The 57671-nt window shown below is 45.2% G+C and carries 53 protein-coding genes, 9 tRNA genes and 1 other RNA gene; 15 read left to right on the plus strand and 48 right to left on the minus strand.

Features of this window, described 5'->3' with window-relative positions; translation table 11 throughout:
- Positions 1–143: 143 nt before the first annotated feature.
- The gene (locus tag ONE56_RS10765; RefSeq protein WP_423839854.1) at positions 144–803 is read right to left on the minus strand and encodes a LuxR C-terminal-related transcriptional regulator; all 660 of its coding nucleotides are present in this window, start codon (positions 801–803) and stop codon (positions 144–146) included.
- 567 nt (positions 804–1370) lie between these two features.
- Here ONE56_RS10765 and ONE56_RS10770 point away from each other — a divergent pair.
- Genes ONE56_RS10770 through ONE56_RS10785 form a run of 4 tightly spaced genes read left to right on the plus strand, consistent with a single transcriptional unit; the run spans position 1371 to position 3757 of the window.
- The gene (locus ONE56_RS10770) at positions 1371–2120 is read left to right on the plus strand and encodes a dentin sialophosphoprotein (RefSeq protein ID WP_423839855.1); all 750 of its coding nucleotides are present in this window, start codon (positions 1371–1373) and stop codon (positions 2118–2120) included.
- Between the two features lie 19 nt (positions 2121–2139).
- A complete protein-coding gene (locus ONE56_RS10775) occupies positions 2140–2463 on the plus strand; it encodes a carbon storage regulator (RefSeq protein WP_423839856.1) in 324 nt (107 codons plus the stop codon).
- A 6-nt stretch (positions 2464–2469) separates the two neighbouring features.
- Positions 2470–3147 carry a C39 family peptidase gene (locus ONE56_RS10780; protein WP_423839857.1) on the plus strand — a complete coding sequence of 226 codons (678 nt, stop codon included), beginning with the start codon at positions 2470–2472 and terminating at the stop codon, positions 3145–3147.
- Between the two features lie 22 nt (positions 3148–3169).
- A complete protein-coding gene (locus tag ONE56_RS10785) occupies positions 3170–3757 on the plus strand; it encodes a hypothetical protein (RefSeq protein WP_423839858.1) in 588 nt (195 codons plus the stop codon).
- A 73-nt stretch (positions 3758–3830) separates the two neighbouring features.
- On the opposite strand, the gene ONE56_RS10790 is transcribed toward ONE56_RS10785, so the two are convergent.
- From ONE56_RS10790 to pncC, 16 genes are all read right to left on the minus strand, one after another.
- Entirely contained in the window at positions 3831–4826 is a 996-nt protein-coding gene (locus tag ONE56_RS10790; RefSeq protein ID WP_423840508.1) for a transporter, read from the minus strand.
- A gap of 181 nt (positions 4827–5007) precedes the next feature.
- Positions 5008–5084: transfer RNA gene (locus ONE56_RS10795), tRNA-Arg, on the minus strand.
- Positions 5085–5193: 109 nt separating this feature from the next.
- Positions 5194–5270 (minus strand) — tRNA-Arg (locus ONE56_RS10800).
- Positions 5271–5379: 109 nt separating this feature from the next.
- Positions 5380–5456, minus strand: a tRNA-Arg gene (locus tag ONE56_RS10805).
- Between the two features lie 109 nt (positions 5457–5565).
- Positions 5566–5642, minus strand: a tRNA-Arg gene (locus tag ONE56_RS10810).
- Between the two features lie 109 nt (positions 5643–5751).
- Positions 5752–5828: transfer RNA gene (locus ONE56_RS10815), tRNA-Arg, on the minus strand.
- A gap of 109 nt (positions 5829–5937) precedes the next feature.
- Positions 5938–6014 (minus strand) — tRNA-Arg (locus ONE56_RS10820).
- A 69-nt stretch (positions 6015–6083) separates the two neighbouring features.
- A tRNA-Ser gene (locus ONE56_RS10825) sits at positions 6084–6176 on the minus strand.
- 16 nt (positions 6177–6192) lie between these two features.
- Positions 6193–6269, minus strand: a tRNA-Arg gene (locus ONE56_RS10830).
- A 30-nt stretch (positions 6270–6299) separates the two neighbouring features.
- A tRNA-Ser gene (locus ONE56_RS10835) sits at positions 6300–6392 on the minus strand.
- Positions 6393–6633: 241 nt separating this feature from the next.
- A complete protein-coding gene (gene csrA / locus ONE56_RS10840; protein ID WP_004415691.1) occupies positions 6634–6831 on the minus strand; it encodes a carbon storage regulator CsrA in 198 nt (65 codons plus the stop codon).
- Positions 6832–6922: 91 nt separating this feature from the next.
- Positions 6923–8110 carry an aspartate kinase gene (locus ONE56_RS10845; RefSeq protein ID WP_041156874.1) on the minus strand — a complete coding sequence of 396 codons (1188 nt, stop codon included), beginning with the start codon at positions 8108–8110 and terminating at the stop codon, positions 6923–6925.
- A gap of 193 nt (positions 8111–8303) precedes the next feature.
- Positions 8304–10886, minus strand: a complete 2583-nt coding sequence (alaS, locus tag ONE56_RS10850) for an alanine--tRNA ligase (protein WP_331439317.1) — start codon at positions 10884–10886, stop codon at positions 8304–8306.
- Between the two features lie 138 nt (positions 10887–11024).
- On the minus strand, positions 11025–11495 hold the full coding sequence (gene recX, locus ONE56_RS10855) for a recombination regulator RecX (RefSeq protein ID WP_041156875.1): 471 nt from the start codon (positions 11493–11495) through the stop codon (positions 11025–11027).
- A gap of 152 nt (positions 11496–11647) precedes the next feature.
- A complete protein-coding gene (gene recA, locus ONE56_RS10860; RefSeq protein ID WP_041156876.1) occupies positions 11648–12694 on the minus strand; it encodes a recombinase RecA in 1047 nt (348 codons plus the stop codon).
- 217 nt (positions 12695–12911) lie between these two features.
- A complete protein-coding gene (pncC, locus tag ONE56_RS10865) occupies positions 12912–13394 on the minus strand; it encodes a nicotinamide-nucleotide amidase (protein WP_041156877.1) in 483 nt (160 codons plus the stop codon).
- 84 nt (positions 13395–13478) lie between these two features.
- Between pncC and mutS the strand changes: the two genes are divergently transcribed.
- Positions 13479–16040 carry a DNA mismatch repair protein MutS gene (gene mutS, locus ONE56_RS10870; RefSeq protein WP_041156878.1) on the plus strand — a complete coding sequence of 854 codons (2562 nt, stop codon included), beginning with the start codon at positions 13479–13481 and terminating at the stop codon, positions 16038–16040.
- Positions 16041–16145: 105 nt separating this feature from the next.
- Here the strand turns inward: mutS and rpoS are convergent, their stop codons facing one another.
- The 13 genes from rpoS to rlmD form a co-directional block, all read right to left on the minus strand.
- Positions 16146–17132 (minus strand): RNA polymerase sigma factor RpoS, encoded by a 987-nt coding sequence (rpoS, locus tag ONE56_RS10875; protein WP_423839859.1) that lies wholly within the window; start codon positions 17130–17132, stop codon positions 16146–16148.
- Positions 17133–17211: 79 nt separating this feature from the next.
- The gene (locus ONE56_RS10880; protein ID WP_052481566.1) at positions 17212–18177 is read right to left on the minus strand and encodes a peptidoglycan DD-metalloendopeptidase family protein; all 966 of its coding nucleotides are present in this window, start codon (positions 18175–18177) and stop codon (positions 17212–17214) included.
- Between the two features lie 52 nt (positions 18178–18229).
- Positions 18230–18856 carry a protein-L-isoaspartate(D-aspartate) O-methyltransferase gene (locus tag ONE56_RS10885; RefSeq protein ID WP_041156879.1) on the minus strand — a complete coding sequence of 209 codons (627 nt, stop codon included), beginning with the start codon at positions 18854–18856 and terminating at the stop codon, positions 18230–18232.
- Positions 18856–19632: a 5'/3'-nucleotidase SurE gene (surE, locus tag ONE56_RS10890; RefSeq protein ID WP_423839860.1), complete on the minus strand. Its 777-nt coding sequence runs from the start codon at positions 19630–19632 to the stop codon at positions 18856–18858. The genes ONE56_RS10885 and surE overlap by 1 nt, the downstream gene beginning before the upstream one ends.
- A complete protein-coding gene (truD, locus tag ONE56_RS10895; protein WP_423839861.1) occupies positions 19632–20675 on the minus strand; it encodes a tRNA pseudouridine(13) synthase TruD in 1044 nt (347 codons plus the stop codon). Before truD ends, surE begins: the two co-directional genes overlap by 1 nt.
- A gap of 73 nt (positions 20676–20748) precedes the next feature.
- Positions 20749–21225, minus strand: a complete 477-nt coding sequence (gene ispF / locus ONE56_RS10900; RefSeq protein WP_423839862.1) for a 2-C-methyl-D-erythritol 2,4-cyclodiphosphate synthase — start codon at positions 21223–21225, stop codon at positions 20749–20751.
- A 17-nt stretch (positions 21226–21242) separates the two neighbouring features.
- Positions 21243–21947, minus strand: coding sequence for a 2-C-methyl-D-erythritol 4-phosphate cytidylyltransferase (gene ispD / locus ONE56_RS10905; protein ID WP_423840509.1), 705 nt, complete (start codon positions 21945–21947; stop codon positions 21243–21245).
- A 1-nt stretch (position 21948) separates the two neighbouring features.
- A complete protein-coding gene (gene ftsB / locus ONE56_RS10910) occupies positions 21949–22230 on the minus strand; it encodes a cell division protein FtsB (protein ID WP_041156882.1) in 282 nt (93 codons plus the stop codon).
- Positions 22231–22911: 681 nt separating this feature from the next.
- Positions 22912–24213 carry a phosphopyruvate hydratase gene (gene eno, locus ONE56_RS10915; protein ID WP_005383785.1) on the minus strand — a complete coding sequence of 434 codons (1302 nt, stop codon included), beginning with the start codon at positions 24211–24213 and terminating at the stop codon, positions 22912–22914.
- An 82-nt stretch (positions 24214–24295) separates the two neighbouring features.
- Positions 24296–25936, minus strand: coding sequence for a CTP synthase (locus ONE56_RS10920; protein ID WP_041153850.1), 1641 nt, complete (start codon positions 25934–25936; stop codon positions 24296–24298).
- Between the two features lie 253 nt (positions 25937–26189).
- Positions 26190–26993, minus strand: a complete 804-nt coding sequence (gene mazG / locus ONE56_RS10925; RefSeq protein ID WP_331439108.1) for a nucleoside triphosphate pyrophosphohydrolase — start codon at positions 26991–26993, stop codon at positions 26190–26192.
- Between the two features lie 367 nt (positions 26994–27360).
- Positions 27361–29580, minus strand: a complete 2220-nt coding sequence (gene relA, locus ONE56_RS10930) for a GTP diphosphokinase (RefSeq protein ID WP_423839863.1) — start codon at positions 29578–29580, stop codon at positions 27361–27363.
- Positions 29581–29706: 126 nt separating this feature from the next.
- On the minus strand, positions 29707–31032 hold the full coding sequence (gene rlmD, locus ONE56_RS10935; protein WP_423839864.1) for a 23S rRNA (uracil(1939)-C(5))-methyltransferase RlmD: 1326 nt from the start codon (positions 31030–31032) through the stop codon (positions 29707–29709).
- Between the two features lie 190 nt (positions 31033–31222).
- Between rlmD and barA the strand changes: the two genes are divergently transcribed.
- The gene (barA, locus tag ONE56_RS10940) at positions 31223–34024 is read left to right on the plus strand and encodes a two-component sensor histidine kinase BarA (RefSeq protein ID WP_331439110.1); all 2802 of its coding nucleotides are present in this window, start codon (positions 31223–31225) and stop codon (positions 34022–34024) included.
- A 145-nt stretch (positions 34025–34169) separates the two neighbouring features.
- Here barA and acpS read toward each other — a convergent pair whose 3' ends face one another.
- The 11 genes from acpS to rpoE form a co-directional block, all read right to left on the minus strand.
- Positions 34170–34550 (minus strand): holo-ACP synthase, encoded by a 381-nt coding sequence (acpS, locus tag ONE56_RS10945; protein ID WP_041153846.1) that lies wholly within the window; start codon positions 34548–34550, stop codon positions 34170–34172.
- 13 nt (positions 34551–34563) lie between these two features.
- Complete coding sequence (gene pdxJ, locus ONE56_RS10950) at positions 34564–35295, minus strand: pyridoxine 5'-phosphate synthase (RefSeq protein WP_041153845.1); 732 nt, start codon at positions 35293–35295, stop codon at positions 34564–34566.
- Entirely contained in the window at positions 35292–36023 is a 732-nt protein-coding gene (gene recO / locus ONE56_RS10955) for a DNA repair protein RecO (protein ID WP_331439111.1), read from the minus strand. The genes pdxJ and recO overlap by 4 nt, the downstream gene beginning before the upstream one ends.
- A gap of 118 nt (positions 36024–36141) precedes the next feature.
- Positions 36142–37104 (minus strand): GTPase Era, encoded by a 963-nt coding sequence (era, locus tag ONE56_RS10960; protein WP_041153844.1) that lies wholly within the window; start codon positions 37102–37104, stop codon positions 36142–36144.
- A complete protein-coding gene (rnc, locus tag ONE56_RS10965) occupies positions 37097–37774 on the minus strand; it encodes a ribonuclease III (RefSeq protein ID WP_041153843.1) in 678 nt (225 codons plus the stop codon). The genes era and rnc overlap by 8 nt, the downstream gene beginning before the upstream one ends.
- Positions 37775–37936: 162 nt before the next feature.
- Positions 37937–38836: a signal peptidase I gene (gene lepB / locus ONE56_RS10970; protein WP_331439112.1), complete on the minus strand. Its 900-nt coding sequence runs from the start codon at positions 38834–38836 to the stop codon at positions 37937–37939.
- A gap of 151 nt (positions 38837–38987) precedes the next feature.
- On the minus strand, positions 38988–40781 hold the full coding sequence (lepA, locus tag ONE56_RS10975) for a translation elongation factor 4 (RefSeq protein ID WP_041153841.1): 1794 nt from the start codon (positions 40779–40781) through the stop codon (positions 38988–38990).
- Positions 40782–40921: 140 nt separating this feature from the next.
- Complete coding sequence (locus ONE56_RS10980; RefSeq protein ID WP_423839865.1) at positions 40922–41392, minus strand: SoxR reducing system RseC family protein; 471 nt, start codon at positions 41390–41392, stop codon at positions 40922–40924.
- Positions 41389–42354: a sigma-E factor regulatory protein RseB gene (rseB, locus tag ONE56_RS10985; protein ID WP_041153839.1), complete on the minus strand. Its 966-nt coding sequence runs from the start codon at positions 42352–42354 to the stop codon at positions 41389–41391. The genes ONE56_RS10980 and rseB overlap by 4 nt, the downstream gene beginning before the upstream one ends.
- The gene (locus ONE56_RS10990) at positions 42351–42977 is read right to left on the minus strand and encodes a sigma-E factor negative regulatory protein (protein ID WP_041153838.1); all 627 of its coding nucleotides are present in this window, start codon (positions 42975–42977) and stop codon (positions 42351–42353) included. Before ONE56_RS10990 ends, rseB begins: the two co-directional genes overlap by 4 nt.
- A gap of 26 nt (positions 42978–43003) precedes the next feature.
- Positions 43004–43582, minus strand: coding sequence for an RNA polymerase sigma factor RpoE (rpoE, locus tag ONE56_RS10995; protein ID WP_014233001.1), 579 nt, complete (start codon positions 43580–43582; stop codon positions 43004–43006).
- Positions 43583–44154: 572 nt separating this feature from the next.
- On the opposite strand from rpoE, the gene nadB reads away from it, so the two are divergent.
- Positions 44155–45777 (plus strand): L-aspartate oxidase, encoded by a 1623-nt coding sequence (nadB, locus tag ONE56_RS11000; protein WP_041153853.1) that lies wholly within the window; start codon positions 44155–44157, stop codon positions 45775–45777.
- Positions 45778–45886: 109 nt separating this feature from the next.
- Here the strand turns inward: nadB and ONE56_RS11005 are convergent, their stop codons facing one another.
- Both ONE56_RS11005 and ONE56_RS11010 read right to left on the minus strand, forming a co-directional pair.
- Positions 45887–46318 carry a protein YgfX gene (locus ONE56_RS11005; protein WP_331439113.1) on the minus strand — a complete coding sequence of 144 codons (432 nt, stop codon included), beginning with the start codon at positions 46316–46318 and terminating at the stop codon, positions 45887–45889.
- Complete coding sequence (locus ONE56_RS11010) at positions 46266–46526, minus strand: succinate dehydrogenase assembly factor 2 (protein ID WP_041153837.1); 261 nt, start codon at positions 46524–46526, stop codon at positions 46266–46268. The genes ONE56_RS11005 and ONE56_RS11010 overlap by 53 nt, the downstream gene beginning before the upstream one ends.
- A gap of 206 nt (positions 46527–46732) precedes the next feature.
- Between ONE56_RS11010 and ygfZ the strand changes: the two genes are divergently transcribed.
- From ygfZ to ONE56_RS11025, 3 genes are all read left to right on the plus strand, one after another.
- The gene (ygfZ, locus tag ONE56_RS11015) at positions 46733–47728 is read left to right on the plus strand and encodes a tRNA-modifying protein YgfZ (protein ID WP_331439114.1); all 996 of its coding nucleotides are present in this window, start codon (positions 46733–46735) and stop codon (positions 47726–47728) included.
- 29 nt (positions 47729–47757) lie between these two features.
- Positions 47758–48231, plus strand: a complete 474-nt coding sequence (locus tag ONE56_RS11020) for an aminoacyl-tRNA deacylase (protein WP_041153852.1) — start codon at positions 47758–47760, stop codon at positions 48229–48231.
- A 615-nt stretch (positions 48232–48846) separates the two neighbouring features.
- Positions 48847–49053: a DUF1107 domain-containing protein gene (locus ONE56_RS11025; RefSeq protein ID WP_041153835.1), complete on the plus strand. Its 207-nt coding sequence runs from the start codon at positions 48847–48849 to the stop codon at positions 49051–49053.
- 121 nt (positions 49054–49174) lie between these two features.
- Here ONE56_RS11025 and ONE56_RS11030 read toward each other — a convergent pair whose 3' ends face one another.
- From ONE56_RS11030 to ONE56_RS11040, 3 genes are all read right to left on the minus strand, one after another.
- Positions 49175–50386: an FAD-dependent 2-octaprenylphenol hydroxylase gene (locus ONE56_RS11030; protein WP_331439115.1), complete on the minus strand. Its 1212-nt coding sequence runs from the start codon at positions 50384–50386 to the stop codon at positions 49175–49177.
- A 67-nt stretch (positions 50387–50453) separates the two neighbouring features.
- The gene (gene ubiH, locus ONE56_RS11035) at positions 50454–51632 is read right to left on the minus strand and encodes a 2-octaprenyl-6-methoxyphenyl hydroxylase (RefSeq protein ID WP_423839866.1); all 1179 of its coding nucleotides are present in this window, start codon (positions 51630–51632) and stop codon (positions 50454–50456) included.
- 22 nt (positions 51633–51654) lie between these two features.
- On the minus strand, positions 51655–52233 hold the full coding sequence (locus tag ONE56_RS11040) for a YecA family protein (protein ID WP_041153832.1): 579 nt from the start codon (positions 52231–52233) through the stop codon (positions 51655–51657).
- Positions 52234–52482: 249 nt separating this feature from the next.
- On the opposite strand from ONE56_RS11040, the gene ONE56_RS11045 reads away from it, so the two are divergent.
- The 5 genes from ONE56_RS11045 (at position 52483) to serA (ending at position 55801) form a co-directional block, all read left to right on the plus strand.
- Entirely contained in the window at positions 52483–52794 is a 312-nt protein-coding gene (locus tag ONE56_RS11045) for a cell division protein ZapA (RefSeq protein ID WP_041153831.1), read from the plus strand.
- A gap of 8 nt (positions 52795–52802) precedes the next feature.
- Positions 52803–52987: non-coding RNA, 6S RNA (ssrS, locus tag ONE56_RS11050), on the plus strand.
- A gap of 2 nt (positions 52988–52989) precedes the next feature.
- A complete protein-coding gene (locus ONE56_RS11055) occupies positions 52990–53589 on the plus strand; it encodes a 5-formyltetrahydrofolate cyclo-ligase (RefSeq protein WP_331439117.1) in 600 nt (199 codons plus the stop codon).
- A gap of 52 nt (positions 53590–53641) precedes the next feature.
- Complete coding sequence (gene rpiA, locus ONE56_RS11060; protein ID WP_041153829.1) at positions 53642–54298, plus strand: ribose-5-phosphate isomerase RpiA; 657 nt, start codon at positions 53642–53644, stop codon at positions 54296–54298.
- A gap of 270 nt (positions 54299–54568) precedes the next feature.
- The gene (serA, locus tag ONE56_RS11065; RefSeq protein ID WP_041153828.1) at positions 54569–55801 is read left to right on the plus strand and encodes a phosphoglycerate dehydrogenase; all 1233 of its coding nucleotides are present in this window, start codon (positions 54569–54571) and stop codon (positions 55799–55801) included.
- Positions 55802–55879: 78 nt separating this feature from the next.
- On the opposite strand, the gene ONE56_RS11070 is transcribed toward serA, so the two are convergent.
- Entirely contained in the window at positions 55880–56590 is a 711-nt protein-coding gene (locus ONE56_RS11070; protein WP_331439118.1) for an oxidative stress defense protein, read from the minus strand.
- 183 nt (positions 56591–56773) lie between these two features.
- Positions 56774–57670 (minus strand): LysR family transcriptional regulator ArgP, encoded by an 897-nt coding sequence (locus ONE56_RS11075; RefSeq protein ID WP_041153826.1) that lies wholly within the window; start codon positions 57668–57670, stop codon positions 56774–56776.
- Position 57671 lies beyond the last annotated feature (1 nt).

Consider the following 57671-nt stretch of genomic DNA (forward strand, 5'->3'; position numbering starts at 1 on the left):
GAGAAAAATGATTATTTATTCACTAGGCAGATCACAATTTAGGAAGAAACTGCTGGATCAGTAAACTTCGGACGTGCGGGACCACCAAAGCCTGCCAAACAACCTTATGGGCTTAGACTCGCTAACTGAGAACAATTAAAACATCACGACTTGCGCATACCCAGTTGAGCACTCAAGCCACTGTTAGTACGAACTAACTTCATGGCATCATGCCGAGAATGGACATCCAGTTTTTTGTACAGTTTATAGATGTGACTTTTGACCGTACTTTCAGACACAAAGAGCTTAGATGCAATTTGTTGATTAGTGATGCCGTGCGCAATCAGCGACAATATTTGTCTTTCACGACTGGTCAGGGAGTCTTGTTGGCAATCTAAAGCAACGTCAGCATGACGATAATTGTTGACCAGTTTTTCTAGGTACTTTCTCGGCAGCCAAAGCCCCCCACTCAACACATATTCAACACTTTCGCGAATATCTTTTATGGGTGCGTTTCGTAGTAAAACACCTTTAAGCAACTTCCAACTCAACAGTTCTACTTGCACCCCGGAGGTGGGCACATTATGAATAATTAAAGGCCAACCAAACAAATCGAAGTCAGGCAATTTAAATTGCGTTTTACATTGCTGCATAAGATCATAATCCATAAATACCAAATCCACACTGACCTCATTGCTATGGTAAATGAGTTCCCCTGGTAAGTAGGTTTTGACCTCTACATCCGTTATAGATGATAGCTGTTCCTCAATGAGTCTACTTTGGAGGTTATCTTCAGCAAGCAAGAACACGTTCCTGGTTCCCATAGTTTCCACCACTATGATTGAGCACTTCACCTCGACCGCTTTTCTGAGTGAATGGCAACGATTTCTGTTATTCAAAATTTCGATTAGCAACAGAGAGGAATATAGCACCTAGAGATGAGAACGTGACTATCAACTATGAGACAGAAAGACTAAAAAGTACGACGAACTTTCTCTCTCCCATAGACCAATTCCGACTTTTCTATTAAGCAACTCATTGCTTTTACGACTTAACCCATCAAATATTCGGCCAAACTCCAACTTTTAACCTAAAAACGGAATGACAAGTAAGACTACAAAAATCATACACAGTAAGCCTATATATTACATTAATTTCATACTTTCATAGCACCAAGAAGAAACGCTAATTTAACCTAATGATTACAAATGGCTTTATTTATGAGTCAACACCTAAAACGTCCAGTAGGCGCTCAAAATCCTACCAGGAAAGATGGCACGCCCCATAACACCTAAATAATTTTTCTATACTCTCATCGCTTGCCCAACTGCAAGCTGTAACAAAAAAGCCATACATCTTTTTAACATGAATGAGACAATGGAGTAATCATTATGACTCTGAATAAAACAGGACTTGCTATCGCCGTTTCAGCACTTCTCTTCAGTGGTGCAACACTCGCTTTTAACGGTGTCGATGATGGGAATGGAAATGCGCAATGGGATGAAAGTGCGAATACCACCACTAACACTCTTGGCGTGAATGACAGCTTCCAAGACAACAGTGATAACAGCACCAATGCGGCACTAGGAATCAATGATAGTTTCAAAGACAACAGTGACAACAGTACTAATGCGTCATTGGGTGTGGATGATAGTTTCAATGACAGTAGCGACAACAGCACTAATACCACCACTAACACCACCAGCACCAGTAACACCAGCTCTAGCAATGAACTGGGGATCGGTATTGCGGACAGCTTTAACGACAATAGCGACAACAGTAACCACAGCGATAACAGTGATAACAGTGACAACAGCGTTTCGCTAGGTCTTTCCGATAGCTTTAATGACAATAGCGATAACAGTACTTACAACAGTAATTCAAGTACGAACGACAGCTATAACCAAGTACACACTGACATGGAAATGGTCGTAGCCAGTTCCGAACTCATGGGTAGTGCAGCAGGCTTGGTGGTTTATTCAACCAATGCTGAAGAGACGAATGTCGATGTCGCCAATATCAACAGCCTAGACGGTATGGATGGGGTCGCTGGTATTACAACTGTCGGTCAGATCGCTGGTTCGAACTCTCTTGTTCAACAATCTATCGTAACCAATGCAAACCTATTTACGAGCGAATAATCAATCTTTGGAGGAAGCGATGCGTTTGGCACTCTGTACTTTGAGTATGATCGTTGCCTGCTCAGCATTCGCTGATGAGATTGTCTTATCTGACGAAGAAGTTAGCTTGGATATTATGAATGAATCAAGAGGAGGACAGAACGTGGAACTCGACTTGATTTATGCCGATTCAGATATCCATGGTATTTCGTCAGATAATATCGCGTCGAATACGGTGAGCGGAAACAATATCCTATCGCCAGGTGCCTTTGCCGAGAGTTCAGGACTATCGAGCGTTATTCAAAATACTGGGAATAACGTTCTCATTCAGAACTCAACTGTGGTTAACCTGACACTCAAGTAACTATATATGAAACTGTGGCATAACCTCATTTGGCTGGTGCTATGCATATCAGCATCAGCCAACTCATTAGAGTTTCTCCCTCATCGAGGGCACTACTCTGTGCCGGTAAAAAGTTATAAAGAGATAGTGTTTGGTGATGTTTATCGTCAACAGTATGACTTTAGCTGCGGATCGGCTGCGTTAGCGTCTTTATTAACCTATCACTACGATACTCACTCGTTAGAACAGAATATTTTCAAGGTGATGTATCAGCAGGGAGACAAAAAGAAAATTAAGGAAAAAGGGTTTTCATTACTTGATATGAAACACTATTTAGCCTCAGTCGGATTTAACTCCGATGGGTTTCAAATTGGATTAGAAAAAATCCGAGAAGTGGGCGTTCCCGGGATCACACTAGTGAATTTTGACGGGTATATGCACTTTGTTGTTATCAGAGGCATGAATAGTCACTCGGTCATTTTAGGTGATCCATCAAGAGGCACAATGGTCATGACATTAGATACTTTCAAAAAATACTATCAAGGTATCGTGCTGCTCATACGTAACGAGGCAAAAATAGGACGCGCAAGTTTTATTACCGATGACAAGTTTGCCATCTACCAACGTTCACCGCTGGAGAGTGGAGTACCAAGAGACTCCCTAGGTGTGTTTAGCATTACACTCCCCATTTCAGGTGAAAACTAACTTCAACTGAATAGGTGTAAGTATGTTTTTTAAAAATATGTTTTTTAAAAGTATATTACTCGTGTGCTGTATCGCATTGCCCGCTGTAAACGCTAGCGCCAATAACAATGTGATTGTTAACCGTCTGGAACCCATTTCTGATAATTTACTTGCGCAATACAGAGGCGGGTTTAGAGTCAATGATGAATACGTCATTAACATCGGTCTGAGCATCACCACGACCATTAATGGCGAAGATATTTTCAATTCAAATATTGCGAACTTAATCATCAAGAACGGTAACTTAACCAACATTCACTCAGACAACGATCCAAACAGCCCCAATAGTGCGCCACTAGATCAAGGCATTGTAAATATCGTCCAATTGGGTGAAGGTAATATTATTGGAGACAATATCAATCCCCCCTCTTCTCTTACTTCGCAACAACCCGACATCACAAGTTCTGAGTTTATCAATTCGAGTATCATTAATATCATTCAAAACACCACCGACAATAATGTTATCGGGCTTAGTACACTGGTAGACATTGATGCCCAGGTGAATGGCGTCATAAAACAAATTCAAGCAAACCAACAGCTCCAAGATGCCCTGCTGAATCACCTTCAGTAATTCAGCCCCAAGCGGTAACAACGCGATATCCCACATAGAGCTCAGCACAAACAGTGCAGTAGTAACCCAAATATTAGAAGTTAACCGGTACTCGCACTGTTAATTGGAAATCAGGCGCGTCTTCCGTCAGGCCAGCTTGAGCACTGACGTTGACAGATGAACGCGCACTAAATGCGTAATTAATGCCAAAATTCAGCGTGTCCAACTGCAGCAGTTTGGCATCATCCGCAGTACGACCATCGATTTTACTTTTGAGAATCGTCTTGTGATTTAAACCTAAAGAAAAAGATAAATCAGGATTAACCGCAAACCCCATTCCACCAGCAAGTGAAATGGTGTCGCCTAAATCAACATCGGCTTTGGTGTCCGCTACTGTGACATTGTCTTCAAGGTTATATATATAACTGATATTGGCGAACAGTACCGCCGGGTCGGTGGGATGAATCATTGAAATACTGGGTTCAACACTCCAAAAGCCAGAGCCTGTAGGTACATCACTAAAAGAGTTACTGCCATTGGCTAAAGATACGTCATACGGTGAACGCCCCGTGTCCGACTTGACTCGCAAGCCAGCAATCCAGTACGGAGCAGACTCGAAGTTTATTTGATGCCTAAGCGCTAATTCGACATCACCGATGCCTCCCCCATCAATGGTGGTATTCACAACCGGTCTACTGGCTCCATCCTGAATAGGGCGTGTTGCGATTTGATCGTTGCGGTAAACATAGGGTAAGCGCAGCTCTAACTCTGTCGCATTGGTGAGGCCATAGCGAGCAGTAAGCCCAACAGTGATCGTGGTTCTATCTGCATCACTGACTTCAATGCGCCCAACTATCAAGGTTGGTAAGATGGTATAGCCTACCACGGAGACTTTGTTGGAAGAATTTTGTGTGTAGCTTAAGGACGTATCAAATGACCACTCTCCTTGAGGTGTTAAAACGCCTGGGCGATCTAATACATCACTCACCGATTGTGCTCTTTGCGGAATATCATCCCCTTCAGCTCCATAAACAACCGGAGCTATACAGATAGCACTTAATGCGCTTGCGATCAGAGTATGCCGTAACATCATAACCTCATTTCCTGTGGCGATTATAAATGCTTAGGTCATATTCGGGTGTTAATCAATAGATACTAATAATAAATCACTTGCATAGGAGCAAGCGCACATAAAGGAATGAAAATAGTGAAGCGGAAAAGCGAGAAAGTATAAACAAAAAAACCTCGCAGATGCGAGGTTTTGGAATAAGTGGCGCGTCCTGGAGGATTCGAACCTCCGACCGCCTGGTTCGTAGCCAGGTACTCTATCCAGCTGAGCTAAGGACGCGCAGTTTTCGATATCAACTTGTCATCAATATCAGGGCTATACCCTGCTTCTATGCCTTTAGAGCCGTTTTACTTTCATACAACGAATCTGTTTGCATAGAAATAAAGAGTGGCGCGTCCTGGAGGATTCGAACCTCCGACCGCCTGGTTCGTAGCCAGGTACTCTATCCAGCTGAGCTAAGGACGCGCAATTTTCGATATCAACTTGTCGTCAATATCAGGGCAATGCCCTGCTTCTATACCTTTAGAGCCGTTCTACTTTCATACAACGAATCTGTTTGCATAGAAATAAAGAGTGGCGCGTCCTGGAGGATTCGAACCTCCGACCGCCTGGTTCGTAGCCAGGTACTCTATCCAGCTGAGCTAAGGACGCGCAATTTTCGATATCAACTCGTCGTCAATATCAGGGCAATGCCCTGCTTCTATGCCTTTAGAACCGCTCTACTTTCATACAACGAATCTATTTACATAGAAATAAAGAGTGGCGCGTCCTGGAGGATTCGAACCTCCGACCGCCTGGTTCGTAGCCAGGTACTCTATCCAGCTGAGCTAAGGACGCGCAATTTTCGATATCAACTTGTCGTCAATATCAGGGCAATGCCCTGCTTCTATGCCTTTAGAGCCGTTCTACTTTCATACAACGAATCTATTTACATAGAAATAAAGAGTGGCGCGTCCTGGAGGATTCGAACCTCCGACCGCCTGGTTCGTAGCCAGGTACTCTATCCAGCTGAGCTAAGGACGCGCAGTTTTCGATATCAACTTGTCATCAATATCAGGGCTATGCCCTGCTTCTATGCCTTTAGAACCGTTCTACTTTCATACAACGAATCTATTTGCATAGAAATAAAGAGTGGCGCGTCCTGGAGGATTCGAACCTCCGACCGCCTGGTTCGTAGCCAGGTACTCTATCCAGCTGAGCTAAGGACGCACTGTTTTGTGAACTCTATCACACTAAATTTCTTTACGAACAAAAAAATTTGACCGCTACGTCAATAAATGGCGGTGAGGGAGGGATTCGAACCCTCGATACGGCTACAAACCGTATACTCCCTTAGCAGGGGAGCGCCTTCAGCCTCTCGGCCACCTCACCGTTTTTGTTCTAAAGATGGCGCGTCCTGGAGGATTCGAACCTCCGACCGCCTGGTTCGTAGCCAGGTACTCTATCCAGCTGAGCTAAGGACGCGCAATACACTTTAGTTAGTGTCACAAGACATGGCGGTGAGGGAGGGATTCGAACCCTCGATACGGCTACAAACCGTATACTCCCTTAGCAGGGGAGCGCCTTCAGCCTCTCGGCCACCTCACCGTCTTGCGGAGGCACATATTACGTTTTACCAAAAATATGTCAAACACTTTCTTTGAAAAAAAACACGAAAACGGCTTAACCGTTGTTGATTTAATCAAAGTGATGATTAAACGAACTTTATCATCCTATTATGATGAAAAAAAGAGAGTCTTCTCTTAAAAAATGACATTTGTCAGGAACTAAAAAGGCCAACTTTTACGCTAGCCTTTTCATCCAAATCAAGTCCCGTATTAAGAGGACCTTAGTAGTTACCTGAAGCTACATTGCCGTTGCCTTTTTCAGCTTGAATACGCATGTAGATTTCTTCACGGTGAACAGATACTTCTTTCGGAGCGTTAACGCCGATGCGCACTTGGTTACCTTTAACACCCAGTACCGTTACAGTGACTTCATCACCAATCATAAGTGTTTCGCCTACGCGACGAGTCAAAATTAGCATTCTTTGCTCCTTGAATAATCTCTAAATTTCTTGCAGTAAAGCTATTATCCAACAAAAGTTATATTTTCGTAAACAACCTTGTTGATTAAAATCAGCCTAATACGGCATGTTTTTGTTGGCAGTCACCTGCTCCACCATGAGCAAAGCAAGCGTCATGAATAATGTTTGCCGCTAAATCCACACATTCAGGTGTTAAGACTAACATTGTAGACAATGTATTTGTTGTGCAGTGATGGATATAAATGTCGCTCTGTGACAATAAATCGCATGCATGACTGACCAACGTATTGGCTTTGAGTCCTACTACGGTTAACTGGCTTACCAGTTCACTATTACGGATTTTATCGCCAAACACCAGAGCGAACTTGGCGTATGCATCCTGTTTTATCAGGATACCTGCTCGTTCTGTATCCTCGATCACATTCCAAACTTCAATGCCTAACAACTGACACTGTTGGGTTGCGCTGGATAATTCCGTTTTTTCGACTTCGATGATGAGCAGATCACGCTGAATCGCGATCCCAGAAATGGCTTGATTCCCTGATTCACCTTTTACTAAGGTGCCATCATTTACATCAAATGTAGAAAGTACGCGTAATGGCACTTTATGTTGCCATGCATATTGCACAGAAGGTAAGTGCAGTACCTTTGCCCCTCGACTGGCCATTGCTTCCATCGAAGGGAAATCAATCACTGCCATTTTTTGCGCTGATTTCACGACCCTTGGATCACACGTATAAATACCATCAACGTCGGTAAAAATCTGGCATTCGTCAGCATACAATGCCCCTGCAAGCGTCACGGCACTCGTATCAGAGCCACCTCGGCCTAATGTGGTGATATCCCCATTTACATTCACACCTTGAAAGCCTGCAACAATGACAATTTGCTCTTGTTCAAGCAGAGTCATTATTTTCGAGCAATCAATATGTGTAATCGTTGCGTCATTGTGTTGGTTATCCGTCACAATGTTCGCTTGTGCTCCGGTAAGTGAACGTGCGCAATGCCCCATTGTATTTAGAGTCATCGCCAACAGTGCCATTGACACTTGTTCACCAGCAGAGAGCAAAACATCAAGTTCTCGAGCTGTAGGGACACTATCAATCTGCTTTGCTAGATCCATCAACCTGTTTGTTTCGCCTGACATAGCAGATACTACGACAACAACTTGATTACCATCATTTTTCGCCTTTATGATGTGTTCAGCGACCTGTTGAATTCTTTCAATTGAACCCATTGAAGTTCCGCCAAACTTTTGCACGATAAGGGGCTTTTTCACCAGTCTTCACCTTCCCAAGAACAAAGTCTCATTAGGACCACATACCTGCTATTGAGGTAACGTATATGGTCGCCACAATAAAAAACCAAGCAGCCAAGTGACCATTTTTCTGGCCACTTGGACTACTTGGTTATATTAATATTACGCCTAATCAGAGTTGGTCAGTTAGACGTAAGTGATTATTCAATACGGATTACAAGCGCTCTTCTAACCATGGCTGAACGGTCTTGATAGCTTCTGGCAATGCGGAGACATCGGTACCACCCGCTTGAGCCATATCAGGTCGACCACCGCCTTTACCACCAACTTGCTCTGCAACCATCTTAACGAGGTCACCAGCTTTCACTTTGCCAACCAAGTCTTTGGTTACACCCGCAATCAGGCCGACTTTATCGCCCGTGACGTTTGCTAGTAGCACAACGCCAGAACCCATTTGGTTTTTGATATCATCAACCATAGTACGTAGGTTCTTGCTGTCAGCCCCTTCAAGAGCGGCTACCAAGACTTTTGTCCCGTTCACTTCAACCGATTTACCCATGATGTTGGCGCTTTCTGCCGCAGCCATCTTGTCTTTCAGCTTCTGGATTTCTTTTTCAAGCGCTTTCGATTTCTGTGCAGACTCTGCCAGCTTCTCTTCGTATTTCGCCGTTTGAGTTTCGATGACATCAAGAGCAGCTTCACCCGTTACCGCTTCTATACGGCGAACGCCTGCTGCGATACCACTCTCTGACGTGATCTTGAACAGGCCAATATCGCCGGTGCTTGAAGCATGAATACCACCACATAGCTCTGTAGAGAAGTCTCCCATAGATAGGACACGAACTTCATCATCGTACTTCTCACCAAACAGTGCCATCGCACCTTTCTTCTTGGCTGATTCAATATCCATGATATTAGTTTCAATCTGATGATTACGACGAATATGCGCATTGACAAGACGCTCGACTTCTTTTAACTCCGCTGGCGTGACCGCTTCTAGGTGTGAGAAGTCAAAACGAAGGCCTTCTGGTCGCACTAACGAACCTTTCTGCAAAACGTGGTCGCCTAGCACTCGACGCAACGCTTCATGTAGCAAGTGGGTCGCAGAGTGGTTCAACGATGTTGATAAACGACGTTCAGCGTCGACAATCGCAGTGACGTCATCGCCTTTCGCGAGTACGCCTTCTGCCATCACACCATGATGGACAATGGCACTGCCTAGCTTCTGCGTATCTTCTACTTTGAAGACACCCGACTCAGTGCGGATTTCACCCGCATCGCCACATTGACCACCAGATTCTGCGTAGAATGGCGTTTCGCCCAACACGATGATCGCTTTATCACCCGCAGAAAGCGAATCTACTTCTTTGCCTTCAACAAACAAAGACACAATTGAACTAGAGCCTTCTGTGCCTGTGTATCCACAGAACTCAGTTTCAGCATCAACTTTAATCGTAGCGTTGTAGTCAGTACCAAATTGGCCGGCTTCGCGAGCACGTTGTCTCTGCTCTTCCATTGCTTTTTCAAAACCCGCTTCGTCGATAGTAAACTCACGTTCACGAGCGACATCGTTAGTTAAGTCAGCAGGGAAGCCGTAAGTATCGTAAAGCTTAAATACCGTTTCACCGTCGAGCTCTTTACCGTCTAAGTTGTCTAGAGCTTCGTTAAGAATCGTCATACCACGCTCAAGTGTGCGGCCAAAGTTCTCTTCTTCGATACGCAGTACTTTCTCAACTAGTGGTTGCTGGCGCTTCAACTCGTCACCTGCAGAGCCCATCACATCAGCCAGTACACCTACCAGCTTGTAGAAGAACGCACCTTGAGCACCAAGCTTGTTACCATGACGAACCGCACGACGAATAATCCGGCGAAGAACGTACCCACGCCCTTCGTTTGAAGGCATAACACCATCAACGATTAAGAATGAACAAGAACGGATGTGGTCAGCAATCACACGTAAAGACTGATTCGAAAGGTCTTCGTAACCTATCACTTCAGCAGAGGCTTTGATCAATGACTGAAATACGTCAATCTCGTAGTTAGAGTGAACGCCCTGCATGATGGCAGAGATACGCTCAATACCCATCCCTGTATCCACAGACGGTTTTGGTAGTGGCTCCATGGTACCGTCGGCATGACGGTTGAACTGCATAAATACGTTGTTCCAGATTTCGATGAAACGGTCACCGTCTTCTTCAGGCGTGCCAGGTCGACCACCCCAAATGTGTTCACCATGATCGTAGAAAATTTCTGTACATGGGCCACAAGGACCTGTGTCACCCATCTGCCAGAAGTTATCGGATTCGTATGGCTTACCACCTTTCTTATCGCCAATGCGAACAATACGATCAGCAGGAATACCAACTTTTTTGTTCCAGATCTCGAACGCTTCATCATCAGTTTCGTAGATGGTAACCAATAGACGTTCAGCAGGGAGCTTAAGAACTTCCGTTAAGAATTCCCAAGCGAAGGCAATGGCATCTTCTTTGAAGTAATCACCAAAGCTGAAGTTACCCAGCATTTCAAAAAAGGTGTGGTGACGAGCAGTAAAACCTACGTTTTCTAGGTCATTATGTTTACCACCAGCACGTACACAACGTTGAGCCGTAGTCGCTCGCGTATAGGCTCGTTTTTCCGAACCTAAGAAGCAATCTTTAAATTGGTTCATACCTGCATTAGTAAACAGCAGGGTTGGGTCGTTATGTGGTACCAACGATGAACTTTCTACGATTTGGTGTCCTTTGCTCTCAAAGAACTTGAGGAACGAGTTACGAACCTCGTCAGTGCTCATGTACATGCAGCTCTTCCTGAAAATAGTCGAGTTAGAATTTTGCCGTATTGTAGATCATGCAGTCTGCGGAGACTAGTTTTCTTGCGGAAAAGAGGGAGGATATAAAAAATTTAAACCAAATCTGAAATCAAAAATGGAGAACGTTCAGGATTCATGCTCATCAACGTTAAGGGCATAGTTGATTTGGTCAAAGCTGTAACCACGGTATTGTAGAAAGCGCACTTGTTTGGCGTACTCTTTCTGATCTTTGGCTTTTATGCCTTTGAATTTTTTTTCCGCAGCCAACCTGGCCAATTCAAACCAGTCTTGTGGCTCTTCCGCCATCGCCTCTTCGATTACTGACTCGGCGACCCGCTTTTGATTAAGCTCCTGACGAATTCTCCGCTCACCGTGCCCTTTATAAACGTGCTGACGAATTTGACTTTTAGCATATCGCAAATCGTCCAAATAATTGTGCTCCAAACAGAAACTTATCGCTGTTTCAATGTCGGATTCCTCGTACCCTTTCAAGGCCAGTTTCTGATACAACTCATACTGACCGTGGTCACGGCGACTCAATAACTGGATGGCAGCTTCTTTACTGGATAAGGTCGGTGTTTGGCGCTTTTGATACATGATGATCCTAAACCTATTTTTACTGCGCAATAACTGACCCATTTATTTGTCCAGATAGGTATGGTTTGCGCTTTTCTATTGGTTCAACGTTAACGAATACAACAAAGCCCCGCATTGCAGGGCTTTGATAATGATTCTAAACAGAAGAAATATTAAAATTCTTCTTCTTTTTGCTGAGGAACCTCACCAGCTTCTGGCGCTTCAGCCACAGCTGGGGCTAGTAGCATTTCACGAAGCTTAGTATCGATAGTCTTTGCAACTTCTGTATGTTCACGTAGGTAGTTACACGCATTAGCTTTGCCTTGACCAATCTTGTCGCCGTTGTAGCTGTACCAAGCCCCTGCCTTTTCAACCAATTTATGCTTGACGCCTAGATCAACAAGTTCACCTTCGCGATTAAAGCCACGACCGTACATGATCTGTGTATTCGCTTCTTTAAATGGTGCCGCGATCTTATTCTTCACAACTTTGATGCGAGTTTCATTACCTACAACCTCGTCACCTTCTTTGATAGCGCCAGTACGACGAATATCAAGACGGACAGATGCGTAGAACTTAAGTGCATTACCACCGGTCGTTGTTTCTGGGTTTCCGAACATCACGCCGATCTTCATACGGATTTGGTTAATGAAGATACACATACAGTTAGATTGTTTGAGGTTACCAGTAAGCTTACGCATCGCTTGAGACAGCATGCGCGCCTGCAGACCCATGTGACTATCGCCCATTTCACCTTCGATTTCGGCTTTTGGCGTCAGTGCTGCGACCGAGTCAACAACCATTACGTCAATCGCACCAGAGCGTGCTAACGCATCACAAATTTCTAGCGCTTGCTCACCAGTGTCAGGCTGAGAAACTAATAGTGCATCGATATCAACGCCAAGCTTCTTTGCGTAAACAGGGTCCAGAGCGTGCTCTGCATCAATAAAAGCACACGTTTTACCTTCGCGCTGCGCTGCAGCAATAAGCTCAAGCGTTAACGTAGTTTTACCTGAAGATTCTGGACCGTAGACTTCGACGATACGACCCATTGGTAAACCACCCGCACCCAATGCAATATCAAGAGAAAGAGAACCTGTTGAAATGGTTTCTACATCCATTGCGCGGTTGTCACCAAGGCGCATGATTGAGCCTTTACCGAATTGTTTTTCAATTTGACCTAGCGCAGCGGCGAGCGCCTTCTGTTTGTTCTCGTCCATTACTTTCTCCGATTTATTCATCTTTTGGGCGACGAATAGTCATTAAACTTTTTTCAATAGCAGGTAGTCTTCAATATTTAACCTGCTCAGCAATGCAACTCATTATACTGTTGATTCATACAGTGTCCACACCTGTATAAAAAAAATTTGGCCTGCTTCGTATCCGTTTTTGCTTTAAGCCTTGTTACATCAGGGCTAACGTGTATTTTAAATTTTTCTAAACTAAATGTTGCTGGATTCGAGTGAGTGCATGAAATACCGCTTGCTCTCTCACCTTAGCGCGATCACCAGTAAAATGCATAGTTTCAACCAAAAGCCAATCTTGCTTATCTGCAAATGCAAAGCACACGGTTCCAACAGGCTTTTCTTCACTGCCACCACCTGGACCGGCAATGCCACTCACAGAAACGCCAATCGTTGCGTTCGAATGCTTAAGCGCACCCTGAACCATTTCTATCACCACGGGCTCGCTGACGGCTCCGTGTGTTTCCAACGTTTGAGCTTGAACACCAAGCATTTCCATTTTCGCTTCGTTACTGTAAGTAACAAACGCCCTATCTAGCCAAGCTGAACTGCCCGATATATCGGTAATGGCAGAGGCAATTCCCCCTCCAGTACACGACTCCGCCGTTGTCATTACATGCTGATGTTGAGCGAGTAATTCACCGACATCAGCGCTGAGTTTGGTTGTTCTTTTCATAGCCAAAATGCCCTTTGTCTCTTTTTAGTTGATAGGGATTCACGTATCCTAATCCGCTACGAAAATAAACAAAAGAACTTACCTGTGAAAGCTGAACAAAAACACACTCCGATGATGCAGCAATACCTCAAGCTAAAAGCTGAGAATCCGGATATTTTGCTGTTTTACCGTATGGGCGACTTCTATGAGTTATTCTATGACGATGCCAAGCGTGCTTCTCAACTGCTTGATATCTCATTAACGAAACGGGGCGCGTCGGCAGGTGAGCCAATTCCAATGGCCGGTGTCCCTTTTCATGCCGTAGAAGGTTATTTGGCAAAGCTTGTTCAGCTTGGTGAGTCAGTCGCAATCTGTGAGCAGATCGGTGATCCAGCCACCAGCAAAGGTCCTGTAGAACGCAAAGTGGTGCGTATCGTCACTCCGGGCACGGTAACCGATGAAGCGTTGCTGTCTGAACGTGTCGATAACTTAATTGCCGCAATTTACCACCATAATGGTCAGTTCGGTTACGCAACATTAGACATTACGTCAGGCCGCTTTCAATTAACCGAGCCAGAAACCGAAGAAGCAATGGTCGCGGAACTGCAACGTACTGCACCGCGAGAATTGCTTTTCCCAGAAGACTTTGAACCCGTACACCTGATGTCGAGCCGTAACGGTAATCGCCGCCGCCCAGTATGGGAGTTTGAACTAGACACAGCGAAACAACAATTAAACCAACAGTTTGGCACTAAAGACCTCATTGGTTTTGGGGTAGAACACGCCAAACTTGGTTTGTGTGCAGCAGGTTGTTTGATCCAATACGTGAAAGATACCCAGCGTACAGCACTGCCTCACATTCGTTCGTTAACGTTTGATCGTCAGGATCACTCCGTCATTTTAGATGCGGCGACACGCCGTAATTTGGAGATAACGCAAAATCTCGCCGGTGGAACTGAGAACACGCTAGCAGAAGTACTGGATCACTGTGCAACGCCAATGGGTAGTCGTATGCTTAAACGTTGGTTACATCAGCCAATGCGCAGTATCGAAACGCTCAACCATCGTCTTGATGCGATTGGTGAAATCAAAGAGCAGACCCTATTTGTCGATCTTCAACCAACACTCAAGCAAATTGGTGACATTGAGCGAATTTTAGCCCGCCTTGCTCTGCGCTCTGCTCGCCCTCGCGATATGGCCAGGCTTCGTAATGCCATGCAACAACTGCCAGAGCTTGAGTCTGTCACCAGCGCTTTGACGCACCCATACCTTGTAAAACTGGCGCAATACGCTGCTCCAATTGATGAGGTGTGTGATCTGTTAGAGCGCGCGATTAAAGAAAACCCACCTGTCGTGATCCGTGATGGCGGCGTGATTGCCGAAGGTTACAACGAAGAACTCGATGAGTGGCGTAAACTCGCAGATGGCGCGACAGAGTACCTAGAGAAACTGGAATCGGATGAGCGTGATCGCCACGGCATTGACAGCCTAAAAGTAGGTTACAACAATGTGCATGGTTTTTACATTCAAGTAAGCCGAGGTCAAAGTCATTTAGTACCGCCACATTATGTACGTCGTCAAACACTCAAAAATGCAGAGCGCTATATCATTCCCGAGCTGAAAGAACACGAAGACAAAGTACTCAACTCAAAATCAAAAGCGCTCGCATTAGAAAAGCAGCTGTGGGAAGCGCTGTTTGATCAGTTAATGCCAAACCTTGAAAAACTGCAGAACTTAGCATCTGCGCTGTCTCAATTAGATGTTCTCCAAAACCTGGCTGAACGCGCGGATTCATTGGATTATTGCCGCCCGCTCTTAGTAAAGGATGCGGGCATTCATATTCAAGCGGGCCGTCACCCGGTAGTGGAGCAAGTTACTACAGAACCTTTTATCGCCAACCCTATCGAGTTGAACCCAACCCGTAAAATGTTGATCATTACCGGGCCAAACATGGGAGGTAAGTCGACTTACATGCGCCAGACCGCTTTGATTGCATTGATGGCACACATTGGCTCTTATGTTCCTGCTGAATCGGCACAAATCGGTTCGCTAGATCGCATCTTTACTCGTATCGGGGCGTCCGATGACTTAGCATCTGGACGTTCGACCTTCATGGTCGAAATGACCGAAACTGCCAATATTCTGCACAATGCGACCAAGAACAGTTTAGTGCTCATGGATGAAATTGGCCGTGGTACCAGTACTTATGACGGTCTGTCTCTCGCGTGGGCAAGTGCGGAGTGGTTAGCAACACAAATTGGTGCGATGACGTTGTTTGCGACCCACTACTTTGAGCTAACGGAGTTGCCCGGTCAGTTACCAAACCTGGCGAATGTTCACTTAGATGCGGTTGAGCACGGAGACAGCATTGCCTTTATGCATGCCGTGCAAGAAGGTGCGGCGAGTAAATCGTACGGACTGGCGGTTGCGGGCCTTGCGGGTGTCCCAAAAACCGTGATCAAAAATGCACGCAATAAATTGTCTCAGTTAGAACAATTGAGCCATGGTGACAATGCGCCTCGACCAAATGCTGTTGATATTGCTAATCAATTGAGTTTGATCCCCGAGCCAAGTGACATTGAGCAAGCCCTGTCCAATATTGATCCAGATGATCTGACTCCTCGCCAAGCTCTGGAAGAGTTGTATCGTTTAAAGAAAATGCTGTAATACTTATACCAATCGTCGTCAAAAGAAAAAGGCTATGGTGAACACCATAGCCTTCTCGTTCCATACTGATTTGATTATTGCTCAAAGTGTCGTGATAAAAAGATCTTAATCATCTTCCACGTTAAACAAGTTTTCCATGTTCAGACCTTGCTTAACCAGAACTTCACGTAAACGACGTAGCCCTTCTACTTGGATCTGACGTACACGTTCGCGAGTTAATCCAATTTCACGTCCTACCTCTTCCAGAGTTGATGGCTCATAACCTAGGAGTCCGAAACGACGTGCAAGCACTTCTTTTTGCTTAGGGTTGAGCTCTTCAAGCCAATGAATCAGCGAAGACTTAATATCATCATCCTGAGTAGACACTTCAGGATCGGAGTTATTTCCATCTGGAATAATATCAAGCAACGCTTTCTCGCCATCACCACCAATCGGTGTATCAACTGAGCTAATCCGCTCGTTAAGTCGAAGCATCTTGCTGACATCTTCGACTGGAATTTCCAATTGAGCGGCAATCTCTTCGGCAGTTGGTTCGTGATCGAGCTTTTGTGATAGTTCACGCGCGGTGCGCAGATAGATATTTAACTCTTTGACGACATGAATAGGTAAACGAATGGTACGGGTTTGATTCATCAACGCACGCTCTATGGTTTGACGAATCCACCAAGTAGCGTAGGTTGAGAAACGAAATCCTCGTTCTGGATCGAATTTTTCTACCGCACGAATAAGACCTAAGTTCCCTTCTTCAATCAGATCTAGTAGTGCTAAACCACGATTGCTATAACGACGAGAGATCTTTACAACCAAGCGTAGATTACTTTCTATCATTCGCTTGCGAGCAGCCTCATCACCACGCAGCGCGCGGCGAGCATACAATACTTCTTCTTCTGCGGTAAGTAATGGTGAGAAGCCAATTTCGCCTAAATACAACTGAGTTGCGTCTAAGCTCTTACTGCTTGCATCAAATTCTTCACGAGCAGTGCTTTTTGCTTCGGTGGATGGTGATTTTCGGAGTTTACTGGCAACGGTCTTCACTGACTCGTCGTCAAATTCAAACTCTTCAACTTTGGTTACTGTGTTGCTGATACTCATAACGCCTCCCCCTGGCGAGATAGCAAGACATGACAACTCAATATGTCGCTAAATAGTTTCGCAAGTTGTTTTCAAAGTTTTAAGGTAAATAGCGCTTTGGATTGACGGATTTACCTTGGTAGCGAATTTCAAAGTGCAGCTTGACTGATTTTGCGCCAGAACTACCCATAGTCGCAATTTTCTGTCCACTTTTCACACTCTGTCCTTCTGACACCAGCAGTTTGTCGTTATGTGCATATGCGCTCAAGTAATGATCATTGTGCTTCAATATGATGAGGTTACCATAACCTCTTAACGCATTGCCCGAGTAAACTACGGTGCCTGCAGCAGTTGAAACGACAGGCTGACCACGCTGTCCTGCGATGTCTATGCCTTTATTTCCTTGTTCTCCTGCTGAAAAGTTCTTGATTACTCTCCCTTTTGTTGGCCACAACCACTTAGATACCTGCTCATTATTTGCTTTTGATACTGGTGGCTTTTTGGCAGTAACCGGCGCCGTAGCCTTCACCGTTACTGGTGGTTTTTTCTGCACATTTTGGCTACCTTTTGAACCAACATACTCCTTTGTTTTCGATTGTTCAACCTTCTTGGCTGCCTGTTTTTGTTCTACTTTAGGCTTAGTTGATACCGATTTATTGGTAGAGTTTTTACTTGATACCGTCGATATTGGAGGAGTAACAACCGACGGTTTTACTACAGAAGTTTGTGCCACAACCGGAGCTATAACGGGTGCGGCTTTTTGCCCATATTTTGGTGCTATATATTTCGGAGCCCAAAGTTTTAACTTTTGACCAGGATAGATGGTATAAGGTTTAGTGAGATCATTGTAACGTACAAGATCGTTTACATCCTTATCTGTGAGATAGGATATAAAATAAAGGGTATCGCCTTTCTGGACTTCATAAAAACTTCCTCGATAGCTTCCTCTCTCAAGGCTTGAGTAATCTTTATTTAAGCTGGAAACGGGTGCAGGAGAGTGAGCTGCACAACCTATCAGTCCTGCAGCGAAAACCAAGCTAATACTAATACGCTTTAGTAACGTAATACTCGGTAACAACGTAATACTCGGTAATAACTTACTCACCAATTCCTTACCCTTAAGCCAAATCACCTGCCACTAGTGGAACAAACCGAACCATTTCCACCACGGTAGAAAGGAACTCGTCACCTTGACGTTCAATTTTTAATAGTTGTTGCTCAGCATTCCCTACGGGAATCACCATTTTGCCCCCCTCTTTTAGCTGCGCTAACAGTGCTTGGGGAACCACTTCAGCCGCAGCGGTGACAATAATGGCATCAAATGGACCTTTCGCTTCCCACCCTTGCCAACCGTCTCCGTGTTTGGTTGAGACATTATATATATCAAGCTGTTTTAAACGACGTTTCGCCTCCCATTGCAACGACTTAATCCGTTCAACAGAATAGACGTGCTCAACGATTTGCGCCAAAACGGCCGTCTGATAACCCGATCCCGTTCCTATTTCTAATACACGGCTGTCGCGTTTCAACTCTAACAGCTCTGTCATACGCGCTACGATGTAAGGTTGAGAAATCGTTTGTCCCTGACCAATCGGTAACGCATTGTTATCGTAGGCTTGGTGCATCATCGCTTGAGAAACAAAGCTCTCTCTTGGCAATCGGTGAATCGCATCCAAAACACATTGATCGTTAATGCCACTGGCGATAAGAAAGGTTATCAACCTGTTAGCATGTGGGTTACTCATTACTTCTCTTCCTTTAACCATCCATCCATAGCTCGTAGTGACTCATGAGCAGTGAGATCGACCTGCAGCGGTGTTATTGATACACGACCGTGTTCAATCGCATAAAAATCGGTGCCTTCCCCCGCATCTTGTTCTTTGCCTGGGGGCCCCAACCAATAAATATCATGACCTCGCGGATCTTTCTGCTTAATCATATTCTCAGCGTGGTGACGCGCACCTAAGCGAGTAACCTCGATCTCTCCAAGTTTTTCTATTGGTAAGTCAGGTACGTTCACATTTAATAAGCGATTGGTGGGTATCGGTCGTGTTAAATGTTGTTCCACCAGCTGACGAGCAATTTTTGCCGCAGACTCAAAATGACGCTTGCCAACTAATGAAAAAGCCACCGACTGCACACCAAGAAAGTGCCCTTCCATGGCCGCTGCGACAGTGCCAGAATACAACACGTCATCACCCAAATTTGCGCCATGATTGATGCCTGTTAATACTAAATCGGGTAGGTCCTCTTTCATGAGTTCATTCAGGGCAAAATGCACGCAGTCTGTTGGCGTGCCTTGTACCGAGTATATGTTTGGCGCTATCTCTGATATACGCAGCGGCTGCTCTAACGTCAACGAATTGGAAGCGCCAGAGCGATTTCTATCCGGGGCAACAATGATTACTTCAGCAATATTTCTGAGCTCATCAGCAAGTACATGTATGCCTTGCGCATGAACACCGTCGTCGTTGCTAATAAGGACTTTTATCGGTTTAGAAGGTTGTGAATCCAGTTCCATTAGTATTCTCTTTCTACTTGTACCTCATTGACCAACTCACGAACAATCGATGTAGCGAAAGAACCCGCATCTAATGAGAAAGTCAGCGTAATATTGTCACCTTCAATGCACCAAGCAAGATCTTGCGGCTTCAAAGCGATATTGCGACGATCATGACGCATACGATTACCGCGGATCAACGCCATTAAATCAGGCTCTTCATCGAGGAACGGTTGCTCTAATGCTAAAGCGTCCGCCTGAGTCGGTAAGGCATTATCTCCCGCTAATGCAGCCGTAATTGCTGCTGTTCCGTCAGAACATTGCTGCTGCAGAGCGGCAATGTTTTCTCCGTCAACCACCACGTTACCTTTAGGTGTTTGGGCTACATCCCCAAGGATAAACGTGCCAAATCGGTCCTGATCTAAACGCTCAGATACGATACGATTAAAGATCCATGAACGAGCTGCAGACAAATACAAACTGCGCTTATTTTGGTTACGAGTTCTTACATTGTCACGCCCCCAACGACGGGCTTCTTCCAAGTTATTACCGTCATTGCCGAAACGCTGAGCGCCAAAGTAGTTAGGCACGCCAACTTGTTTCACCTTTTCAAGACGTTGGATTACATTTTCCACGTCTGTCACTTCAGACAAGGTTACAACAAACTCGTTCCCCACTAAGTCACCAGGACGTAATTTTTTATTATGGCGATCCGTAGCGATAATTTCTATGCTGGGATATTGAGCTAAAAACGCGCTGAAGTCGGGCGTTTCACCTTTCGGTAAATGAACACTTAACCATTGCTCTGTGACGGCATGACGGTCTTTGAGTCCAGCCCAGCTGACATCTTTCGATTTAACGCCACATGCTTTTGCAAGCTCGTTGGCAACAAAACTGGTATTTTCACCGACTTTACGAATACGCACCATGAGATGCTCGCCTTGCCCAGTGAACGTAAAACCAAGGTCTTCACGCACCTGAAAATGCTCTGGTTGCGCTTTAATTTTTGCTGATGCGACAGGTTTACCCGTTAGGTAAGCCAATGAAGATAAAATGTCTGACATGATGTATTTCCGCTGCTTCACAGCATAGATGAGCAAATTGCTTATTGATTGATGAACCGATTTTTTGAATACATTATTGCTTAAAAAGCAGCACTACTGCTTCCGTCGCTATGCCTTCTTTGCGTCCAGTAAAACCAAGGCGTTCCGTCGTCGTGGCTTTGACATTGATATTGCTGACATCGGTTTCAAGATCTTGTGCGATGGTTGCACACATCGCATCAATATGCGGCGCCATTTTAGGAGCCTGAGCCATGATAGTAATGTCAGCGTTGCCTAAGCGATACCCTTGCTCTTTGACTCGACGATAGACATCTTTCAACAGTTCACGACTATCCGCCCCTTTCCATTTATCGTCGGTATCGGGGAAGTGGCGTCCAATATCACCAGCGGCGATCGCACCAAGTAAAGCATCCGTCAATGCATGTAAAACCACGTCACCATCAGAGTGAGCAACAAGTCCTTGTTCATAAGGAATTGCCACACCACCGATAATAACCGGTCCTTCACCACCAAACTTGTGCACATCAAAACCGTGACCAATTCGAATCATTTTATACCCTTTATTGTTTAACCGCGTTCACGATTTAGATAAAACTCTGCCAACGCAAGATCTTCTGGCTGAGTAATTTTTATATTGTTCGCTTGGCCATGGACCAGAGCAGGCGCTTCGCCAAACCATTCCAACGCAGACGCTTCGTCTGTGATGGCAATACCTTGTTGCAATGCATCAGCCAATACACGCGTTAGCTGCTCTGTTCTGAACATTTGTGGCGTCAGCGCATGCCACAATGCTTCTCTTTCTACCGTGTAATCAATGCCTTGTGTAGAATTGGCTCGTTTCATGGTATCTCTGACTGGTGCAGCCAAAATGCCACCAATGGGGTGAGTACTGCAAACTTCAATCAACCGATCAATATCGGAAATCGATACACAAGGTCTTGCTGCATCATGAACCAATACCCATTCACTCAAACGTTGTGTACTGACGTAACGCAGACCGGAGAGCACAGAGTCGGCTCTTTCACTTCCACCATCAACACGAATCACATCAGGGTGGTTTGCAATTGCCAGCTCCGGATAATAGGGGTCACCTTCGGTAATCGCGACCACTACTTTTGAGATATTCGGATGAGATAGCAGTTTTTCTACGGTATGTTCCAGCACCGCTTTACCTGCGACTAATAAGTATTGCTTCGGGCGGTCTGCCTTCATTCGGCTACCAACACCAGCAGCAGGCACGATAGCAACATGAGATGGGATGACGTCTGACATATTACTCATCTTCTTCACCGATGATGCGATAGAACGTCTCACCTTCTCTTACCAAACCAAGTTCATGACGCGCTCTTTCTTCAATTGCATCAATACCTTGCTTAAGATCATCAATTTCAGCGAACATTTCGTTATTGCGCGCTTGTAGCTTGCTGTTCACTTGCTGTTGAACTTCAATTTCATCTTTTACAGTGTAGTAATCAGACACGCCGTTTTTACCAAACCATAGCGTGTACTGAAGTAAGCCAAACAGTAACGTGAGGACTAAAACAAAGATTCGCATATCGCTGCTAATATTCTGTGCCGGAAGGAGTTAAATAGGGAGACATATATAGCATAAATGCGAGTTTGCCTCTAGGGGAGAAAGGGAGACTCACAGACTCCTCACAGGAAAATCGAAAGAAAGAGACATACACCGTATCTAGAATATCCAAAACAAAATCGCCGAAGCGAGGGTTTTAAAGTTTACAGAACCAATATTAATTCATGAAGAATTAAGCTTGGCCTTTCACTTCTTTAAGACCGCTTTCTTGTAAAAATGGGGGAGATCGCTCACCTAGCGCTTCCTCGATACGGATTAGTTGGTTGCTTTCTTTTAAGTGTGGCAGCAACACGGTCAGAGCGGCTCAACGCTCTTAAATTTCAGTATCTAATACCTGCCTATAAACAAAAACCCCCGCCGAAGCGAGGGTTTTAAAGTTTACAGAACCAATATTAATTCATGAAGAATTAAGCTTGGCCTTTCACTTCTTTAAGACCGCTTTCTTGTAAAAATGGGGGAGCGCGCTCACCTAGCGCTTCCTCGATACGGATTAGTTGGTTGCTTTCTTTTAAGTGTGGCAGCAACACAGTCAGAGCGGCTCAACGCTCTTAAATTTCAGTATCTAATACCTGCTTATAAACAAAAACCCCCGCCGAAGCGAGGGTTTTAAAGTTTACAGAACCAATATTAATTCATGAAGAATTAAGCTTGGCCTTTCACTTCTTTAAGACCGTTGAAAGGAGCGCGCTCACCTAGAGCTTCCTCGATACGGATTAGTTGGTTGTACTTAGCAACACGGTCAGAACGGCTCATAGAACCAGTTTTGATTTGACCTGCAGCAGTACCTACCGCTAGGTCAGCGATAGTTGCATCTTCAGTTTCGCCAGAACGGTGAGAGATTACTGCTGTGTAACCTGCATCTTTAGCCATCTTGATTGCAGCTAGAGTCTCAGTTAGAGAACCGATTTGGTTGAATTTGATAAGGATAGAGTTAGCAACGCCTTTCTCGATACCTTCAGCAAGAATCTTAGTGTTAGTAACGAACAGGTCGTCACCTACTAGTTGAAGCTTGTCACCTAGTAGTTCAGTTTGGTGCTTGAAGCCATCCCAGTCAGACTCGTCTAGACCGTCTTCGATAGAAACGATTGGGAATTGGTTAGCTAGCTCAGCTAGGTAGTGGTTAAACTCTTCAGAAGTGAAAGTTTTACCTTCGCCTTTCATGTTGTAGATGCCAGCTTCTTTGTCGAAGAACTCAGATGCTGCACAGTCCATAGCAAGAGTCACGTCTTTACCTAGTTCGTAACCAGCAGCTGCAACAGCTTCTGCGATAACTTCTAGAGCTTCAGCGTTAGACTTAAGGTTAGGAGCGAAACCACCTTCGTCACCAACTGCAGTGCTGTAACCTTTAGACTTAAGAACTTTAGCTAGGTTGTGGAATACTTCAGCGCCAATACGTAGACCTTCTTTAAGAGTCTTAGCACCAACTGGTTGGATCATGAACTCTTGGATGTCAACGTTGTTGTCTGCGTGCTCACCACCGTTGATGATGTTCATCATTGGTAGAGGCATAGAGAATTGACCAGCTGTGCCGTTTAGCTCAGCAATGTGCTCGTATAGAGGCATGCCTTTCGCTGCTGCTGCAGCTTTTGCGTTTGCTAGAGAAACCGCTAGGATTGCGTTAGCACCAAATTTAGATTTGTTTTCAGTGCCGTCTAGTTCGATCATTACTGCGTCGATTGCAGCTTGGTCTTTAGCGTCTTTGCCAACTAGAGCTTCAGCGATTGGGCCGTTTACAGCTTCAACAGCTTTAAGAACACCTTTACCTAGGAAACGTGCTTTGTCACCGTCACGTAGCTCAAGAGCTTCGCGAGAACCAGTAGAAGCACCAGATGGAGCTGCTGCCATACCTACGAAACCGCCTTCTAGGTGTACTTCAGCTTCTACAGTTGGGTTACCACGTGAGTCGATGATTTCACGACCTAGAACTTTAACGATCTTAGACATTAATGTTTCCTCTCGTTTCAAATATAAATGTCAATTTTAAAGGGTAGCAGAACAACCTTCTCCGCCACCCGTATCCTTTTGCTTACTTCTCGAATTCACCGCGTGAGAATTGACCCGCAGCTTTAACGAAGCCTGCAAACAATGGGTGACCATCGCGAGGCGTCGATGTGAATTCAGGGTGGAATTGCGCCGCTACAAACCATGGGTGTGCAGGGTTTTCGATCATTTCCACCAGTTTTTTGTCCGCAGACAAACCAGAGACTTTTAGCCCTGCTTTCTCAATTTTAGGACGAAGAACATTGTTCACTTCATAACGATGACGGTGACGCTCATGAATCGTCGCACTGCCGTATAATTCGTACGCTTTTGTTCCTTTGGTTAGGTGACAAAGCTGTGAACCAAGACGCATAGTACCACCAAGGTCAGATTTTTCGGTACGCTCTTCTACGTTACCTTCTTCATCGACCCACTCTGTGATCAAACCTACCACAGGATACTTGGTCTCTTTGTTAAATTCTGTTGAATGTGCTCCTTCCATACCCGCAACGTTACGTGCGTATTCGATAAGGGCAACTTGCATACCTAGACAAATGCCAAGGTATGGTACTTTGTTTTCGCGAGCATATTGAGCCGCAAGGATTTTACCTTCTACACCGCGATCACCGAAACCACCAGGAACAAGAATCGCATCTAAACCTTCTAGCAGTTCGACACCACGGGTTTCAATATCTTGTGAGTCAACGTACTTAATAGTGACATTCAAACGGTTTTTCAAACCTGCATGCTTAAGCGCTTCGTTAACCGACTTGTACGCATCTGGCAGTTCAATGTACTTACCGACCATGCCGATGGTCACTTCACCCGTTGGGTTGGCTTCTTCATAGATAACCTGTTCCCATTCTGACAGGTCAGCTTCTGGCGCATTAATACCAAAACGAGTGCAGACTAAATCATCAAGACCTTGAGACTTAATCAATTGCGGGATCTTGTAGATCGAATCTACATCCTTCATTGAAATCACGGCTTTTTCTGACACGTTACAGAATAGCGCAATCTTCTTACGTTCATTGGCTGGAATCGCACGGTCTGAACGACACACCAAGATGTCAGGCTGAATACCAATAGAAAGCAGCTCTTTAACTGAGTGTTGAGTCGGCTTAGTTTTTACTTCACCAGCAGCCGCTAGGTAAGGTACTAGCGTTAAGTGCATGAACATTGCGCGCTCACGGCCTAGCTCAACAGCCAATTGACGGATCGCTTCCATAAATGGGAGTGATTCGATATCACCGACAGTACCGCCTACTTCAACGATAGCCACATCGTGACCTTCGGAGCCAGCGATAACACGGTCTTTGATAGCATTAGTGATATGAGGGATAACCTGAATGGTTGCGCCTAGGTAATCACCACGACGTTCTTTACGAAGTACGTCGGCATAAACACGACCAGCAGTGAAGTTGTTACGCTTAGTCATTTTGGTGCGGATGAAACGCTCGTAGTGACCAAGGTCAAGGTCAGTCTCTGCGCCATCTTCCGTGACGAACACTTCACCGTGTTGAGTTGGGCTCATTGTGCCCGGATCAACGTTGATGTAAGGGTCAAGCTTCATCATAGTCACTTTAAGACCACGAGCTTCTAGAATAGCCGCAAGAGATGCTGCTGCAATACCTTTACCTAGAGAGGATACAACCCCGCCAGTAACAAAAATGTAATTTGTCGTCATGTTTAACCTGAAATTGGTTGAATGAGGGAAATGGAGTGCTTCTGGACGGGAGATAAATATACCAGAAGCTCCTTACCGCCACAACGTGAAATCTATCACAGTGCAATTTTTTATTTTTTGCTTCAAATCAAAGTGAGCAGAGAGAAAGTAACCCCCTAAGATGGGTGACGAGTCAAACCGGTCTCAAAACCAATAACTTTTCTCATAAAAAACATTCATAAACAACCGCTTGTCTCATAAATAATAATGCAATTTAATTTTGTCTCGATTCTTCAGCTTTGACTTCATTCCAAAACGCATCAAGCTCAGACAAACTACAATCGTTCAATTCTTTACCAGAACAGGCTACTTTCAACTCCACTTGCTTAAAGCGCTTAGCAAACTTTAGATTGGCCTTGCCCAACGCCACTTCAGGGTTTTGACCTAAATGACGAGCCAAATTAACTGTGGCAAATAATAAATCCCCCAGCTCTAATGCGACTTTTTCCTCATCGACTTCGACTTGTAAAGCCTCTTCCATCACCTCATCAATCTCTTCGTGCACCTTAGCCACTACTGGGCCGAGAGAGTCCCAATCAAACCCGACTCTCGCACATTTTTTTTGGATTTTTGTAGCACGTAAAAGTGCCGGTAACGCATTTGGTATTGAGTCTAGGATACTTTCTTCTTGTTTGCCTACTTGAACTTTTTCTTTTGCTTTTTCCGCTTCCCAATTGGCGTTAATTTCATCGTCAGAGTCGAAAGTAACGTCGGAAAAAACGTGCGGATGGCGTCGAGTCAGTTTTTCATTAACCGTTTCCACTACATCTGAAAAATCAAACAGTTCCTGTTCTTTCGCCAACTGGCTATAAAAAATCACCTGAAACAGCAAATCACCCAGTTCTTCTTTGAGGTTGGGCCAATCGCGATTCTGAATTGCATCGACAACTTCATACGTTTCTTCTAGCGTATGCGGCACAATGGTGTCAAAAGTCTGCTTCAGATCCCACGGACAACCACTCTCTGGATCACGCAACTGCGCCATAATCGCTTCAAGCTGTTCAATTGGATGGTTCATATACTTTCCCTTAAAACAAAATGTTCCTTTAAATCAGGATTCCTAAAAACAAAAAGGCGAGCAGCATCACCACTCACCTTATAATTTTTCATATCTCTATTTTTGCTAAGTAGTGGGTTCTTCTAACAAGGCGGTAATCTTGTAAGACTCCTGAGCATAGCTTGCCTATGTGATGAGCCTGGGCCGGCATTCCGGAAAAAGTGAAACCAACGCAGTTAGAAAGCCAAATGAGACATATGCGCAACTCTCTAAATAGTTGAAGTTGTAGCTAGGCGACAAACAAACGAGACTCCTGAGCATGGTTCACCATGTGATGGAGCGAGTGCGTGCAGTCAACAACGCTACAACAATAACTATGAAGAGAGTTTTAGCCGAGACGTTTCACCGTCATCACATCTTTTATTTGCTCAACCCGTTTCGACACGCGAGAAAGAACCTCGATATTGGTCACTTCGAGATCAAAGTCCATGATGGCTAACTGACGACGATAATCGACACGGCTCTTCATGCTGGTTACTTTGATTTTTTCGTTGGCAAACAAGGTGGTGATGTCTTTGAGCAAACCGCCTCGCTCCATCGCTTCTACACGAACGGTAAGAATATAAGAACCAACAAAACCACTTCCCCAGACGGTATCTATGATCCGCTCTGGCGCGTGATGACGAAGTTCCTCTAACTGCTCGCAGTCACTGCGGTGAACGGATATACCTCGTCCTTGAGTGATGTAACCACAAATTTCATCACCAGGTATGGGTTGACAACAACGAGCGAGGTGCGTCATTAAGTTATCAACACCTTCTACGACTACCGCATCTTTCTTAGGGCGGCTGTGCGCTGGCGTTTTCTGTCCGGCTTCTTTAAGTTTTTCGAGCGCTTGTTGATCTTCTTCTTCCGCGGTTGGTTTGTTGACCAGTGCGTTGATGTGATTGATGATCTGGTTAATACGTAGATCACCACTGCCCACACCGACAAACAGCTCATCGGCCGATTTGACGTTGAAGCGCTGCAGCGCATACCGCTCGGCATCTTTCATTGTCGCGCCAATTTTAACCAGTTCGTGCTCGAGAATTTCTCTGCCCGCTTCTAGGTTTTTCTCACGGCTTTGTTTACGGAACCAGGCGTTGATCTTGGCACGTGCACGACCGGAATGGACAAAGCCCAGTGAAGGGTTTAACCAATCACGCGACGGATTTGGCTCTTTTGAAGTGATGATTTCAACTTGGTCTCCCATGTGAAGCTTATGGGTAAAGGGAACAATTCGTCCGCCCACTTTGGCACCAATACAACGGTGGCCCACTTCTGAGTGGATATGGTAGGCAAAGTCTAATGGCGTTGCTCCCATCGGTAAGTCGACCACATCTCCACGCGGGGTAAACGCGTAAACACGATCATCAAATACTTGACTGCGAAGCTCATCCAGCATTTCACCGGAATCAGACATCTCTTCTTGCCAATCAAGCAATTTGCGTAACCAAGTAATTTTCTCATCGTAGCCGCTACGGACTGTTGCCCCTTCTTTGTATTTCCAGTGAGCAGCAACACCGAGTTCCGATTCCTCATGCATTTGCTTGGTACGAATCTGAATTTCGATGGTTTTCCCTTCAGGGCCGAGAATCACGGTATGAATCGACTGGTAACCATTGGGTTTCGGGTTTGCGACGTAATCATCAAACTCGCTTGGCAAATGCTTGTATTTGGTGTGGACAACGCCTAATGCTGCATAGCAATCTTGCAGTTTGTCGGCAATGATACGTACCGCTCGAACGTCAAACAATTCATCAAATGCCAAGCTCTTCTTCTGCATTTTACGCCAGATACTGTAGATATGCTTCGGACGCCCACTCACTTCGGCATTAATGCCTGAAACTTGCATTTCCTGAGTAAGATCATCAACGAAATCTTTGATGTATTGCTCACGGACAATACGTCGCTCGGCTAACTGCTTCGCAATTTGCTTGTACGTATCGGGTTGCTGATAACGGAAGGCGTAATCTTCGATTTCCCATTTGAGCTGACCGATACCAAGACGGTTAGCCAACGGCGCATAAATATTGGCACACTCTTTCGCCGCAGCGCGTCGAACTTCATCAGGCGCCTTTTTCACTTCGATCAGGTTGCAAATTCGTTCTGCTAGCTTGATAACCACGCAACGAAAGTCATCAACCATGGCAAGCAACATACGACGCACATTGTCGACCTGAGACGATGCAGCACTGCCTTCCATATTGACGTTCAGCTGGCCAATGGCCGCCATTTCCTCAACACCATCAATCAGCTTGATGATTTCTTTGCTGTATTTTTCTTCTAGCAGCTCTCTGTCAAAAGCACCACTTGAAACTAAAGGGAACAGTTGTGCAGCGACGAGCGTCGCTTTGTCCATCGATAACGTGATCAAGATTTCGATCATTTCTCGACCGCGCCAAAGCAGCAGTTCGGCTTGTTCGTGATCGATCAAGATGGTTTGACAATCCCGATACACCTCGATTAAGCGCTTTGCTATGCTTTTCTCTTGCCCTAGGCTAGCCACCCATTGCTCAAGTTCAAACTGTTCATTTTGGTTTAAATGTGCGCTTCTTACCGCAACCATTTCATCGTCCTAATTATTATATTCGTGTGGTTTGACTATTACCGTCCAAATTCGTTCTTTCATCAGTGCTGAACGCTGTTTTTTGACCCACCACAAGTAAAGGCCTAAATATTCGTTCGTCTCTCACTAAGCATCAATTTTCTCAAACAAGGCCATTGATTCTAAATGACTGGTATGAGGGAACATGTCTAACATACCTAATCGGGTTAATTTGTAGCCTTGCTCTAGTAAGCTCTGACTGTCCCTTGCAAGGGTAGCAGGATTACAAGAAACATAAACTACACGCTGTGCCCCGAACTGTGAAACTTGATCGACGATCCCACTCGCCCCAGCTCGGGCTGGATCGAGGAGTATTTTGTCGAAATGCGCGTTGGCCCAATCTTGCCCTTCAAAATCCTGTTCAAGGTTAGCGTGATAAAACTGCGCGTTATTGATTTGGTTCAATAATGCGTTATTTGCTGCTTTGTCGACCATGTCCGCCACGCCTTCGACGCCGACCACCTGTTGAACCAGCTTTGCTATCGGTAAGCTGAAGTTACCGAGGCCACAGAACAAGTCCAGCACTCGATCGCTTGATTGTGTATCTAACCATAAGATGGCTTGCTCGACCATTTGACGGTTTATCGCTTGGTTAACCTGAATAAAGTTGTTAGGCGTAAATGGCACTTTGACCCCGGCCTCTTGATAGAAAGGGGGCTGCCCTTCAATTAGATCAAGTTGATCGGCCTTTGGCATCAGATACAGTGATGCCTGGTGACGTTTCGCAAGCTCACGTAATGCGTTCACTTCAAGCTCAGTCAGCTTACTCATGTGACGTAAAGTAATACAAGGACCATTGTCACCCAAAACGAGCTCAACATGTCCTAACTGTTCAGGTTTTTTAAATGTTTTCAAAATAGCGTATATTTCAGGCAGTAACGTATTTAAAGCCGGGGCTAATACGGCACAGTCTGTCACCTGAGTGATATGTTTGCTCTGCTTTTTACGAAAGCCAAATTGCAACTGGCGTGTTTTCTTATCGACAAACAAGCTAACTCGAGCTCGGCGACGGTAACCTAAGCCCTCGCCCAACACAGGTGCATCAAGCTCAATATCACTGCCTGCGAATTTTCGCATTAACTGACGCAGCGTCTGCTGTTTGTACGTCAATTGTTGGTCATAATCCAAATGTTGCAGGTCACATCCGCCACATTCATCATAGTAAGGGCAGAAAGGCGTAACTCGCGCCTCACTCGGTTTGAGTATTTTGATCAGCTTACCACGAGCAAACTTACTTTTTTCTTCCACCAATTGAGTCACGACTTCCTCGTTAGGTAGTGCTCCATCGATAAATAGTGGCTTTTTCTTGAGGTATGCAATACCAGCACCCTGATGATCCAAACGCTCCACCAGCACCGATTGATGGCGAGTGTTAAGTTGAGTTTTCTTTTTGGGTTGAAAAATACGTGCCATGCTCTGTGCCTGATTTGTGTCTAATTGCCCTACAGCTTCACTATTATTGACTGCAGCCGTTGTGTGATTCGAGTGACTTGATTATGCTTATCGTTTATTCGATGACGTCACTCTTCTGTTCCCTCACTCTATGGAGTGGAACATTAGTGCGTTATTTTCCCATATCCAGACTCCGATGTAATTAGATAACATGACCAGATATGGCTTACGAGCTCGTGTGATAACACTAACTCTCGCCCCTACTCTCATTATTGGCTTATTACTGAGCGGTTTTTTCTCATTTAACCGCTACCAAGATCTTGAGAAACAAGTCATCACAACCGGCAACAGCATCATTGAGCCACTTGCGATCGCTAGCGAAGAACATTTACTGTCTGAAAGCCGCGAATCCGTCCGCCGCTTAATCAGTTACGCGCACCGCAAGAACTCTAAGCTAGTGCGTAGTATCGCGGTGTTTGATTCTCATCATGAATTGTTTGTGACATCAAACTTCCATCCGAACTTTGAAGCTCTGATGTTCCCCAAGGACAAACCGATACCTAAGCTTGGTGACTCTGAAACCTACGATCACTCTTTAATATTACGTGTTCCCATTTTAACTGACGGTTACTCTAGCTCAGAACTTTCCCATCAAGATCAAGGTACCAGAGCGATTGGTTACATTGCGGTCGAATTAGACTTATCTTCTCTGCGCCTGCAGCAATACCAAGAAATCTTTTCTGCCTTTTTAGTTCTTATTTTAGGCCTCGGCCTTGCCAGTGTCTTTGCCTCTCGCCTGATGCATGATGTCACTCAACCCATCACCCATATGAAAAACGTCGTCGACCGCATTCGTCGGGGGCATTTGGATGTGCGGATTGAAGGAAAAATGCACGGCGAGCTGGATCAACTGAAAAACGGCATTAACGCCATGGCAGTTTCATTGTCTGAATACCATATGGAGATGCAACACAGCATAGACCAAGCGACTTCAGATCTACGGGAAACCTTAGAACAGTTAGAAATTCAGAACGTCGAATTAGACATTGCTAAGAAACGAGCTCAGGAAGCCGCTCGGGTTAAGTCAGAATTCCTGGCAAACATGTCGCACGAATTGCGTACGCCACTGAATGGCGTAATTGGCTTTACTCGTCAAATGCTAAAGACACACCTTTCAAACAGCCAAACCGATTACCTTCAAACCATTGAAAAATCAGCAAATAACCTATTAAATATCATTAATGACATTCTCGACTTTTCGAAGCTTGAAGCTGGTAAGCTCGCATTGGAAAACATTCCGTTCGATTTCCGAGAGAGCTTAGAAGAAGTCATTAGTTTGCAAGCGACCAGCGCACACGAGAAAGGACTCGAAATTACCCTCAAAATCGATCCGAAAATACCGTCAGGTTTAATCGGTGACCCCCTACGTATTCAACAGGTATTGACTAATTTGGTTGGGAACTCCATCAAATTTACCGAACGCGGCAACATTGATATTAGTGTCGAGATGCGTTCACAAGTCGATGATTCTGTAGAGTTACAGTTTATGGTGCGAGATACAGGGATCGGTATTTCTGAACGTCAACAAGCTCAGCTATTCCAAGCCTTTAGCCAAGCCGATGCCAGCATTTCACGCCGCTATGGTGGCACAGGGCTTGGGTTGGTCATCACCCAGAAGTTGGTGAGTCAAATGGGGGGCGAAATCAGCTTGACCAGTCGCCTTCACCAAGGATCTACGTTCTGGTTTACCTTACATCTCCATGCGACCGACATGCCGATGAGCGAACTGCTCGATTTGGAGCTGTTAACGAACAAGCAATTACTGTTGGTTGAGCCAAATATGCAAGCCGCCTCCGTCACTCAGCAGCTGTTAGGTCAAGAAGGCGTCATCGTGACCTACCGACCAACTTTGCCAGACAATGATGAGCAATATGACTACGTCGTACTTAATCTGGCGGCCAATCAAACTTACGACGAACAATCGGTGTCCGCGCTCATAGAGCAAGCCAAACATTTCGCACCGAGTGTCATTATGGGAACACCAAGTACCGAGCTAGCGCTTGCCGATCAAATCATGATCGAGCATAACGTTCAGTGTCTGACCAAGCCAATATCGCGAAGAAAGCTATTACAAAGCTTAATTAGCGAACATATCGAGTCACCTCAAGCATTAATGGCTCCCATTATTTCGACGCAGGAAGAAGAGCGGCTGCCATTAACAGTTTTAGCCGTCGACGATAACCCAGCCAACTTAAAACTGATCGCCGCCCTACTAAAAGAACGCGTTGAAACGGTCACCTCTTGCACCAATGGGCAACAAGCGGTCAACCTCGCGACCGAAAAGAAATACGATTTAATTTTCATGGATATCCAAATGCCACAAATGGATGGCGTCACCGCGTGTAAACATATTAAGCAGCTGGAACTCAACAAAGATACGCCTGTTATTGCCGTGACTGCACACGCGATGGAGGGAGAACGGGAGCGCTTACTGGCAGCAGGAATGGATGATTACCTAACCAAGCCGATTGAGGAACATGTACTACAGCAAGTATTGATGCACTGGAACCCGAATGCTTGCTCAGAAACAATTGATAAGATCGCGCCTTCTTATGTTGATGTTCAAGACAGCAAAAAATCAGTAAGTACGGGCAATGAGCAACAAGATATCATTATCGATTGGCAAGCCGCGCTAAAACAAAGCGCCAACAAGGAAGATTTAGCCAAAGAAATGCTACAGATGTTGGTCGATTTTATCCCAGAAGTGGATAGCGCGGTCGAGCAAGCGTTAGAAGACAGTCATTTCTCTCGTGATGATTTGATTCATTTGGTTCACAAACTGCATGGCAGCAGTTCTTATTGCGGAGTTCCAAGGTTGAAAACTTTATGCGCGACACTTGAAAAAGCACTGCGCTCAGGTGCAACCATCGAAGAAGTGGAACCTGAAATGTTCGAGTTACAAGATGAGATGATTAAAGTGACCACTACAGCAAAATTGTACCTAGCTCAGTAACTAGGCTTACACAAAAAACCAGAGCGTGAAATGTGGCTCTGGTTTTTTATTCCTATCCGCACATCATAGCAATGAGAAGTTAACGACGTTATCAACCACGTTTGACCATCGAGAATGAGCCGTTATTTAACACCAATGATATGACTTACGACTCGAAAATCACCGTCGCAACGGCATAATGACGTTCATCTGATATCGACAAGTGAATATGCTTCACCCCCATCTGAGCGGCCATTTGTTTCGCGACGCCAGAGAGTGTAACAACAGGCTTGCCTAGCGCATCATTGCAAACGGTGAAGTCGTGGAATGTCACTCCCTTCGCGATTCCTGTTCCCAATGCTTTAGAAGCTGCCTCTTTTACCGCAAAACGTTTAGCAAGGTAGCGAGCTTTTTGTTTGAGCAATGAAAACTTGGCCATTTCGGTTTCTGATAAAATCCGTTGAGCAAACGCTTCACCACTTCGGCTCAGTGCTTTTTCAATACGTTCAATTTCTGCGATGTCGGTACCTAACCCTACAATAGCCATCAGGAATGCCTGATTACTTGCGAGCTTCGATCATGATGGCTTTCATATCAGCCACCGCTTTTTCTAAGCCATCGAACACCGCACGGCCAATGATAGAGTGACCAATGTTCAGTTCATAGATTTCTGGTAGTGCGGCAATGGGTGCAACGTTATGGTACGTCAGGCCATGACCTGCGTTGACGATGATACCCAAATCATCTGCGTAGCTTGCGCCTGCGGCGATTTTTTTCAGTTCCGCTTGCTGATCGTCTTCATTCGTCGCGTCGGCATAATGCCCCGTGTGCAACTCGATAAAAGGCGCACCGCATTTTTTGGCCGCTTCGATCTGCTGACGATCCGCGTCGATGAACAAAGACACTTTAATGCCCGCTTTGGTCAACTTTTTAGTGGCTGCTTTGATCTTATCCAATTGACCAACAACGTCTAAGCCACCTTCTGTGGTCAGCTCTTCGCGCTTTTCTGGAACCAGGCACACAAACTCAGGCTTAGTCTGGAGCGCAATCTCAACCATTTCGTCAGTGACCGCCATTTCCAGATTCATGCGAGTCTGGAGCGTTTCACGCAAAATACGAACATCACGGTCTAAAATATGGCGACGGTCTTCACGCAAGTGAATGGTAATACCGTCCGCCCCTGCTCGCTCTGCGATTTCCGCAGCATGAACTGGATCTGGGTACTTGGTTCCGCGTGCATTACGCAAAGTAGCGATATGGTCGATATTAACGCCTAAATAGATTGAGCTCATTTTCCATTACTCCGTGCTCTGGATGTCTGAATAAACAATTCACGACTTTTTAAAGGTTTGCCGCCAAGATACGGCTTTAGTGCTATACGTGTAAAGCGTTTTGCCGCTTTTAACTGCTCTTTCGTAACAAAACGGCGCTCACTGATCGCAATCAATTCATTGCCTAAAAATGTCAGATTATCGTGCCTCACTGAGGCGATGAACCCTTTTTGCTCCCGGTAACGGTACGTCATATCAGACTCCACTGCTTCACCAGTACCAGCACAATGCAAAAAGTCGACGCCATATCCCAGCGCAGAAAGCAAAGCCAATTCAAAACGGCGCAGTGCTGGCTCTGGGTTGGTACACTGAGCCAGCTCGGTTAACGCATGTAGATAATCGTGAAACAGCGCCGGCATTGGCACTTCGGCCATTAACACTCGACCTATCAGTTCATTCACATATAAGGCAGAGTAAAGATTGATGCCAGTAAGAGGTAAGCCAAGACTAATGGGTTCAGCTTGGCGTAAGGTTTTCATTGAGCCTTTACCGGACCATTTAAGTAATAAAGGCGTAAAAGGTTGCAATGCACCTTTAAGGTTTGAGCGTTTACTGCGAGCCCCTTTCGCCATCAACGTGATGCGACCATACTCTTCACTAAAAACATCAAGAATTAAGCTCGATTCACTATAAGGGCGCCGGTGCAGGACAAAACAGCGCTGTAAGCCTTCTGCAGACAAATTACTCATTTCTATTGCTGTGCCTAATAATGCCTATCTGGATCAGTGTGCCCAAAAGTATGAAAATAAAAAATAAGGAGCCAAGTGGCTCCTTATTCTAATCGATATTGGTGGCTAATCGAACTGTTTATAGGTCGTCAATATAACCCAAAGAGCGCAGTGCTCGTTCGTCGTCAGCCCAACCGGATTTCACTTTAACCCAGGTTTCTAGGTAAACTTTGCGCCCGAAAAGCTCTTCCATATCTAAACGAGCTTCACGACCGATGGTTTTGATTTTTTCACCACCTTTACCAATCACCATTTTCTTCTGACCATTACGCTCAACCAGAATCAAGGCATTGATATGGAAGCCGTCTGTGTCTGGGTTGTAATCGAAGCGTTCGATTTCGACCGTAACGGAGTAAGGTAATTCTTCACCGGTAAAGCGCATCAGTTTTTCACGCACGATTTCCGATGCCATAAAGCGCTGTGAGCGGTCTGTGACATACTCTTCAGGGAAGTGGTGCGTTGCTTGGGGTAAATGCTCGCGTACATGCTTACGAAGCACATCGATGTTCTTACCTTGCTTGGCGGAAATTGGTACGACATCAACAAAGTCCATTTTCTTGGACATGTCCGCCATGTGCAGCATCACTTCATTGCGGTCTTGTACGTTGTCAACTTTATTGACGCACAATACCACTGGGAAGTTCGATTTTTGTAGCTTGGTCAGCACCATTTCATCGTCTTTGGTCCAATGCGTCCCATCGACTAAGAAAAACACCAAGTTGACATCACTCAATGACGAGTTTGCAGCGCGGTTCATCAAGCGGTTGATTGCACGTTTTTCTTCAATGTGCAGTCCTGGCGTATCCACATAAATCGCTTGATAATCACCATCGGTATCGACACCCATGATGCGGTGACGCGTTGTCTGTGGCTTACGAGATGTAATGGAAATCTTCTGACCGAGAATTTTGTTTAGTAGGGTCGATTTACCCACGTTCGGTCGACCAACGATGGCAATAAAGCCACAATGCTGGTTTTCTGGTGAGCTTACTTCACCGTGTGATGCAAAAAATGCATCAATATCAAATTCGTTATCAGCCATTCGTTAATTGCTCTAATGCTGTTTCCGCTGCCGCCTGTTCTGCCTTGCGGCGGCTGGTGCCTTTGCCGATTACAGGTTTATCCACACCTGCAACTTCACACTCAACCGTAAACTCTTGGTTGTGTGCTTCACCTTTAATATTAGTCACTGTATACACAGGCAGCGGTTTTCTTCTACCTTGCAGGAACTCTTGAAGGCGAGTTTTAGGATCTTTTTGTGAAACACCCGGTTTAATCGCTTCAAGACGAGTTTTATACCAGCTCAGCACAATGCCACGCACGGCTTCAAGATCACTATCAAGGTAAATTGCACCGATAATCGCTTCTACTGCGTCGGCTAAAATAGAGTCACGTCGAAAGCCGCCACTCTTCAATTCACCTGGACCTAATTTTAAATAATCTCCTAGGTCGAACTCACGACCCAGTTCCGCCAATGTGTGTCCGCGAACAAGTGTTGCGCGCATACGACTCATATCACCTTCATTTACTTTAGGAAAACGATGGTAGAGATCATCAGCGATGACAAAACTTAAAATTGAATCGCCCAGAAACTCAAGACGTTCATTATGCTTACTATTAGCGCTGCGGTGAGTCAGCGCCAAGTTAATCAGCTCGGCATCTTTGAATTGGTAGCCGAGCATTCGTTCTAGTTTATCAATTGGAGAAGTCATACTCTCTCGATATCAATGTTTATTTCTCTATATAGTGGAGTTGCAGCTAAGCGACAAATAAATTCAGCCCCAATAGCATAGACATACCGTGTTATTAGGGCAGCCGGCGATCCGGTGGATTTATGTAGTCAACAAGGCTACAACCTAAAATATGACGAGAAGTTAGTGGATACCACCGATGCGGTTGAAACGCACACCAGTCGGAATCCATGACGGTAAAATGCTATCTGCGCCACGCTCAAATTCGAAGCTAATCCAAATGGCAACAGCTTTGCCAACTAAGTTGGCTTCTGGAACAAAGCCCCAGTATCGGCTATCAGCACTGTTGTCACGGTTATCCCCCATCACAAAGTACTGACCTTGAGGAACAACCCATTCTGTTGTACCACTGCGTGGAAAGTACTGCTCCACGTGATTACGAACCAGAGGGTTAACCAAAATATTATGTTCAACATTACCCAATTTTTCATCCATTTGGATCATTGGGATACCATTTGAAACGAACTGGCTTTCTTCAACATTACTCAGTTTGACAGGCGTACATGCTCCATCACCTTGACTCTGAATGCACAGCTGTTTGTCACCGGTATAGCGAACAACATCACCTGGAAGACCAACTACACGCTTTATGTAATCAATGCTTGGGTGAGGTGGGTACTTAAAGACGACAATATCACCACGTTCTGGCTTGCCAGTTTCAACAAGTTGATTTCGCCACACAGGGTCTTTGAGACCATAGGCGTATTTTTCTACCAAGATAAAGTCGCCAACCAATAACGTCGGCATCATTGAGCCTGATGGGATTTGAAACGGTTCGTAGATGAAAGAGCGCAAAATAAGGACAAATGCGATCACAGGGAAAATAGATACGCTGTTTTCAACCCACCAAGGTTGGCGCTCCACTTTCTGCAAGGTTACCGCATCTAAACCATTGGCTGTTTGCGCTTCGACTTCCGCTACTTTTTCCTGACGTTTCTTTGCAAAAACCAGTTTTTCCAGTAGCCAAACAACTCCAGTTACCAAAGTCACGATAACCAAAATCAGTGAGAATGTATTCGCCATTAAATTCCCTTATCTAAAAATGCGAAAGTGAAAGAGCATCAACTCTTTCACTTATTTTAAGTTCTAACGTCTTATGACCGACAAAGGTGGAGTAAAGTTCAACTAATACCAAACGCCATTGTTCATGACGCTTGATTTACTACGATTAGTATTAATCTTTACCGACATGAAGAATCGCCAAGAATGCTTCTTGCGGCAGTTCGACGTTACCAATCTGCTTCATACGCTTTTTACCTTCTTTTTGTTTCTTAAGAAGCTTTTTCTTACGGCTCACATCACCACCGTAACATTTTGCGATAACGTTCTTACGTAACTGTTTCACCGTCGAGCGTGCAATAATGTGGTTACCGATCGCTGCTTGAATCGCGATATCAAACATTTGACGTGGGATGAACTCTTTCATCTTCTCAACCAACTGACGGCCACGCGTCTGTGACTGATCTTTATGAGTAATCATCGCCAGTGCATCAACCGTATCACCGTTGAGTAATACATCGACACGTACCATATTTGAGGCTTCAAAGCGTTGGAAGTTGTAATCCAATGAAGCGTAGCCACGAGACGTCGATTTTAGTCGATCGAAGAAATCAAGCACCACTTCTGCCATTGGAATATCGTAAGTCACTGCAACTTGGTTACCGTGATATACCATATCCACCTGCGTACCACGCTTCTCAACACACAGTGTGATTACGTTACCTAAGTACTCAGAAGGCACAAGGATATTACAACGCGCGATTGGCTCACGAATTTCTTCGATATCGTTAACAGCAGGCAGTTTTGCCGGGCTATCAACATATAATAAGTTACCGTTGGTTTCTTTTACTTCATACACTACGGTTGGCGCCGTAGTAATCAAGTCAAGATCGTATTCACGCTCCAGACGCTCTTGGATAATTTCCATGTGCAGCATGCCAAGGAAACCACAACGGAAACCAAAGCCCAGAGCCGCAGAGTTTTCTGGCTCGTAGAATAGTGATGCATCATTAAGACTTAACTTGCCTAAGGCATCACGGAAGTTTTCATAATCGTCAGATGAAACTGGAAACAGACCTGCGTATACCTGAGGCTTTACTTTCTTAAAGCCTGGTAATGGCTTTTCACTGCCATTTTTCGCCTGTGTCAGCGTATCGCCAACGGGCGCGCCTAGGATGTCTTTAATACCACAAACAACCCAGCCTACTTCGCCAGTATTAAGAACATCGGTGTCCACACGTTTAGGTGTGAAGATGCCCAAACGGTCTACACCCCACGTTTGGCCTGTGCTCATGACTTTGATCTTGTCGTTTTTCTTTAGAACACCATTTTTGATACGGACTAGAGAAACAACACCTAGGTAATTGTCAAACCATGAGTCGATGATCAGTGCTTGCAATGGGGCTTTTGGATCACCTTCTGGTGCAGGAATTGCCGATACGATATTTTCTAACACGTCATCAACCCCAATACCTGTCTTCGCAGAGCAGCGGGTCGCTTCCATTGCATCAATACCAACAATTTCTTCAATTTCTTCTGCCACGCGCTCAGGATCAGCAGCAGGCAAATCGATTTTATTGAGAATAGGGACGACTTCCAGATCCATCTCGATCGCGGTGTAACAGTTCGCCAATGTCTGCGCTTCAACACCCTGACCCGCGTCAACGACCAAAAGTGCGCCTTCACAAGCTGCCAGAGAGCGAGAAACTTCATAAGCAAAGTCTACGTGCCCCGGAGTATCGATGAAGTTCAGCTGATAAGTCTCACCGTCTTTTGCCGTGTAGTTAAGCGTCACACTCTGAGATTTAATGGTGATACCACGCTCACGTTCAAGATCCATAGAATCCAGAACCTGTGCGGCCATTTCACGATCGCTTAATCCTCCACAAACTTGGATTAGACGGTCAGATAGGGTCGACTTACCATGGTCGATGTGGGCGATAATCGAAAAGTTACGAATGTGCTTCATAGATTTAGGCTGACTAACTCTTTACAAATTGGGACAGTATGAAAGCCATCGTCTGACGGCATTTCAATCAAGTTGGCAGATTCTACCGAATTTAATGAGCGGGCGCACCTAATTTAAGTGCGAGTTTAAGACGAGAGGCTTTAAAGGATCGGTTCACCAAGAATACGAATAAGCGTGACCTGCTGCTTTGACTGTGCCTCCAGCGGGCGAGAGAGTCGTTTCGCAATCCATACGCCACCAGCAGCAAATACAAATGAGGATAAGATGACAATCCCCTCACCGCCAGCAACGATCGGTAACAATAAAAAATGGCCGAGCATCGCTCCAATGATTAAACCTAACAATGGCAACAAATAGACCGCCATTGCCGATTTGATCAGGCTGTCTTCAGGAAAGCCAATTTCCACGACCTGTCCCACTTGCACTGACTGTTCAGTAGTGAGGTTCCAAAACAGGCTTTTGTTTCCCACCGCTTTGGTGACCACGCCCGTGCCACAGCTTTTCTGTGAAGAGCAACTACTGCAACTGGTTTGTTGCTCACAGCTTAAATCAATTTCGTATTGTTGACCGTTTCGGTGAACACCTGTCACGGTAGCCAATGCTGTCATCATGGCAATTCACTCTTTGCGACATCGAATGTGACAGACTGAGCTATGCGTTGTGCTGTAGCTGGCGGTATATCGCCCACAACCGAAATTTCATAGTTACCGCTGACAAAACTGTGTAACGTTCTTCGGCCCTGTCGAACAAGCTGCCCTTTCAATGAGTGCTCATCTCTATTTGCTACATAAACAGAAAAACTAAATAAGCCGTCAGAATACAATTGACTTTCAACCATTTGATCGGTGACGGCCATACGGTAACGATTCAACTCGTTTGGTTCAAACCCATCGGGTGTCCATCCGACATGCCAATTACTGGTTCCAACATCACCTTTTGGCATCGTGAGAACAGCAGGTAGTTGCACATCTTGCAAGCCGCTCATTAATTCGGCAATTTTGGGATTTACAGTATATGCGATGGTTCGGTATTGCTCGAGCATTTCACCATCACGATCGACAAGATCTGCACGCAAAGGAAGCTTACTTTTCTCATCAATCCACAACATGTAGGAATAACGCATCCCATCTTTCGGCACAATACGTAAAACTTGTGTCGCTACGCCCGATTCACGCGCACGCCCGACCTGGACATAGTCGTAGTAACGGTTTAACTCATCGATATTGCTATTCAACATTGGCATGGTTGGCGCAACCATTTTGCCCGACTCTATTGTAAAAGGTTCCGTACCAGTTTCTATGTAGCTGATTTCGCTGCCGCGACGGATCACTTCCCTAACAGGACCGCTTAAATACACAAGGTGCGCATACTGGTCCTCACCGTGAGTCGCATGACGATACAGTAAAGGCTCAATACTGCTTTTCCTAATAAGGATATAAGAAAGTTCGTAGCTTAAGTTGTTACTCGCCTCGCTCATTTGATGCAATAAAGCCTCCGCCGGCTTATCACTGGCAAAGGCTTGCGAAGACATCATACTGAACAGAGCGCAAGCGCTGATCAGAAATTTTTTCATTCAATATCCGGAGTCAGATGTGCATCTTGCTGAGAAGCATCACTGTTGATTCTCAACTGCAATTCGTAATCTCGCAGCATAGCATGAACACGCTTACGCTGCTCCTGCATATTTGCCTCACTCACCGAGCGTTCCATGGACTCACGAGTTAAACTTACCGGCTCAGCACTGCCAGCAAATGGAACCGTTTGCAACACTGGTAACTGTTCGGTTTGTGGCATTCCTGAGTCACCGCCACCGTACTGTTGTACGCCTAAAATCACCACCATCGATACACACGCAGCAACAGCAACCTGACCAAACTGAGTCAACCAACTTGGCAGCTGACGTTTGGCTTTTCTCGGCTCTGGTTGCGACTCTTTTGGCGCATCAGAAATTGAGACAACATTGGCATTGTGCGAATCAATCGCTCGATGCTCAGGTTCGTTTTCTAACGCTAACGCCACGCTTTCAGCAATACTCCACTCTAGCTTCGCTGGTGCTTCGCCTCGCATCACATCACCAATCAGGTGATAGTTTTGCCAAGCTTCACGGCTCTCTTGGTCTTGCTCTAATTCTTGAATTAAAGCCTTATCGACCAATTCTCCATCCATGAGAGCTGAAAGTTTTTGTTTGTCAGCCATTATTTTCACCATAGTTGTTACTTGTACTAACGCTGTAAAAGAGGTTTAATTTTCTTTTCCACCGCCTCACGAGCACGGAAGATACGTGAGCGTACCGTTCCTACCGGGCAATCCATCACTTCAGCGATTTCTTCATAGCTCAAGCCATCAAGCTCTCGCAATGTCATCGCTGTTTTTAAATCTTCAGGTAACGCTTCGATTGCACTGAACACAACCCGTTGCAATTCTTTGGACAACGTTAAGTTCTCAGGGTTCGAAATTTCTTTAAGTGCACTACCTGTTTCGTAAAATTCAGCATCTTCAGCATCAACATCTGTCGCTGGGGGTCTACGCCCTTGAGCCACAATGTGATTTTTCGCAGTATTCACCGCAATGCGATACAGCCATGTATAAAAAGCACTTTCCCCACGAAAACTGGGAATAGCTCGGTAAGCCTTGATAAACGCTTCTTGTGCTACATCTGGTACATCGCCAGGATTACTTACGTATCTGGAAATAAGGTTGCACACTTTGTTCTGGTATTTAGTTACTAACAGATTGAATGCTTGCTTATCACCATTCTGAACTCGCTCAATCAATACTTGATCGGTCAGCTGCTCGTTCATTCGAGCGGATACTCCTATTTGTTATGCCCCTACTCTTCTCAGATATGGGTACTAATTATGCAAAACGTAGTATTGACACCACTGCTTACTTGAGCACTATTGTGACTACAGTCTGAATAAGAAAGTTCCTTGATTGACCAAGTTTTTTTACTCGTATGGGTCACAGTGTGATGTCATACACCTATTTCTGGCTAAACCGCGCTTAATTCTAAGTTTTGCAGTTAAGCATATTCGAATGAAATAGGTATAATAAAATCTTATTTGTCTCAGATTGTGCTGGGTAGCGGATAGAAAAGCAATCAGATTGACAAAGTATTACTTTTCATTTGCATAGTGAACAAAATAGCTGGTCGTTGCGTTGCGCAGTTTATCCAGACCGTAAATGATGCGCTTTGCATGGACACAATCGACTCATGAAAATAAGAGTAACTAGAGTTACCAAAGTAGCAAAGGTGTCGGGACGCTTCCCTACTTAGCCCTCAGCGACGGATGTCGCGTACATGGAAAGCACATGGTGTGCAAATTTTACACAAGATAACATTGTTATCTTAGCTTGGGATTATAAAAGTTATATGAACACGAATCGTGAACATGAATGTGATGTGTTAGTAGTAGGGAGTGGCGCTGCTGGCTTATCGTTAGCTTTACGTGTGGCAAACCACTGTAAAGTCATTGTACTGAGTAAAGGTCCTCGTAGTGAAGGAGCAACGTTTTACGCGCAGGGCGGTATCGCAGCAGTATTCGATGAATCAGATACGATTGAATCGCATGTTGAGGATACTCAAATTGCAGGTGACGGCCTTTGTGACGAAGAAACCGTTAAGTTCATTGCAGAACATTCCAAAGAGTGTGTACAGTGGCTAATTGATGGTGGAGTCCCATTTGATCGTGAAGAAGACGATTCTGACGACGCACCTCGTTACCACTTAACCCGCGAAGGGGGACATAGTCGTCGCCGAATTCTTCACGCGGCGGATGCCACTGGCATGGCGATGCAAACGTCCTTACAAGATAATGCCCATAATCACCCAAACATTCATGTTCTGGAACGCCATAATGCGCTCGATCTCATCACGGAAGACAAAATAGGTGGCGATAAAAATAAAGTCATAGGTGCCTATATTTGGAACCGCAATGATGAACATGTCGAGACGGTGCGAGCTAAATTTGTCGTTCTCGCAACGGGCGGGTCGTCTAAAGTGTATCAGTACACGTCAAATCCAGATGTCTCATCAGGAGACGGTATCGCGATCGCGTGGCGTGCTGGATGCCGTGTGGCTAATTTAGAATTTAACCAGTTCCACCCAACCTGCTTATATCACCCTGAAGCGCGTAATTTTCTGCTTACAGAAGCCTTACGTGGCGAAGGAGCCTATCTACGTCGCCCTGATGGTTCACGTTTTATGCCCGACTTCGATGAACGTAAAGAGCTGGCGCCACGCGACGTCGTTGCGCGCGCAATCGACTTTGAAATGAAACGCTTAGGGGCTGATTGTATGTATTTAGACATCAGCCACAAACCCGCAGATTTTATCACCAAGCATTTCCCGACCATCTATTCTCGCTTGATGGATCTTGGTATTGATATGACCAAAGAGCCGATCCCAATTGTTCCAGCCGCGCACTACACTTGTGGCGGAGTGATGGTGGACAGAAATGGCAGCACGGATCTGAAAAACTTATATGCGATTGGTGAGGTCAGTTATACCGGACTGCATGGCGCCAACCGAATGGCATCAAACTCATTGCTCGAATGTGTGGTTTACGCTTGGTCAGCCGCCAAAGATATCCTTAAACATAGAGACCAGGTATCACTCGCTTCACAAGTGCCTTGCTGGGATGAAAGCAAAGTGACCAACAGCGATGAAGAAGTGATCATTCAGCATAACTGGCACGAGCTGCGGTTGTTTATGTGGGACTACATGGGGATCGTACGTACCGACAAGCGCTTAGAGCGCGCCCTACGCCGCATTCAGATGCTGCAACAAGAGACTCACGAATACTACAGTAACTTCCGTGTATCAAATAATTTGCTGGAACTCCGCAACTTATTACAAGTCGCCGAATTGATGGTCCGCTGTGCCATGCAGCGTAAAGAAAGCCGTGGCCTTCACTATACTCTCGACTACCCATATCAATTGGAAAACAGTGGACCAACAATACTGGTTCCGGCTAAACAGCAAACTGAGCAGTAATGCCAGAATATCAACTCAACAGGGAGCCTCGGCTCCCTGTTTTAATAACTGGCCCTATCAAGCTCAGCTCAGAAAAAGCATGACTTATTATTCAGAGTAAAGGGATTGTTTACGACTGAGAGCGTTCCCATTGTCGCAAGACTAGACTCAATTGACGATAGTGCTCATCAGCGCAACTATCCCGCCAAATCGTTACTTTTTTACCAGAGGTGAGTTGAAAACTCAGCTTAATCGGAAGCGTCGATGTATCCACCCAATTTAGCAGGGAAACACCCGACTCGCTTCGCACGGTACCATCGCAATGAACTGACCAGCAACCTTGCACACTAGGAAAAACAAAATGTTGTTCTCGGTAAGTCGTTAACAGCAGTAACAACAAATAGATAGAAATAACGAGTGGTACGTCAGAAAGGATAACCGCCCAAACCATTACGAACAGAAGAGATACGTTAATAATTTGGGCCGTTGTTGAGGGGTAAGTCGTAAAACTAACGAACTTTACTGAGGTTGTGAGCGACAATTTTATCGACCATAGATGCATGGCTTAGGTTTTCACTGCGGCCATGCCCCATCACCCAAGTAAATAAATCAGGATCATCGCATTCTAGCAAGGAGACAAAATCACGTTGCTCTTGCTCTGTCAACGTATCAAAGCACTCTTCAAAAAACGGCATAATCACCACGTCGAGCTCTAGCATGCCACGACGGCAACCCCATTTAATACGCGCCTTTTCTTCCGGAGTGTACATTCAGAATTCCTTCATAGATGTCTTATTATGAATGCGGAGTGTAGCAAGGGTTCACTTACGCAACTAGTGTACCGGTCACAATACGCTATACCCGAGTTGGCTCAAAACTGAGGTTTAATATTAAGCGATAGAAAAGTATTCAAAGCTGACAAATCCGTTAACTACATTTAACATAGCGAAAAACATCTTCAAAAGGCATCGTTATCATGGAATGGCAAACTCGTTTTTCAGCATACCCACTCTCAACTCAAGACGCTTTACCAAAACTGTCAATCTCACTGCTGGACAATTTAGGCCTCATCACTATGGTCGGTGATGATAAAAAGTCCTACTTACAAGGCCAAGTCACTTGTGATGTTGTCTCTCTAGAAAAAACACAATCTACGTTAGGTGCGCATTGCGATGCCAAAGGTAAAGTCTGGAGCGTGTTCCGTCTTTTTCATCACCAAGATGGTTACGCCATGGTTCAACCAAAGTCTGCGATTGACGTAGAGCTTAACGAAATTAAGAAGTACGCTATATTTTCTAAAGTCACTATCGAATCACCAAGTCAGATTATTCTCGGTGTTGCAGGTAGTGATGCTGATGATTTTATCTCAGCTTTGAGTCAAGAGCATGGCAACCAAGAATCCAGTGATGTGCGCGTCGTTCACGGCGGCACCGCCGTCAATGTCGCGACGAATCGCTGGTTGTTAATATTGGACGAAGAAAGCGCACAATCGCTGGTTGAATCATCAAGTGAAGGCAGCGATGCAGTGCTCACTACTCACCAACTGTGGGATCGGTTTGATATTGAGGCAGGATTACCATTTGTGTCCGCTGCAGCTCAGAATGAGCACATACCACAAGCACTTAACCTCCAAGCACTCGGCGGGATCAGCTTTACTAAAGGTTGCTACACAGGACAAGAAACTGTAGCACGTGCAAAATACCGCGGGATCAATAAACGAGCGATGTGTATCGTACAAGGACCTACATCGTCAGAATTACCTGAAGGCATAATTGAGCTAGAACGTAGTGTCGGGGAAAACTGGCGCTCGGTTGGTGCGCTTCTCACGCACTATCAATTCAGCAACAACCATGCGATTGGCTTAATTGTGTTACCCAATAATTTAGATGCAGACACTCGTCTTCGCCTAACCTCTCAGCCTGAATGCGAATGGACAATTTCAGAGCTGCCGTACTCACTGGATGATGAGTAATTCTTTAAATGAGCAGTTTTTTGTATGATATGAATAATGTGCTATCAACGCCGTTGATGCAGTTTCTAGCCGATCAAAATATCGCGTTTCGTATTCTACCGCATCAAAGCCCTGCAACCACCATCGAGGATGCCGCACAGCAACGCGGCATTCGCCCTTCTCAAATGGTCAAAGCAATCCTTCTGCGAGACATGGGACACCAATATGCGCTCGCTTGTGCGCCCGGTGATCGCAATGTCGACCCAAAGAAAGTACGTGCACTTTTACAATGCCGCAGGATGACATGTGTCGCTCATGCAGATGTCGAAGCAATCACGGGTTATAAAGTAGGAACGGTAACGCCCCTGCTTCTTAAGCGCCATATGCCTATTGTATTTGACCCGGCTCTTCTAAAGGAAAAGGAAGTCACTATCAGTAGCGGAGATCGAATGGCAGGACTCGCCCTATCGATAGATGATCTGGTCGGTTTATGTTGTCCGACCATCGCCGATATATGTCGCTAACTAATTCACTTGATGTAAACGATTGCAATCCACCCTCCATTAAAGTGACCATGATCACACCGCGCATAAATTAACAAAGAATTTTTAATCAAAAATAAAACATAAATAGTCACAAATAAAAAACTCATATATGCTGCAGTTATCAGCTAGGTACTGAACAGAAACCTAGCTGATGCAAAGTGAAGCTGCTGACTAGTATGACTGTACTCATCATGTCAGTCGTCCACTTTTGTGTAATGCATCTGTGACATTCGCCCGCCCAAAGCGGGCATTTTTTTGCGTTGAACTTTTTACTCGTATCTTCTTCTAAATAGATGAGGTGGAATAAAAAGAAACAATTCGCAAACAATCCATTTCTTTCTATTCTTAATCTTGTAACAAAACTATTGCTTAATGCTCACCGTACAAAGAAGGTGACAAGTATGACGTCACTATTTAATGATAATTTTTTGGGTAATCCTCACGCTATTTGAGGTTTGGTTTTGTCAATTTGTCGAACACAACACAAAGATTGAAACCGTTACAAATCCCTTTACTGAATATTGTTTCTATCACACAAATTTTTTCGTTTAAAACGTAAAATGACTGGGCTAAGTAAGAGAAAGGAAAGTAAATATGAGACTGTTTAAACGCTACACACCCGGTATGATAGCGAAGCACATTAGTCGCCTTTTCAAAGGTAGAATTTATATTTACGGAGTCGGTAGATTTGAGTTTGATAATGGTAAATTAATCTTGCCGGAAAAAGCCGAGCAACGACACTTCCGCGCAGTGAAAGAAATTAATCAAGAAATCATGAAACTCAGATGTGCATACGCTTAGCAAAACATCGATGAACTGAAAGGCTGGAAATCCCAGCCTTTTTTATTGTCCTTGATGGTGTCTTCCGCAGCGATGAACCAGCAAGCAAGTCTGAAACGATCAACTAATGACTGAACTGTGATTACGATTGGCGTGCCAATTCAGGCAAATGCCCCTTCAAGCCAAGCGCACGTTTCATAATTTCATCTTTAGCGCCAGGTAACTGTCCGGCCAAGCTTAAGCCAATGCCACGAACCAACTTCTTCGCAGGATTCTCTCCAGAGAATAAATCACGAAAACCTTGCATCGCTGCGATCATTTTAGCCGCTTCCGCTTTACGCCAGCGTTCATAACTGCGTAAATTGCGTTTGCTACCAATATCGTGGCCTTTGTTCCACAGTGTTAACACTTCTTGCGCCAAGCTAGCGGCATCTAACAAACCTAAGTTCACACCTTGTCCAGCCAGTGGATGAATGGTGTGGGCGGCATCACCAACCAAAGCCACTCTCTCAACCACAAAATCCCGCGCATAACGCATTTTTAGCGGAAAGGCAGCCCGCTCGCCCTGCACTTCGCATACACCAAGACGAACATCAAACTCACTGGTCAAAACCTTATTGAAAGCTTCCTCAGGCATCGCTAATAGCTTTTCCGCTCTGTTTGGTTGCGTAGACCACACAATTGAGCACATATTGGGCTCAGACAGCGGCAATAATGCCAAAGGCCCATGAGGAGTGAAAATTTGACGAGCGATATTCTGGTGAGGCTCTGCCGTTTTTACATTCGCAACAATGGCATGATGACCATAATCCCAATGTGTAAGAGGAATAGCCATTTGCTGACGTAACCAAGAATTCGCGCCGTCGGCCCCAACCACCAGCTTTGCCGTTAAGGCCTGTCCGTTATCGAGTGTTAGCCAACTCTCTTGTTCACCCACGGCCAATGTAGCGCAGTGCGCTGGCATATACAGAATCACATTATCAAGCTTTTTAACTTGCTCTAAAAGCGCCAATTGAATCACTCGGTTCTCAACAATATGACCTAAATCAGGCTGCGCCATACTGGACGCATCAAACTCGATCTTTGCAAAGCTATCTTGCTCCCAGACTTCCATACCGTAGTATGGTGTGGCTCGACGCTGCTCAATACCTTGCCAGATCCCCAGTTTGCGTAACAGGGTTTCACTGGAGCGGCTCAAGGCGGATACGCGGACATCAGGCAATGTACCAAGTCTCTCGTCAGGCACACTCCCCTCGATAACAGCAATACGCAGATCGCTATCCTTGAACGCGGCGGCGAGCGCCAATCCAACCATCCCTCCGCCGATGATGGCGATATCTACACTTTGCATCATTGCTATTCACTACCTAATGACTATTGATGACTCAGTAACGGTAAGTTACCTAGTTTATTTCAGCCGTTTATCGTTTCACTAAACCAAGCGTCTGGCGTAGGAGTGGCTGTTTTAAAAGAGAAAGGTTATCCATCGCGGCTAAAGCGATGTTTCGACCAAATCGCATTGCGGGCAAATCATTTGAAAAAACATGCACCAGTGAGCTCGTTAACCAAATGGTCTCACAACGGTCAGCGTCTCTGCGTTGACTGAAACGCATTAACCCTTGATAACGTCCTGCGTCATCGCGCTGTTTAGCCACTTCTTCAGCCAAAGACATCACATCACGAATGCCCAAATTAAAACCTTGACCAGCAATCGGATGTAAGGTTTGAGCCGCATTCCCTACAATCGCGAAACGGTGAGAAATGTTCTGTTTACGCTGTTTTAGCAGCAACGGATAACTGGCTCGCTGTCCCACTTTTGTCATCGCGCCTAAACGCCAACCAAAATCTTGTTGTAAACGCGCAAGAAAGTCCCGATCAGAAAGCCCCATCACCGTTTCGGCTTGCTGCGGGGACAGACACCAGACCAGAGACATTCGATTATCACTCATTGGCAACAGAGCGACAGGACCATTTTCAGTAAAACGCTCAAATGCTCGACCTTGATGTGCTTCTTGCGTAACAACATTGGCAATAACTGCCACTTGATCAAAGTCGTGCTCAACCTGAGTTAAACCGATTAGTTGGCAGCATTGTGAAACTGCCCCGTCAGCAGCGACAACTAACTTAGCGGTTAGCGTCTCTCCACTACTTAACGTCACATTTGTGAAGTCTTGCTCACGCGCGATAGACGTAACCGAATCTGGACAGAAAAAGTCGATCGTCACACGCTCAGTCAGCAAGGCTTGGTATACTCGACCGACGTCCGCCAACTCCACAACGTAACCAAGCGCCTCAACCCCAACCTCTTGCTTGGTGATAGCAGTCATTCCTGCGTGAAAACGATCCGAAACATGGATGTGTTCAATCGGTGTCGCAAAGGGTTCAAGCGCAGACCAAAGCTGCAAATGGCGCAATAAATTTACCGTACCGTAAGATAAGGCAATCGACCGTGAGTCAAAGCCTGGATGTGCATCCGACTGCACCTTAAATGGCTCGACGACTGCGATGCGCATATCACCTTGGGATAAATGTTCAAGGGCCAACGCCAATGTCCCCCCCGCCATGGCTCCACCTGCAATGACTACATCATACTGTCTCATGCTTACCTCTGAAACTCGACGATTAATGAATAGTAGGCTGGCTGACGTTACTCTTTGGGCGAGCACCAAGCTCTGCATGGATAGTCAAAACACACGCTTTAATGTGTTCAATAACCTGCTCCAGCAGTTGGGCTTGCTCGTCAAGGTCATCGTCTTCATCAATGCCCAGCTTGGCGATTTCTTCGAGATCCGCTAAGGCTTCTTTTACATCATCAGAGGCTTTATTCAACGAAACGCCTGATAAACCGAGGCCTGAAATAAAATGATTTACGAAGTCAGAAACACTGTCAGCCAATGCAAACAAGCCTTCTTCACCCGGCTCATCTGGCAATAATAGCGAGAGCTCCATTGATGTACCAGTCAGCTCATCGACACTGACTTTAAATATACTCTGTGCAAAGGATAGCGCTGTGCTTGGCCACCCCATTCCATCATTGGTGTAATCAAACAAAATCGGTTGCCAAGTTTGATCGTTTACTGAGAGCCCTCCACTTAGCATGCCAATAAACAAGCCATGTAACTCTGCAGGAGTCACCGCCAGGCTTGCAGATTGTAGCTCAGCAGCAATAGATTGATATTCTGGAAGGGTGATTTCACTCATAACTCGACTCATATTTGCTTAACATTATATCGACGTATCGTACCATCAAGCCCTGTTGTCTGAAACGACTATCAAATTCAATTTTGGACAGCATTTGTTCGATTTGACCATTTCCTGTGTGATCGCTTCATCATTTCTTTCTCTGTAATGGGAAATGCTTGAATCTTAATAGCGGTTTTTCTATAGTTTCTCCCTCGGTAGTTGTACGATACAACACCTTAGATAGCGCGAGTATAGAGTTTATTCATCATGAGCAATCAAGCGATCGACGTTGAAATACTAGGCAAAGTTACACGAGTGAACTGTCCTACGGGGCAGGAAGATTCTCTTGCTGCAGCAGCAAAAGATCTCGATCGACGATTGAAAGAGATGAGCGAACGTACTAAGGTAACCAATGAGATTCAGCTACTGACGTTTGCCGCTTTAAACATTTGCTATGAGTTGCATACCAAATCATACGAATCTAACGGTCAACAAAGAGAAATCACTGAGCGAATGGAAAAGCTCACTGCGTCTTTAGAAAACGCATTAAGTAAAGTTACGCAAGGACAGCAGCAGTAGTTACAAAATTTACCCTGGGGTGTGCGTCAGCAGGATGTAAGTCCCTGAGCCGATAAGCAATACCTAAGGGTTGGTACTTGATAGCTATTGAGCAAGCTCGGCATGCACCGAGAAGCCTACGGTTATCATTGCTGATCCGCCTTGAACCAGCTGGTTCAAGGGCCACAATCCTCAACGGCACCCTGGGGTACTCCTATGTTAGAACTTACGCGTCAAGATTTTCGTAAACTTATCCGTGAAAAGCGCAACGCGCTGTGCAGTGATACTCAGTTTCAGGCTGGGCTAGACCTCATCTCTCAATTTTCGCAATTACCCGAAATCCAAACCTCACAGCATATTGCTATCTACTTATCCGCCGATGGCGAGCTCGACACCAAACCTCTGATTGAATGGTTATGGCAACAGGGAAAGTCCATTTATCTTCCTGTTATCCACCCTTTTGCTAAAGGGCATCTGCTGTTTCTGCAGTATCTGGATGACGATCAGTTGATATACAACAAATACGGCATTTTGGAGCCTAAGCTCGATATACGCCACCTCAAACCAGTACGACAACTCGATCTTATCTGTACGCCATTGGTTGGTTTTGACAGTATCGGGCACCGTTTGGGGATGGGAGGCGGTTATTACGACCGTACACTCGCGCACTGGTTTACGACCGGAGAAGGCGCCATACCTATTGGCATCGCTCACGACTGTCAACATGTAGACAAGTTACCAATTGCAAGTTGGGATATCCCTTTACCAAAGATCGTGACGCCAAGCCGAATCTGGCAATGGGAAAGTGACAAGTAAGCCGCTATAATCACGCCGCAAATGTTAACGAACATCTATTCAGGAGATTGGCATGACTCAAGATGAAATGAAGAAAGCGGCTGGTTGGGCAGCACTAAAATATGTTGAAAAAGGCAGCATTGTCGGTGTTGGCACAGGCTCTACCGTGAATCACTTCATCGATGCACTCGGTACGATGAAAGACGATATCAAAGGTGCCGTCTCTAGCTCTATTGCTTCTACTGAGCGTCTTAAAGAACTTGGTATTGAAGTATTTGAGTGTAACGACGTAATTAAGCTGGATGTTTATGTTGATGGTGCGGATGAAATCAACCCAACGCGTGACATGATCAAAGGTGGTGGCGCAGCGTTAACTCGAGAAAAAATCGTTGCCGCGATCTCGGATAAGTTTGTCTGTATCGTCGATGGCACTAAAGCCGTTGATGTATTAGGTAAGTTCCCTCTTCCTGTTGAAGTTATTCCAATGGCGCGTTCATACGTGGCTCGCGAACTGGTCAAGCTCGGTGGCGACCCAGCATACCGTGAGGGTGTTGTGACAGATAACGGCAACATCATTCTCGACGTACACAATATGCAAATCACCAATCCAAAAGAGATGGAAGACAAAATTAACAGTATCGCAGGTGTTGTCACTAACGGGCTTTTTGCTCATCGTGGTGCTGACATCGTGATTACAGGTACACCTGAAGGTGCAAAAATCGAAGAGTAAATAACATCAACTGTCTCATATTTGACTCAGTTTTTGTCATTTCATTACATACGGTGCAGCAATGCACCGTTTTTGTTTCTTTTCCCGCAGAAAATTATTCCTTATTCCGTAATTTTCTTACCCAAAGCGTTTTTTTTTTGTTACTTTATTGAACAGAAGACGCACAAGGAAACGTTTGTCTCCCAATAAAACTATTAACTATCCCCTTTTTAATGGTTTTGCCCAATGTGCGCCACATTAGCCCACCTTTCCATTTAAAGGACGAGAAAAATGGCCAAAGTTTCACTGGAAAAAGACAAGATTAAGATCCTCTTACTTGAGGGACTGCACCCTTCTTCTGTTGAAGTACTGCAAGCAGCTGGTTATACCAATATTGAATATCACAAAGGCTCACTTCCTGAGGAAGAATTGATCGAAGCTGTCAAAGATGTGCACTTCATCGGTATTCGTTCCCGCTCGAACCTAACTGAGAACGTGATCAATGCGGCGAACAAGCTGGTGGCTATTGGCTGTTTTTGTATTGGCACTAACCAAGTTGATCTAAATGCGGCCGCCAAGCGTGGTGTGCCAGTATTTAACGCACCTTTCTCAAATACACGAAGTGTTGCTGAACTGGTTCTAGGTCAGATTCTATTACTACTTCGTGGTATTCCAGAGAAGAACGCACTAGCACATCGCGGTATCTGGAAAAAGAGTGCGGACAACTCTTACGAAGCACGCGGAAAGCGTCTTGGTATCATTGGCTATGGTCACATTGGTACCCAGCTAGGTATCGTGGCCGAAAACTTAGGTATGCGAGTGTACTACTATGATATCGAGAATAAACTGTCTCTCGGTAACGCAACACAAGTGCACACCATGACAGAGCTTTTAAATAAATGTGACGTCATCTCACTGCATGTACCAGAAACGCCTGAAACCAAAAATATGATGGGCGAAGCTGAGTTTGCCCTAATGAAGCCAGGAGCCATTTTCATCAATGCTGCGCGTGGGACCGTTGTAGATATCCCAGCACTATGCCAAAGCCTAGAAAATGGTCACCTTTCAGGTGCCGCTGTGGATGTTTTCCCTACTGAACCGAAAACCAACGCGGATCCATTTGAAACGCCATTACAAAAATTCGATAACGTGATTCTTACTCCACACGTAGGCGGCTCAACTCAAGAAGCGCAAGAAAATATCGGTGTTGAAGTTGCAGGTAAGCTGGCTAAGTACTCAGATAACGGCTCAACACTTTCAAGCGTGAATTTCCCTGAAGTATCATTGCCTGAACATGGTGGTGAATGCTCTCGTTTATTACATATACACAAAAACCGTCCAGGTATTCTTACGCAGATTAACACCATCTTCGCAGAAGAAGGCATCAACATCGCGGCGCAGTACCTACAAACAGCGGCAGAAATTGGCTATGTAGTCATCGATGTTGAGACAGAACGCTCTGAAGAAGCACTCACTAAGCTTAAAGGAATCGAAGGTACTATCCGTGCTCGTATTCTGCACTAAGTCCGTGTGATACAAATGATAAAGGCAGGGATTTCCCTGCCTTTTCTTTTTGTTCTCTCACAACCAGAGAACGCGATGTTATTTGAGGCGATAAACCACATCAACTTGGTCACGAATCACCATCGTTGAATCCTGATAGCTATCAGCGTTACGCTTACTATCCATCGCCATAGTTCGCATAAGCACAGGCTGATCATTAACTTGGTTGTAATGAATTTGCCAGATATCGCCTAGCTTTTTATCAAATCCAGTCGCGAGCGACCGTGCCTTTTCTCGCGCATCTTTGATTGCAGCGACACGCGCTTTCTCTTTATACTCTGCAGGATTGCGGACTTTAAGCTGAATATTATCTACTTGATTAATACCAGCTTGAAGAGCCAGGTCCAAATAGTGATTCAACTGGCTTAATTCCGTTACGGTAACGCTAACTTTGCGAGAAGCCCGGTATCCCACTAGTTCAGCCTTACCCGATTTCGGGTAATGATACTGAGGCGCTAGATACAAATTCGTGCTAGTCACTTGATCTTTCGATAACCCAGATTCGGATAAAGTTTTCAAAAACTCATCAACAGAATCATCAACAGATTGTTTTGCTTGCTCTGCTGTCATCGTTGTATCCACCACTGTCACGGAGAATGTCGCCATATCAGGTGTAGCGACTACCTCGCCAAACCCTGTTGTTGTAACGTGAGCGAACCCAGGGCTTTGCTCTGATACTGCCGCCCCCGCTACTGCTGGTATGCTAGATAAACTAAATGCCGCAGTCAGTAAACACAAATACCGTTTCATTACACAAATCCATCCATTAATCACACTGAACCTAATCTATTGGTTTATTGTTAATAATAAGACCTTAAGATAATTATCCAAGCGCCGCTATTCACTCCTAACATAACTTTAACTGTGTAACTTTGCTGTAATTTTAATCAAGACAGGCTGAAACAAGGCAAAACATCTTCAAAAACATTAACTTCACTGTGGTAAATGTCGCTGAGCATAGTTGACAATTGATTCAGATATTTCTTGTAAAACGCCCGTTTCCAATTGCCAGTGATGCCAATAAATACGATTGGTCATCAAAAAACCCGGAGTGATATCAACCAACAAACCTTGTTCTAGCTCATCCGTAATCTGCAGACTTGGGATCAAGCAGTACGCGACTCCCGCTAGCGCCACTTTTAGAAACGCTTCAGAGCTGCTGATATTGTGGTGAATCACACTATCGGGGCGCAGGTTGAAATGTTCCGTAAGAAACTTTTTGTGTAACTCGTCATACTGGTCGTAAGACACTGCCGGCGCTTGGGCTAATGTGATGTTATTTACGCCAGCGGAAAAATAACGCTGATAAAACTCAGGGCTTGCTACACACACATAATCAACACGGCCTAAGTAATCCGCCCTGCACCCCGGAATCGCTTGTGACTCTAAACTGATTGCCCCTGCTACCTCGCCACTTTTTAACTTCTCAATTGATCGCGACTCTCCATAAATGGTCAGCTTTAACTCAACTTGACGTGTTTTCATGACACCTTGTAAAGCGGGCAATAACCAGGTTGACAAACTATCCGCATTCGTCGCTAAGGATAGCTGTACAGGACGAGCACTCGTGTCATTGGTGAGTTCAGGAAGAATCTCATGTTCTAACAAACGAACTCGACGGTACAATCCCAACAACTTCTTGCCGATTGGTGTTGGCTTTGGAGGTTGTTCACGAATCAACACCGGTTGTGCCAAAAACTTTTCTAACTGTTTAATCCGTTGAGAAACCGCAGATTGAGACACATACAGGTTATCAGCTGCGCGCTCAAAACTGCCTTGATGAACCACCGCATCAAGCGCTTCTATCCATTTATAATCCAATCCACGCATC

It is taken from the genome of Vibrio mytili (assembly GCF_049563345.1).
GTDB lineage: Bacteria > Pseudomonadota > Gammaproteobacteria > Enterobacterales > Vibrionaceae > Vibrio > Vibrio mytili.

Bases quoted from the DNA above. Each gene is read 5' to 3' on its own strand.
- nadB (WP_041153853.1), top strand. From the start codon at position 44,155: ATGAACACGAATCGTGAACATGAATGTGATGTGTTAGTAGTAGGGAGT.
- rpoE (WP_014233001.1), bottom strand. From the start codon at position 43,582: ATGAACGAGCAGCTGACCGATCAAGTATTGATTGAGCGAGTTCAGAAT.
- ONE56_RS10790 (WP_423840508.1), bottom strand. From the start codon at position 4,826: ATGTTACGGCATACTCTGATCGCAAGCGCATTAAGTGCTATCTGTATA.
- rpiA (WP_041153829.1), top strand. From the start codon at position 53,642: ATGACTCAAGATGAAATGAAGAAAGCGGCTGGTTGGGCAGCACTAAAA.
- ygfZ (WP_331439114.1), top strand. From the start codon at position 46,733: ATGGAATGGCAAACTCGTTTTTCAGCATACCCACTCTCAACTCAAGAC.
- ispD (WP_423840509.1), bottom strand. From the start codon at position 21,947: ATGTCAGACGTCATCCCATCTCATGTTGCTATCGTGCCTGCTGCTGGT.
- era (WP_041153844.1), bottom strand. From the start codon at position 37,104: ATGGCTGATAACGAATTTGATATTGATGCATTTTTTGCATCACACGGT.
- ONE56_RS10770 (WP_423839855.1), top strand. From the start codon at position 1,371: ATGACTCTGAATAAAACAGGACTTGCTATCGCCGTTTCAGCACTTCTC.
- ONE56_RS11075 (WP_041153826.1), bottom strand. From the start codon at position 57,670: ATGCGTGGATTGGATTATAAATGGATAGAAGCGCTTGATGCGGTGGTT.
- pdxJ (WP_041153845.1), bottom strand. From the start codon at position 35,295: ATGAGCTCAATCTATTTAGGCGTTAATATCGACCATATCGCTACTTTG.
- ONE56_RS11070 (WP_331439118.1), bottom strand. From the start codon at position 56,590: ATGAAACGGTATTTGTGTTTACTGACTGCGGCATTTAGTTTATCTAGC.
- relA (WP_423839863.1), bottom strand. From the start codon at position 29,580: ATGGTTGCGGTAAGAAGCGCACATTTAAACCAAAATGAACAGTTTGAA.
- pncC (WP_041156877.1), bottom strand. From the start codon at position 13,394: ATGAAAAGAACAACCAAACTCAGCGCTGATGTCGGTGAATTACTCGCT.
- recA (WP_041156876.1), bottom strand. From the start codon at position 12,694: ATGGACGAGAACAAACAGAAGGCGCTCGCCGCTGCGCTAGGTCAAATT.
- ONE56_RS10980 (WP_423839865.1), bottom strand. From the start codon at position 41,392: ATGATGACAGCATTGGCTACCGTGACAGGTGTTCACCGAAACGGTCAA.
- ONE56_RS10775 (WP_423839856.1), top strand. From the start codon at position 2,140: ATGCGTTTGGCACTCTGTACTTTGAGTATGATCGTTGCCTGCTCAGCA.
- recO (WP_331439111.1), bottom strand. From the start codon at position 36,023: ATGAGTAATTTGTCTGCAGAAGGCTTACAGCGCTGTTTTGTCCTGCAC.
- ONE56_RS11045 (WP_041153831.1), top strand. From the start codon at position 52,483: ATGAGCAATCAAGCGATCGACGTTGAAATACTAGGCAAAGTTACACGA.
- mazG (WP_331439108.1), bottom strand. From the start codon at position 26,993: ATGAACCATCCAATTGAACAGCTTGAAGCGATTATGGCGCAGTTGCGT.
- ONE56_RS11005 (WP_331439113.1), bottom strand. From the start codon at position 46,318: ATGCATCTATGGTCGATAAAATTGTCGCTCACAACCTCAGTAAAGTTC.
- rpoS (WP_423839859.1), bottom strand. From the start codon at position 17,132: ATGAGTATCAGCAACACAGTAACCAAAGTTGAAGAGTTTGAATTTGAC.
- lepA (WP_041153841.1), bottom strand. From the start codon at position 40,781: ATGAAGCACATTCGTAACTTTTCGATTATCGCCCACATCGACCATGGT.
- ONE56_RS11025 (WP_041153835.1), top strand. From the start codon at position 48,847: ATGAGACTGTTTAAACGCTACACACCCGGTATGATAGCGAAGCACATT.
- rseB (WP_041153839.1), bottom strand. From the start codon at position 42,354: ATGAAAAAATTTCTGATCAGCGCTTGCGCTCTGTTCAGTATGATGTCT.
- ONE56_RS10920 (WP_041153850.1), bottom strand. From the start codon at position 25,936: ATGACGACAAATTACATTTTTGTTACTGGCGGGGTTGTATCCTCTCTA.
- acpS (WP_041153846.1), bottom strand. From the start codon at position 34,550: ATGGCTATTGTAGGGTTAGGTACCGACATCGCAGAAATTGAACGTATT.
- ONE56_RS11030 (WP_331439115.1), bottom strand. From the start codon at position 50,386: ATGATGCAAAGTGTAGATATCGCCATCATCGGCGGAGGGATGGTTGGA.
- ONE56_RS11055 (WP_331439117.1), top strand. From the start codon at position 52,990: ATGTTAGAACTTACGCGTCAAGATTTTCGTAAACTTATCCGTGAAAAG.
- ispF (WP_423839862.1), bottom strand. From the start codon at position 21,225: ATGATTCGAATTGGTCACGGTTTTGATGTGCACAAGTTTGGTGGTGAA.
- ONE56_RS10785 (WP_423839858.1), top strand. From the start codon at position 3,170: ATGTTTTTTAAAAATATGTTTTTTAAAAGTATATTACTCGTGTGCTGT.
- ONE56_RS10780 (WP_423839857.1), top strand. From the start codon at position 2,470: ATGAAACTGTGGCATAACCTCATTTGGCTGGTGCTATGCATATCAGCA.
- truD (WP_423839861.1), bottom strand. From the start codon at position 20,675: ATGTCAGACATTTTATCTTCATTGGCTTACCTAACGGGTAAACCTGTC.
- ftsB (WP_041156882.1), bottom strand. From the start codon at position 22,230: ATGCGAATCTTTGTTTTAGTCCTCACGTTACTGTTTGGCTTACTTCAG.
- rnc (WP_041153843.1), bottom strand. From the start codon at position 37,774: ATGACTTCTCCAATTGATAAACTAGAACGAATGCTCGGCTACCAATTC.
- ONE56_RS10885 (WP_041156879.1), bottom strand. From the start codon at position 18,856: ATGAGTAACCCACATGCTAACAGGTTGATAACCTTTCTTATCGCCAGT.
- ONE56_RS11020 (WP_041153852.1), top strand. From the start codon at position 47,758: ATGAATAATGTGCTATCAACGCCGTTGATGCAGTTTCTAGCCGATCAA.
- recX (WP_041156875.1), bottom strand. From the start codon at position 11,495: ATGTATCAAAAGCGCCAAACACCGACCTTATCCAGTAAAGAAGCTGCC.
- ONE56_RS10990 (WP_041153838.1), bottom strand. From the start codon at position 42,977: ATGGCTGACAAACAAAAACTTTCAGCTCTCATGGATGGAGAATTGGTC.
- alaS (WP_331439317.1), bottom strand. From the start codon at position 10,886: ATGTACATGAGCACTGACGAGGTTCGTAACTCGTTCCTCAAGTTCTTT.
- surE (WP_423839860.1), bottom strand. From the start codon at position 19,632: ATGGAACTGGATTCACAACCTTCTAAACCGATAAAAGTCCTTATTAGC.
- ONE56_RS11040 (WP_041153832.1), bottom strand. From the start codon at position 52,233: ATGAGTGAAATCACCCTTCCAGAATATCAATCTATTGCTGCTGAGCTA.
- ONE56_RS10765 (WP_423839854.1), bottom strand. From the start codon at position 803: ATGGGAACCAGGAACGTGTTCTTGCTTGCTGAAGATAACCTCCAAAGT.
- eno (WP_005383785.1), bottom strand. From the start codon at position 24,213: ATGTCTAAGATCGTTAAAGTTCTAGGTCGTGAAATCATCGACTCACGT.
- lepB (WP_331439112.1), bottom strand. From the start codon at position 38,836: ATGGCGAATACATTCTCACTGATTTTGGTTATCGTGACTTTGGTAACT.
- rlmD (WP_423839864.1), bottom strand. From the start codon at position 31,032: ATGGCACGTATTTTTCAACCCAAAAAGAAAACTCAACTTAACACTCGC.
- barA (WP_331439110.1), top strand. From the start codon at position 31,223: ATGACCAGATATGGCTTACGAGCTCGTGTGATAACACTAACTCTCGCC.
- csrA (WP_004415691.1), bottom strand. From the start codon at position 6,831: ATGCTAATTTTGACTCGTCGCGTAGGCGAAACACTTATGATTGGTGAT.
- ubiH (WP_423839866.1), bottom strand. From the start codon at position 51,632: ATGAGACAGTATGATGTAGTCATTGCAGGTGGAGCCATGGCGGGGGGG.
- serA (WP_041153828.1), top strand. From the start codon at position 54,569: ATGGCCAAAGTTTCACTGGAAAAAGACAAGATTAAGATCCTCTTACTT.
- ONE56_RS11010 (WP_041153837.1), bottom strand. From the start codon at position 46,526: ATGTACACTCCGGAAGAAAAGGCGCGTATTAAATGGGGTTGCCGTCGT.